49 protein-coding genes and 2 tRNA genes (2 of these 51 only partly in view) are annotated in these 57,671 nt (G+C 57.7%); 11 read left to right on the plus strand and 40 right to left on the minus strand.

The features are described 5' to 3' along the window. Positions 1–973, minus strand: partial view of an excinuclease ABC subunit UvrC gene (gene uvrC / locus G1C97_RS04755; RefSeq protein ID WP_169240770.1) — the beginning only. Its footprint begins 1,418 nt before the window's first position; only the first 973 of its 2,391 coding nucleotides appear in the window; it begins with the start codon at positions 971–973; its stop codon lies beyond the left edge, outside the window. A gap of 149 nt (positions 974–1,122) precedes the next feature. Next, the gene (uvrA, locus tag G1C97_RS04760; RefSeq protein ID WP_169240903.1) at positions 1,123–4,056 is read right to left on the minus strand and encodes an excinuclease ABC subunit UvrA; all 2,934 of its coding nucleotides are present in this window, start codon (positions 4,054–4,056) and stop codon (positions 1,123–1,125) included. A 385-nt stretch (positions 4,057–4,441) separates the two neighbouring features. On the opposite strand from uvrA, the gene mscL reads away from it, so the two are divergent. Continuing rightward, a complete protein-coding gene (mscL, locus tag G1C97_RS04765) occupies positions 4,442–4,885 on the plus strand; it encodes a large conductance mechanosensitive channel protein MscL (protein WP_169240771.1) in 444 nt (147 codons plus the stop codon). A 69-nt stretch (positions 4,886–4,954) separates the two neighbouring features. Then, positions 4,955–5,320 (plus strand): phage holin family protein, encoded by a 366-nt coding sequence (locus G1C97_RS04770; protein WP_169240772.1) that lies wholly within the window; start codon positions 4,955–4,957, stop codon positions 5,318–5,320. Between the two features lie 147 nt (positions 5,321–5,467). Here the strand turns inward: G1C97_RS04770 and G1C97_RS04775 are convergent, their stop codons facing one another. From G1C97_RS04775 to hisF, 6 genes are all read right to left on the minus strand, one after another. Continuing rightward, complete coding sequence (locus tag G1C97_RS04775) at positions 5,468–5,767, minus strand: hypothetical protein (RefSeq protein ID WP_169240773.1); 300 nt, start codon at positions 5,765–5,767, stop codon at positions 5,468–5,470. A gap of 21 nt (positions 5,768–5,788) precedes the next feature. Then, a complete protein-coding gene (locus G1C97_RS04780) occupies positions 5,789–7,150 on the minus strand; it encodes an amino acid permease (protein WP_169240904.1) in 1,362 nt (453 codons plus the stop codon). Between the two features lie 205 nt (positions 7,151–7,355). Next, on the minus strand, positions 7,356–8,195 hold the full coding sequence (locus G1C97_RS04785; RefSeq protein WP_240951010.1) for a DUF1287 domain-containing protein: 840 nt from the start codon (positions 8,193–8,195) through the stop codon (positions 7,356–7,358). A gap of 231 nt (positions 8,196–8,426) precedes the next feature. Then, the gene (locus tag G1C97_RS04790; RefSeq protein WP_169240775.1) at positions 8,427–9,983 is read right to left on the minus strand and encodes an anthranilate synthase component I; all 1,557 of its coding nucleotides are present in this window, start codon (positions 9,981–9,983) and stop codon (positions 8,427–8,429) included. Positions 9,984–10,025: 42 nt separating this feature from the next. Beyond that, the gene (hisI, locus tag G1C97_RS04795) at positions 10,026–10,436 is read right to left on the minus strand and encodes a phosphoribosyl-AMP cyclohydrolase (protein WP_169240776.1); all 411 of its coding nucleotides are present in this window, start codon (positions 10,434–10,436) and stop codon (positions 10,026–10,028) included. Between the two features lie 40 nt (positions 10,437–10,476). Continuing rightward, positions 10,477–11,247 carry an imidazole glycerol phosphate synthase subunit HisF gene (gene hisF, locus G1C97_RS04800; RefSeq protein WP_100495831.1) on the minus strand — a complete coding sequence of 257 codons (771 nt, stop codon included), beginning with the start codon at positions 11,245–11,247 and terminating at the stop codon, positions 10,477–10,479. Positions 11,248–11,443: 196 nt separating this feature from the next. Between hisF and G1C97_RS04805 the strand changes: the two genes are divergently transcribed. After that, positions 11,444–11,992 (plus strand): type 1 glutamine amidotransferase domain-containing protein, encoded by a 549-nt coding sequence (locus tag G1C97_RS04805; protein ID WP_169240777.1) that lies wholly within the window; start codon positions 11,444–11,446, stop codon positions 11,990–11,992. 183 nt (positions 11,993–12,175) lie between these two features. Here G1C97_RS04805 and rlmN read toward each other — a convergent pair whose 3' ends face one another. From rlmN to G1C97_RS04865, 12 genes are all read right to left on the minus strand, one after another. Continuing rightward, complete coding sequence (gene rlmN, locus G1C97_RS04810) at positions 12,176–13,345, minus strand: dual-specificity RNA methyltransferase RlmN (RefSeq protein WP_169240778.1); 1,170 nt, start codon at positions 13,343–13,345, stop codon at positions 12,176–12,178. 135 nt (positions 13,346–13,480) lie between these two features. Further along, the gene (locus G1C97_RS04815; RefSeq protein WP_169240779.1) at positions 13,481–14,467 is read right to left on the minus strand and encodes a phosphatidate cytidylyltransferase; all 987 of its coding nucleotides are present in this window, start codon (positions 14,465–14,467) and stop codon (positions 13,481–13,483) included. Positions 14,468–14,491: 24 nt separating this feature from the next. Beyond that, a complete protein-coding gene (frr, locus tag G1C97_RS04820; protein ID WP_169240780.1) occupies positions 14,492–15,043 on the minus strand; it encodes a ribosome recycling factor in 552 nt (183 codons plus the stop codon). Positions 15,044–15,134: 91 nt separating this feature from the next. Then, complete coding sequence (gene pyrH, locus G1C97_RS04825; RefSeq protein WP_169240781.1) at positions 15,135–15,875, minus strand: UMP kinase; 741 nt, start codon at positions 15,873–15,875, stop codon at positions 15,135–15,137. Between the two features lie 75 nt (positions 15,876–15,950). Further along, positions 15,951–17,249 (minus strand): IS607 family element RNA-guided endonuclease TnpB, encoded by a 1,299-nt coding sequence (gene tnpB / locus G1C97_RS04830; protein ID WP_169240782.1) that lies wholly within the window; start codon positions 17,247–17,249, stop codon positions 15,951–15,953. Next, positions 17,242–17,823 (minus strand): IS607 family transposase, encoded by a 582-nt coding sequence (locus G1C97_RS04835; protein ID WP_169240783.1) that lies wholly within the window; start codon positions 17,821–17,823, stop codon positions 17,242–17,244. The genes tnpB and G1C97_RS04835 overlap by 8 nt, the downstream gene beginning before the upstream one ends. 186 nt (positions 17,824–18,009) lie before the next feature. Continuing rightward, entirely contained in the window at positions 18,010–18,861 is an 852-nt protein-coding gene (tsf, locus tag G1C97_RS04840) for a translation elongation factor Ts (protein WP_169240784.1), read from the minus strand. Positions 18,862–18,949: 88 nt separating this feature from the next. After that, on the minus strand, positions 18,950–19,771 hold the full coding sequence (gene rpsB, locus G1C97_RS04845) for a 30S ribosomal protein S2 (protein ID WP_100495838.1): 822 nt from the start codon (positions 19,769–19,771) through the stop codon (positions 18,950–18,952). 260 nt (positions 19,772–20,031) lie between these two features. Then, on the minus strand, positions 20,032–20,511 hold the full coding sequence (gene def / locus G1C97_RS04850) for a peptide deformylase (protein WP_169240785.1): 480 nt from the start codon (positions 20,509–20,511) through the stop codon (positions 20,032–20,034). Positions 20,512–20,515: 4 nt separating this feature from the next. After that, positions 20,516–22,573: an AMP-dependent synthetase/ligase gene (locus G1C97_RS04855; RefSeq protein ID WP_169240786.1), complete on the minus strand. Its 2,058-nt coding sequence runs from the start codon at positions 22,571–22,573 to the stop codon at positions 20,516–20,518. A 52-nt stretch (positions 22,574–22,625) separates the two neighbouring features. Next, positions 22,626–22,964, minus strand: coding sequence for a hypothetical protein (locus G1C97_RS04860; RefSeq protein WP_100495957.1), 339 nt, complete (start codon positions 22,962–22,964; stop codon positions 22,626–22,628). 396 nt (positions 22,965–23,360) lie between these two features. Then, positions 23,361–24,485, minus strand: a complete 1,125-nt coding sequence (locus tag G1C97_RS04865) for a GuaB3 family IMP dehydrogenase-related protein (RefSeq protein WP_169240905.1) — start codon at positions 24,483–24,485, stop codon at positions 23,361–23,363. Positions 24,486–24,612: 127 nt separating this feature from the next. Between G1C97_RS04865 and G1C97_RS04870 the strand changes: the two genes are divergently transcribed. Next, positions 24,613–25,833 carry an NADP-dependent isocitrate dehydrogenase gene (locus G1C97_RS04870; RefSeq protein WP_169240787.1) on the plus strand — a complete coding sequence of 407 codons (1,221 nt, stop codon included), beginning with the start codon at positions 24,613–24,615 and terminating at the stop codon, positions 25,831–25,833. Between the two features lie 207 nt (positions 25,834–26,040). Further along, entirely contained in the window at positions 26,041–27,675 is a 1,635-nt protein-coding gene (locus tag G1C97_RS04875) for a substrate-binding domain-containing protein (protein WP_169240788.1), read from the plus strand. Between the two features lie 82 nt (positions 27,676–27,757). Here G1C97_RS04875 and G1C97_RS04880 read toward each other — a convergent pair whose 3' ends face one another. The 15 genes from G1C97_RS04880 to G1C97_RS04950 form a co-directional block, all read right to left on the minus strand. Next, on the minus strand, positions 27,758–28,459 hold the full coding sequence (locus G1C97_RS04880; RefSeq protein WP_169240789.1) for a M23 family metallopeptidase: 702 nt from the start codon (positions 28,457–28,459) through the stop codon (positions 27,758–27,760). A 406-nt stretch (positions 28,460–28,865) separates the two neighbouring features. Then, positions 28,866–28,941, minus strand: a tRNA-Asn gene (locus tag G1C97_RS04885). Between the two features lie 39 nt (positions 28,942–28,980). Then, a tRNA-Asn gene (locus G1C97_RS04890) sits at positions 28,981–29,053 on the minus strand. Between the two features lie 175 nt (positions 29,054–29,228). Continuing rightward, positions 29,229–30,272 carry a tRNA (adenosine(37)-N6)-threonylcarbamoyltransferase complex transferase subunit TsaD gene (gene tsaD / locus G1C97_RS04895; protein ID WP_169240790.1) on the minus strand — a complete coding sequence of 348 codons (1,044 nt, stop codon included), beginning with the start codon at positions 30,270–30,272 and terminating at the stop codon, positions 29,229–29,231. After that, complete coding sequence (rimI, locus tag G1C97_RS04900; RefSeq protein WP_169240791.1) at positions 30,269–30,889, minus strand: ribosomal protein S18-alanine N-acetyltransferase; 621 nt, start codon at positions 30,887–30,889, stop codon at positions 30,269–30,271. Before rimI ends, tsaD begins: the two co-directional genes overlap by 4 nt. Continuing rightward, on the minus strand, positions 30,889–31,701 hold the full coding sequence (gene tsaB / locus G1C97_RS04905; protein ID WP_169240792.1) for a tRNA (adenosine(37)-N6)-threonylcarbamoyltransferase complex dimerization subunit type 1 TsaB: 813 nt from the start codon (positions 31,699–31,701) through the stop codon (positions 30,889–30,891). Before tsaB ends, rimI begins: the two co-directional genes overlap by 1 nt. A 72-nt stretch (positions 31,702–31,773) precedes the next feature. Further along, the gene (gene tsaE / locus G1C97_RS04910) at positions 31,774–32,337 is read right to left on the minus strand and encodes a tRNA (adenosine(37)-N6)-threonylcarbamoyltransferase complex ATPase subunit type 1 TsaE (RefSeq protein ID WP_169240793.1); all 564 of its coding nucleotides are present in this window, start codon (positions 32,335–32,337) and stop codon (positions 31,774–31,776) included. A gap of 71 nt (positions 32,338–32,408) precedes the next feature. Continuing rightward, positions 32,409–33,380 carry a DNA polymerase III subunit delta gene (gene holA, locus G1C97_RS04915; protein ID WP_169240794.1) on the minus strand — a complete coding sequence of 324 codons (972 nt, stop codon included), beginning with the start codon at positions 33,378–33,380 and terminating at the stop codon, positions 32,409–32,411. A gap of 110 nt (positions 33,381–33,490) precedes the next feature. Beyond that, positions 33,491–34,849, minus strand: a complete 1,359-nt coding sequence (locus tag G1C97_RS04920; RefSeq protein ID WP_169240795.1) for a metal-dependent hydrolase family protein — start codon at positions 34,847–34,849, stop codon at positions 33,491–33,493. A gap of 141 nt (positions 34,850–34,990) precedes the next feature. After that, positions 34,991–36,808, minus strand: a complete 1,818-nt coding sequence (locus G1C97_RS04925) for a ComEC/Rec2 family competence protein (RefSeq protein WP_240951011.1) — start codon at positions 36,806–36,808, stop codon at positions 34,991–34,993. A gap of 6 nt (positions 36,809–36,814) precedes the next feature. Continuing rightward, positions 36,815–37,678 (minus strand): ComEA family DNA-binding protein, encoded by an 864-nt coding sequence (locus G1C97_RS12220; RefSeq protein WP_240951012.1) that lies wholly within the window; start codon positions 37,676–37,678, stop codon positions 36,815–36,817. A gap of 154 nt (positions 37,679–37,832) precedes the next feature. Next, complete coding sequence (leuS, locus tag G1C97_RS04935) at positions 37,833–40,796, minus strand: leucine--tRNA ligase (RefSeq protein ID WP_169240796.1); 2,964 nt, start codon at positions 40,794–40,796, stop codon at positions 37,833–37,835. A gap of 41 nt (positions 40,797–40,837) precedes the next feature. Beyond that, the gene (locus G1C97_RS04940) at positions 40,838–41,755 is read right to left on the minus strand and encodes a transporter substrate-binding domain-containing protein (RefSeq protein WP_169240797.1); all 918 of its coding nucleotides are present in this window, start codon (positions 41,753–41,755) and stop codon (positions 40,838–40,840) included. 9 nt (positions 41,756–41,764) lie between these two features. Then, on the minus strand, positions 41,765–42,715 hold the full coding sequence (locus G1C97_RS04945; protein WP_169240798.1) for a magnesium transporter CorA family protein: 951 nt from the start codon (positions 42,713–42,715) through the stop codon (positions 41,765–41,767). Positions 42,716–42,918: 203 nt separating this feature from the next. Further along, positions 42,919–43,764, minus strand: coding sequence for a histidine phosphatase family protein (locus G1C97_RS04950; RefSeq protein ID WP_169240799.1), 846 nt, complete (start codon positions 43,762–43,764; stop codon positions 42,919–42,921). Between the two features lie 241 nt (positions 43,765–44,005). Between G1C97_RS04950 and G1C97_RS04955 the strand changes: the two genes are divergently transcribed. Next, positions 44,006–45,328 (plus strand): THUMP-like domain-containing protein, encoded by a 1,323-nt coding sequence (locus tag G1C97_RS04955; RefSeq protein WP_169240800.1) that lies wholly within the window; start codon positions 44,006–44,008, stop codon positions 45,326–45,328. Between the two features lie 79 nt (positions 45,329–45,407). Here the strand turns inward: G1C97_RS04955 and G1C97_RS04960 are convergent, their stop codons facing one another. Further along, a complete protein-coding gene (locus G1C97_RS04960) occupies positions 45,408–45,812 on the minus strand; it encodes a pyridoxamine 5'-phosphate oxidase family protein (protein WP_169240801.1) in 405 nt (134 codons plus the stop codon). Between the two features lie 262 nt (positions 45,813–46,074). Between G1C97_RS04960 and G1C97_RS04965 the strand changes: the two genes are divergently transcribed. From G1C97_RS04965 to G1C97_RS04975, 3 genes are all read left to right on the plus strand, one after another. Then, positions 46,075–47,010: a DMT family transporter gene (locus tag G1C97_RS04965; protein ID WP_169240802.1), complete on the plus strand. Its 936-nt coding sequence runs from the start codon at positions 46,075–46,077 to the stop codon at positions 47,008–47,010. A 132-nt stretch (positions 47,011–47,142) separates the two neighbouring features. Further along, the gene (locus tag G1C97_RS04970) at positions 47,143–48,255 is read left to right on the plus strand and encodes a hypothetical protein (RefSeq protein WP_169240803.1); all 1,113 of its coding nucleotides are present in this window, start codon (positions 47,143–47,145) and stop codon (positions 48,253–48,255) included. Positions 48,256–48,390: 135 nt separating this feature from the next. Beyond that, entirely contained in the window at positions 48,391–48,930 is a 540-nt protein-coding gene (locus G1C97_RS04975) for a peptidylprolyl isomerase (protein ID WP_100495859.1), read from the plus strand. A gap of 141 nt (positions 48,931–49,071) precedes the next feature. Here the strand turns inward: G1C97_RS04975 and G1C97_RS04980 are convergent, their stop codons facing one another. The 3 genes from G1C97_RS04980 to G1C97_RS04990 all read right to left on the minus strand — a co-directional run bounded on the left by G1C97_RS04980 (position 49,072) and on the right by G1C97_RS04990 (position 52,376). Then, positions 49,072–51,396, minus strand: coding sequence for a RelA/SpoT family protein (locus tag G1C97_RS04980; protein WP_169240804.1), 2,325 nt, complete (start codon positions 51,394–51,396; stop codon positions 49,072–49,074). A gap of 210 nt (positions 51,397–51,606) precedes the next feature. Next, the gene (gene dut / locus G1C97_RS04985; RefSeq protein ID WP_100495861.1) at positions 51,607–52,083 is read right to left on the minus strand and encodes a dUTP diphosphatase; all 477 of its coding nucleotides are present in this window, start codon (positions 52,081–52,083) and stop codon (positions 51,607–51,609) included. Beyond that, positions 52,083–52,376 carry a DUF4193 domain-containing protein gene (locus G1C97_RS04990; RefSeq protein WP_100495862.1) on the minus strand — a complete coding sequence of 98 codons (294 nt, stop codon included), beginning with the start codon at positions 52,374–52,376 and terminating at the stop codon, positions 52,083–52,085. Before G1C97_RS04990 ends, dut begins: the two co-directional genes overlap by 1 nt. Positions 52,377–52,842: 466 nt before the next feature. Between G1C97_RS04990 and G1C97_RS04995 the strand changes: the two genes are divergently transcribed. Together G1C97_RS04995 and sepH are read left to right on the plus strand one after the other, a co-directional pair. After that, positions 52,843–55,701: a CAP domain-containing protein gene (locus G1C97_RS04995; protein ID WP_169240805.1), complete on the plus strand. Its 2,859-nt coding sequence runs from the start codon at positions 52,843–52,845 to the stop codon at positions 55,699–55,701. 238 nt (positions 55,702–55,939) lie between these two features. Further along, positions 55,940–57,094, plus strand: coding sequence for a septation protein SepH (gene sepH, locus G1C97_RS05000; protein ID WP_169240806.1), 1,155 nt, complete (start codon positions 55,940–55,942; stop codon positions 57,092–57,094). 13 nt (positions 57,095–57,107) lie between these two features. Here the strand turns inward: sepH and G1C97_RS05005 are convergent, their stop codons facing one another. Next, positions 57,108–57,671 carry the 3' portion of an alkaline phosphatase family protein gene (locus tag G1C97_RS05005; protein ID WP_169240807.1) on the minus strand. It continues 729 nt past the right edge of the window, so the window shows 564 of its 1,293 coding nt (coding positions 730–1,293); its start codon lies beyond the right edge, outside the window — the gene reads right to left on this strand; it ends in the stop codon at positions 57,108–57,110.

Consider the following 57,671-nt stretch of genomic DNA (forward strand, 5'->3'; position numbering starts at 1 on the left):
GAACGGAGGCTTCGAGCTCATCGCTGGCAAACCCGAATACGTCCGCATCCACATCCTGGTCAAAAACAACTGCGTTCTGCTGGACCACGGTTTCAAGCATCTGGATCTGATCACGCAGGCGTGCAGCCTTCTCGAATTCGAGCTCGGAGCTGGCCCTCTTCATCTCGCGGGTAAGTTGCGTTATGTACGAGCGACCGAGGCGACCTGTCATAACGCCTACAAGCTGTTCGGCCAACCTACGGTGTTCAGCCGCTTCAATCCGCCCGATGCATGGTGCGGAGCATTTGCCTATCGACGCCAGCAGACATGGACGGCCGGTAAGTTGGGCTTTGTGGAACACGTTGGTGGTACAGGTGCGTACCGGGAAGGTACGGAGCAATCGATCAAGACTATGCCTAAGCTCCCAGACCTTGGCGTAGGGGCCAAAATACCGGGTATCACGGCGCTTGCGAGATCGAGTCACCCAGACCCGTGGAACACGCTCGCCCGTGCTTACCGCTAGGTACGGATAGGTTTTATCGTCACGGAACTGCACGTTGAATCGAGGATCGAATTCCTTGATCCACGTGTACTCCAAAGTCAGGGACTCCAGCTCAGTGGCCACGACGGTCCATTCCAAGCTGCGCGCCGTAAGTACCATGGTCTGCGTGCGCGGATGCAGCAAATACAGCGGTTGAAAATAATTGGTGAGCCTGTTGCGCAGGTTCTTGGCCTTGCCGACATAAATGACTCGTCCTTCACCGTCACGCCATTTATAGACGCCCGGCTTGGCGGGAATATCGGAGGTCTTCGGCCGGAACAGGTCACGGGAGTCACCTAGCAACGGAGCCCCGTTCACATTGACCCGCGCTTTCACTCCCCTGCCGGAGGTATCATCTTCCAACCCGTCATCATCCGTCATGGCACCATCCATCAAGGCCATGGCGGTCTTACGCCACTCATCCGGACTATGCCGTTCAATATCGTTCGTCATCTATCAACCATCCGCAACGTATGCACAGAACGAGCGTGGGGTCGGCATATACATGTCAGACCGTAAAGACTCGGCCTGAGCGGCCCGGAGCGTGTCGGACATCGTATATGCCGACCCCACGCGGACACCGGACTGAATAAGGGCAGTGGTTAGAGCATCGTCTTCAGGAACTTTCCGGTCCAGGAGTCCTCGCATTCAGCGACCTGTTCCGGGGTGCCTTGAGTGACGATGGTGCCTCCTCCGTCACCGCCTTCCGGACCTAGATCGATCAGCCAATCCGCTTCCTTGATTACATCGAGGTTATGCTCGATGACGATAACGGTATTTCCTTTGTCCACTAAGGATTGCAGCACCTTCAGCAGCTTGTTCACATCCTCGAAGTGAAGGCCTGTGGTCGGCTCATCAAGTATGTACACGGTTTTGCCGTCAGACCTGCGCTGCAGTTCGGTGGCGAGCTTTACTCGCTGCGATTCACCGCCCGAAAGCGTTGGAGCGGGCTGCCCGAGACGAATGTAACCGAGGCCCACATCCACCAGGGTCTTGAGATACCGGGAAATGCCGGTGTACGCCTTGAAGAAATCTGCGGCTTCCTCGATGGGCATGTTGAGGATGTCAGCGACGGTTTTGCCGTTGTAGGTGACCTCTAGCGTCTCACGGTTGTACCGTTTGCCGTGGCAGACCTCGCAGTCCACGTATACGTCCGGCAGGAAGTTCATCTCGATCTTGAGCGTACCGTCACCATGACAGGTCTCGCAGCGACCGCCTTTCACGTTGAAGCTAAAGCGCCCCGGCCCATAGCCACGCACCTGCGCTTCGGGGGTCTTGGCGAACAGCGTACGAATCTTATCCCAGACACCGGTGTAGGTGGCGGGGTTGGATCGTGGTGTGCGACCGATGGGGTTCTGATCCACATGGATCACTTTGCGCACCTGATCGATGCCCTCCACACGTATGTGCTTGCCGGGCACGATGCGTGCGCCGTTGAGCTTGTCCGCAAGCACCGGGTAGAGGATCGTATTCACCAGCGAGGATTTGCCGGAGCCGGAAACACCGGTGACCACAGTGAGGACACCAAGGGGGAAGCTCACGTCGATGTTCTTGAGATTGTTCTCGCGTGCACCGACCACCTTGAGCACCTTGGTCTTGTGTACCTTGCGCCGGTGGGCAGGCACGGCGATCTCACGCCGGTGAGCGATGTAATCGCCGGTGATGGAACGCTTTGCTTCGATGAGATGCTTGGCGGGGCCTGAATAGATGACCTCGCCACCATGTTCGCCGGCACCAGGACCAATGTCCACCACCCAATCGGCTTGACGTATCGTGTCCTCGTCATGCTCAACCACGATGAGTGTGTTGCCAAGGTCACGCAAATGATGCAATGTCTCGATGAGTCGTTCATTGTCGCGCTGGTGCAGGCCAATGGACGGCTCGTCCAACACGTACATGACACCGACCAGACCGGAACCGATCTGCGTGGCGAGACGAATGCGCTGCGCCTCACCGCCGGAGAGCGTGGCAGCAGCACGAGACAGCGTCAGGTAATCCAAACCGACATCGTTGAGGAAGCCAAGACGCGCTTTGATCTCCTTGAGCACTTCGCCGGCAATCATCTGCGCAGCGCCTTCGAGCTTCAGCCCGTTGACCCATTCCAGTTCGCGGACCACCGGCATGTCACACACGTCGAAGATGGACTTGCCATCCACGGTGACCGCCAGAACCTCGGGCTTGAGCCTTCGTCCATGGCATACCTGACAGGGCACCTCACGCATGTAGGACTCGTAATATTCGCGCATAGACTGCGAATCGGTTTCATCATGACGACGCATCAGCGTGCGTACCACGCCTTCGAAACCGGTGGAGTATTCGCGCAAGCGTCCCCAACGATTGCGGTAGGATACGTCCACCTTGAAGTCATGGCCGTACAGGATGTCATGCTTGACCTCGTCCGGCAGCTCCTTCCATGGGGTCTTCATGGAGAAACCCATCTCGCGGGCGAGTCCTTCGAGAATATGCCCGTAATACTGAGACGTCATCTTGGTGCCGCTCCATGGCTCGATGACGCCTTCAGACAAAGACTTGTCCGGGTCGGAAATGATGAGGTCGGGGTCGATTTCCAGCTTGAAACCCAAGCCGGTGCATGCCGGACAGGCACCATAGGGCGCATTGAAGGAGAACGTACGTGGTTCGATTTCATCGAGCTCCAGCGTATGGCCGTTGGGACAGCTGCGGTGTTCGGAGAACGGTTGACGACGAGCCGGGCTATCTTCCTCCTCGTCCACGAAATCGACGACGATGCTGCCATTTGCAATTTTCAATGCAGTCTCCACCGAATCGGTGAGACGCTGCCGAATGCCGTCCTTGACCACAAGACGATCCACCACCACTTCGATGGTGTGTTTCTTCTGTTTGACGAGTTTGATGTCGTCGGACAGCTGCTTCATCTCACCGTCGATAAGGGCGCGGGCGTATCCGTCGGAACGCAACAATTCGAGCATGTCCACGAACTCGCCTTTGCGTCCTTTGACCACGGGGGCCAGAATCTGGAATCGCGTACGTTCCGGGTAGTCCAGTAATGCGTCCACGATCTGCTGCGGGGTCTGCGACGCCACCGGCTCACCGCATTCAGGACAATGCGGTACGCCGGTGCGCGCGAACAAAAGTCGCAGATAGTCGTAGATTTCAGTGATGGTGCCGACCGTGGATCGCGGATTACGGTTCGTGGTTTTCTGATCAATGGAGACGGCCGGGCTCAGTCCCTCAATGAAGTCGACATCCGGCTTATCCATCTGTCCTAGGAACTGACGGGCGTATGCGGACAGCGACTCGACATACCGGCGCTGGCCTTCGGCAAACAAGGTGTCGAACGCGAGTGATGATTTACCTGAGCCGGACAGACCGGTGAACACCACCATGCGGTTGCGCGGAATCGCCAGATCCACGTTTTTGAGATTATGTTCGCGAGCGCCTTGGATGGTGATCTTGAGATCATTGGGAATGTATGAGATATCCGCTACGAGCGCCCCGTCATGCTCCACGAGCGGCGCTTTTCTGATCTCCCTTGACAGGAACGAGTCGCTGGTCATCACTTTTTCGACGATGACCTCGCCGTTTCTGCTTTTGGTCCGCCGTGCAACGTCGTTCTGCGTTGTCGCCACAGTCTCCCCGCTTTCCGTCAATGCTTACTGTCATGCGTGCTTCCGGGACATCTCATTTTCTGGAGGCATGCATGCCAAGTCCGTCCCAAGGATACCCGATTCCCCGACAATATTCGAACACACGTTCGACAATGTGTTGGTTCGTGTTGTCTTGTGCTGCAGCCATTTGGCGGTGCCCGGCAAAGACGCATTGGTCTCGTTGGCGTCAGCTATGAGCGATAATGAGGTGAGCGTCGCCTTTCGCCCTGTACGACGGTATTCGGATAGTGTTCATCCGTAAACATATACGGTGAATTCATATAGAGGAGTTGCCATGATCGATGGGTTCAAGAAGTTCATTGCGAGGGGGAACGTGATCGATATGGCGGTCGGTGTGGTGATGGGCAGTGCGGTCACTTCAGTGGTGAATGCGATTGTCAACAGCCTCATCAACCCGCTGATTGCCATGGTGTTCGGCAAGCCGGATATGAGTGGGCTGCTGGCGTTCACGTTCAACGGCGCTACGGTGTCGTTGGGCGCGATTTTGGGCTCACTGCTGAATTTTCTGGTGATTGCCGTGGCCGTGTATTTCTTCATTCTGGTGCCGATCAACAAGTTCCGCGACATGTCTGATGCACTGCTGATGAAGGCCAAGCTCAAGCAGGAGGCTGAAGATGCAGCCAGGAAGCCGGAAACCACGCCCGAAGAGCAAACCGTGCTTCTATTGACCGAAATCCGCGATCAGCTCGTCAGGCAATCCAAGTCGTCACTCCGGTGAGATTCATTTCATTCGTCGATTGTGTGTAGTCACATTCCGGTGACATTTGAGCTGGAAGAATCGGATGATATGAGACAATTCATTTCCCGTTGGTTGGTGTTGACGATTGCGGCAGCTGTCATGGTCGCTGTATTGCCCGGCATGGAGGCGGTGGGCGAGCCACCGATTCTTGGCGTCGCCGCATTCTCGCTATTCATGGCGTTGATCAACGCGTCGGTCAAGCCGGTCGTGCATATGCTCGCTTTGCCGATTTCCATCCTGAGCCTTGGCTTGTTCGCGCTGATTCTCAACTGGCTGTTCATGGAACTCGCCTCATATCTTGCGTTTTCCTTGTTTGATGTGGGCGTGATCATCCATGGCTTCTGGTGGTCGGTACTTGGCTCGGTCATCATGTCGATGGTTTCCAGCCTTGTCAGCAGCATCATTGGCGAATGACAGCCGCTCAAATGCGTGGAAACACGAATCACTGCCCCATTGAATACGATTGTGCGCATGCGCCGAATCATATTCGAGGCATGCGCGCAATAATCAGCCGACTCGATTTATCGGTTAACTCGGCTTGAGAGCGCTGAGAAACGCTTATTACTCAAGCGCCGCGCCCTTATTCTCTGAAATGAAGAACATGATGATGAACGCGATGATGTAAATGGATGCGATGGTGGCCAGAGCGAAGCCGAAACCATGGCCGGTGGCGACTGCTGCGATGACAACCGGTCCCAGGCCGCCGCCGATGAAACGCCCGGTGTTGTACAGGGCGGTCTGGGCAGTGGCGCGCAGCTCGGTCGGGAACAGTTCGGAGATGAGCGCGCCATAGCCACCGATCATGCCATTGACGAATAGGCCACGCCATCCAAAAGCAGTGAGAATCGGGGCACTCAGCAAGGATGCGAGCAGTACGCCCTCTCACTTCTCCGTGTCGGTTTCCTTGTCCTTACGGCGTCGTTCCAGCATGTAATAGCCGGCATAGCAACAGGCGACGAACGGAACCATGCAGTAGAGCGTCGAGCGTTGCGTTTCGTCGAGTACCACGAGCACAAGCGCACCTATGCACATGACTATGGCCAACCAAGGCAGTACGGGGAAACCAGGCGCCCGGTAGCCGAGCTCAGACACGCTATGCCCCGCTTGCGCCCATTCATGTCGGAAACGGATGTGGCATACGCATACGGAGAACCACACCACAAGCGTAGCCAGACCGGAAACAGCCACAAGCACCAGATACACCGTGGATGCGGCAACTACCGAAGAGAGCAACGCCAGCAGCGAGCCGGCCATGGAGAACAATACGGCCCATACCGGCACGCCATGGAAGTTGGTTTTGGCGAAACGAACAGGAATGAGCCGTTCCTTGGCCAGCGACCAGACCATGCGCGAGCATACGTACAGGCCGGAGTTCGCAGCGGAAAGCACAGCCGTCAGAACCACGAAATTCATCACGTCTCCCGCAAACGGCATACCGATCGACTGGAATACGAGCACGAACGGACTGGTCTCCACCCCTGCCTGATGCCATGGGATCAAGGCGGCCATCACTGCGATGGACCCGATGAAGAACATGGCCAGACGAAACACCGTGGTGTGTACGGCTTTCGGGATGGCACGACCGGGATCCTTCGTCTCGCCGGCGGCTACGCCCACCACTTCGGTGCCGGAGAATGCAAACACCACGGTCAGCAACGTGGAGAACACGGGAGCGAATCCGTTGGGGAACCAACCGTCTGATACAAAGTTGTTGAATAGGGGCGCATGGTCGTATCCGCTAATCGGTATTGCGCCGAAAATAGCCAGCAAACCGATGATGATGAACGCCACGATGGCGAACACTTTGATTGAGGCGAACCAGAATTCCGCCTCGCCATATAGCCGAACAGACAGAATGTTCAAAGCGAACACCACGATGATGAACAAGGCGGACCACACCCATGAGGGAGAATCGGGAAACCAACGCTGCATAAGCAGTCCAGCCGCCGTGAATTCGCTGGCCAACGCCACCGCCCAGTTGAGCCAGTAGAGGATGGCTATGGTGAACGCGCTGCCGGGACCTATGAATCGCTTCGCATACAAATGGAAACTACCCGCATACGGCATGGCCACGGACAACTCGCCCAAGGAAACCATCACGCAGTAGACGAGCAGCGAACCTACACCATATGCCAGAATCGCGCCCAGCGGGCCTGCCTGATGAATCGTATAACCAGAGGAGACAAACAGACCGGTACCGATCACGCCGCCCAATGAGATCATGGTCAGATGACGGGATTCCATTTTCCGTTCAAGACCAGTGCCACTGGTCGTACCGGTTGCGTCGTCTGCATTCAACGTCCCGGTAGCGGGCGTGACCTTTCCGTCGTCCGACATGCCTTCAAACTCCTTCGGTCATGGATGGTTTGTCACGAATGGACTTCCCCATGATAGCCGGACATCGGCCTAGACGGTGAATTATATGATGATCTATCACGTTCTTATCGTTCTATCGCCAGGCTTTGAGCACGTCAGACGGTATTTGAGAGGCGTCAAAACGATAATGTCCGGTGACGCTCATGCGCTTTTTGAACGCAAAATAATCGTTTTCGCGCTGCTGTTGCCCCATGTTATGGATGACATAGGGCAGCCCGGTCGCATCACGTTTGTCGGAAATGATACCGATGTGTTTGGTATGCGAGAACACCACGATGTCGCCGGCTTGCCACTGATCTTTGTCTGCAGGATCATCGGTCAGTCTCCGCGCATATTTGGCGAAGAATACATCAAGCACACCGGTACGACGGAAGTCGATATTCGGATCCGGACTCGGTGCCACCGTGGCATAGGAGGCCGGATCGGCTGATATATCAGCATCGACCATGGCCTTAAGGTCATATCCGGCTTCTCTGAAGGCACGCCAAACGACGTCCGTGCAAGCGCCTCGCTCATCCGGTGGATATCCGCCTTGGTAATAGCCGTCGTCATATTGGGGCTTGTTGGCCGCATCCGCTAAAGCGCCGGCGAGAATATCAGAGTAATCGTCTTTGCCGTTGTTATTGAAATCGATCGAACTGGCCTGTCTGGGGTACTGGCGCTCCGCTTCCTGTTGAGACATGATCGCGGTATCGTCGGATCTGTTTGCGCCGGCAGATGCGATGGTCTCGACGAGGCTGTCGCCAAGTGGCCGCCATGGCAACCCTGCCATGTGATGGACAGCAAATGCTCCTGCGGCGCACATAAGGGCGATCAATGCAAAGGCAACGCCTGCGGCGACCCGACGCTTGATTTTCCGCTGTCCATCACGAGGCATAATGCCATTCCCAGGATTCATATGCTGCGCCATCATACGCCCCTCATTCATTTGGATCACCCATTGTCACAATTGTATGCACCTCATTTTCTCCTTACACCGTCATCTACAGTTTGCGCATGATACGCGTATCACTTTTTTCTGAACAACATGTTGTTGTTATAGCTTTTCGCAATAAACAGACATCATGTTGATTGACTATTGAATGCTGAAACAAAATACTCCCCTCATAGAGGGGAGTACATACGTATCCGATGCCTTGTGCTGTCAGAGCTCGCGCAGTTGCGCCGCGATCTGAACAGCTTCCACACTGGCCTCCGCCTTGTTCCGAGTCTCCTGCCATTCAGTGGCAGGCACGGAGTCAAGCACGATGCCCGCGCCTGCCTGCACACTCGCCTCATGGTCTCGCAGGAATGCGGTGCGAATGGCGATGGCCATATCCAGATTGCCGGAGAAATCGAAATAGCCGACAGTGCCACCGTAGATGCCACGATCCGCAGGTTCCAGCTCGTCGATAATCTCAATGGCGCGAGGCTTAGGCGCGCCGGAGAGCGTGCCCGCCGGGAATGCAGAGGTAAATACATCGAACGCGGTCATGGACGGGTTCACGCGGCCAGTTACTGTGGAGCAGATGTGCATGATATGGCTGAAGCGTTTGATGTCCATTAGGGATACGACTTCGACCGTGGTCGGATCGCAGACACGGCTAAGGTCGTTGCGCGCCAGATCCACCAGCATGATATGTTCGCTGCGTTCCTTCGGATCGGCAAGCAATTCCTTGGCGAGCTTCTCGTCTTCCTCCGGTGTAGCGCCGCGCGGGCGCGAGCCGGCGATCGGGAAGGTCATGGCATGGCCGTTGTCCACTTTGATGAGGGTTTCGGGGCTGGAGCCGATCACATTGAAGTCACGCCCCTGTGCATCGGTCAACGCCATGAAATACATGTACGGACTCGGATTGAGAGTGCGCAACACGCGATATACATCGAACGGATCGGCCGGCGAATCAATGTCGAGCCGCTGGGAGATAACTACCTGGAACACGTCGCCATCAACAATGTGCCGCTTGGCCGCTTCCACCGCATGTTCATAATGGCTCTTCTCCGTACGGAAACGGAGCACAGGCTGTGCAACGGTCTCGTCCAGCACATTAACGCGTGCTTCGCCCAACGTCGGTGTGGCCGCATCGCGCTGCATTTGATCGAGTCTGGCAATGGCTTCATTGTAAGCGGCGTCCGCACGCGTAGGCTTGTCGTCAACGTTCACCGCATTGGCGATCAGCCACACGGAACCAGATACATGGTCCACCACGGCAATATCCGTAGCCAATGCGAGCACGGTTTCCGGTTGCCCGGTCTCGTTGGGAGCCTCGGCACGCAGCGTAGGCTCCCAGTGGCGAATCGCATCCCAGCCCACGGTGCCGACCAATCCGCTGGTCAGATTCGGCAGCCCCTCCACATGAGGAGCTTTCAGGGTCTTCAACGTGGCATGAGCCACTTCGACCACATCGCCGGTACGAGGCACGCCTGCCGGCACCTTGCCAAGCCAATCAGCTTGACCGTCATGCGAACGCAACTGCGCCATCGAATTGACGCCAATGAAGCTGTAGCGACTCCAAGTGCCCCCGAATTCCGCTGATTCAAGGATGAAAGTGCCGCTACGTCCGCCGGCGAGCCGTTCATAGAAGCCAACAGGTGTCAGCGAATCAGCGAGCAAGCGACGCACGATCGGAATCACACGATATCCCTCGTCGGCCAGCTCATGGAACTGTTCGCGACTGGGCCAGGTCGCTCCCCATTTCAAATGCTTGACGCTGCATTCGCTCATACGAATCCTCCTTTGGAAAAGCTGTATGGACAGGACGCCGAATCACTGGTCGGCAGGACGGTGACCCTCGACTACAGGCAACGGGCCACCTTCAAGGAAGCAGCTGCGCTTGCCGGTATGGCAAGCGGCACCCACCTGATCGACTTCCACCAGCAATGCATCACCATCGCAATCAAGCGAAACACCCTTGACGTACTGCACGTGGCCTGATGTATCACCCTTACGCCAGTATTCCTGTCGTGACCGGGACCAGAAGGTCACCCGTCCAGTCGTCAAAGTGCGGCGCAACGCCTCATCATTCATATACCCAACCATCAGCACTTCACGGGTGTCGTACTGCTGCACCACAGCCGCGACCAAGCCTTTGGCATCACGCTTGAGCCGTTCGGCGATGCGCGGGTCCAGCGTTTCGGTGTTGTCGTACGCAATGGTTTCGGTGGTTGTATTCGTCATTTCCTCTTGCATTTCGTGTTGTTATTTCGTTTCAGCATTTTCAGCGCACGGTGTAGCCGTGCTTCCTGAGCTCAGCCTTGACATCGGCGATGGTCATGATGCCGTAATGGAATACAGATGCGGCCAGCACGGCATCGGCACCGGCCTCGATGGCGGGAGGGAAATCTTCGACTTTACCCGCACCGCCGGAGGCGATAATCGGGATCTTGACTTCCCTGCGTACGGCACGGATCATTTCCAGATCGAAACCTTCCTGAGTACCGTCGGCGTCCATGGAATTGAGCAGAATCTCTCCCGCTCCCAGTTCTTCGGCACGCTTGACCCACCAGATGGCATCGATGCCAGTGGATTTACGCCCGCCCATCGTGGTGACTTCGAAACCGGACTGCGTGTGTTGTTCGCCTTGCTCACGACGGGCGTCCACGGAGAGCACCAGCACCTGATTACCGAAACGGTCCGCGACACGGCTGATAAGCGAAGGATCGTTGATTGCCGCGGTATTGACTCCGACCTTGTCCGCGCCACAACGCAATAGGGAATCTACGTCCTCGGGCGTACGCACGCCACCGCCTACAGTCATAGGGATGAAGACCTGCTCCGCAGTACGCGAGACCACATCAATCATGGTGCCACGGTGCGAACTGGAGGCGGTCACATCAAGGAACGTGATCTCGTCTGCGCCTTGACGATAGTATTCGGCAGCCAGCTCTACAGGATCGCCGGCATCCTTAAGGTTTTCGAAATGCACACCTTTCACCACACGACCGGCGTCAACGTCCAGGCACGGGATGACTCGTACCGCCAACGACATGCTGCTCTCCCCTGTTCGGCTTTGCATTAACGCCTTTCAGCCTACCTATCTCCCGTTACATGGCTGCGGGCGTTTCTGGAATATGAGAATCGATACGATTGCGCGCCCAGCGAACCAGCACATGGCATGAATGCGCTCCATGCCTGGATTGTGGGAGAATATGCGATGGAATATCCGCCAATTCAAGGAGGTTGTGATGGCTGTGGAAAACAGCAAAGTGCTGATCATCGTGAACAACTGGGGTATCGAGGAGACCGAACTGACGCGCCCTCTACGCGATCTCAAGGCAGCCGGCGCGCAGGTGACCCTTGCCGCCACCACAATGGACCCGTGCGAGACTGTCCAGCATGATCGTTATGAGGGCGAGACGCTCACTCCAGACGCGTTGCTGTCGGATGTGCAAGCCGCTGATTATGACCTGCTGGTGGTGCCTGGCGGCACCTGCAACGTGGATCGCATCCGCGTCAACGAGGATGCCATTACGCTGGCACAGGAGTTCGCTCATGAAGGAAAGCCGATTGCAGCTATTTGCCATGGAGCTTGGCTGCTGGTAAACGCTGGTCTCATCGCCGGTAAGACCGCGGCACCCTGCCGCTATATCGCAGCCGACATCGAGAATGCCGGAGGCCACTACGTTGATAAACAAGTGCATGTAGATGATGCAAATGGATTCCGCCTCATCACTTCCCGCAAACCTGATGACTTGGATTACTTCGTGGATGCGATCAAGGACGCACTGAAGTAGGAGAACTCCTTTCGCGGGGCAAACACCATGGAAGATGGGATGGGGACGGTTCTGCGCTCACTGTAATCCCCCTCAATCGTTCTCAACCGTCCGGAATCGCAGTGATCGGAGAATCGTCCCCATTATGTATGTGTATGCCACCGTCCATATCTGTGGAAAAGCAACCCTGACGAGATCGCTTCCCTACCGCTCTTTGGCGGCAAGCTGGCCACAAGCACCGTCAATATCCTGACCGCGAGTATCACGCAATGTAGCGGTGATGCCTGCGGCATGGAGAATATCCAAGAATCTGGCCTCATCTTCGGGTTTGGAGGCCGTCCACTTGGATCCTTCAATCGGATTAAGCGGAATCGGATTCACGTGCGCCCAATTGTCTCCATAATGATTCAGTCGCTTGGCCAGCAGCCGTGCATGTTCGGCCTGATCGTTGATGCCTCGCATAAGCGCATATTCGATGCTTACGCGACGTTTGGACGCGAGCCAATAGTCGTGCGCGGCATCCAGTACCTGTTCGGTGTTGAAGCGCTTGTTCATCGGCACGAGTTCATCGCGCAGCTCATCGCTCGGGGCATGTAACGAAACAGCCAGTCGCACCGGGATGCCTTCTGCGGTAAGTTTCCTGATGCCGGGCACTACACCCACCGTGGATACGGTGATGTTACGTGCCGAAATACCGAATCCTTCCGGTGGCATGGCAGAAATCTGACGGACTGCAGACAGCACGGACTTATAGTTGCCCATCGGCTCGCCCATGCCCATGAACACGATATTGCTCAGACGCCCAGGGCCACCGGCGACCTCACCGTCACGCATCATCTTGGCGGCCACACGCACCTGCTCCACGATCTCCCCAGCAGACATGTTTCGAGTCAGGCCGAGCTTACCGGTGGCGCAGAACGGACATCCCATGCCACAACCCACCTGAGAGGAGATACACAGCGTGGTACGCGTCGGGTAACGCATGAGCACGGATTCGATGAGCGAGCCATCGAACAGTTTCCACAATGTTTTTATTGTGGTGCCTTGATCGGCTACCTGCCGGGTGACTTCGGTAATGAGCCGGGGGAAGAACGCAGCCGCGGCGTCATCGCGCTTTGCAGCTGGAAAATCGGTGAATTCAGCCGCGTTCACGTCACAGTGGCCAAAGTAGTGGTTGGCCAGCTGCTTGACACGGAACTTGGGCAGGCCCAATTCGCCGGCGCATGCGATGCGTTCCTCGGCGGTCATATCCACGAAATGCAGCGGAGGCTTGCCTCGCCGAGCATGATCCTTTGACAGTACATCGCGGAATGCTCCTTCGGTACCGCCCGGAGTAATACCGGTTTCCGGTGTTTCTTTTGGTGTTGCAGTCATACGTTCCTCATCCTGTTTCTTGGATTACGCGGATGCAGGTCCGCGGTTGGTACGGCATTTCCCAATGCGAAAGCCCGATTACGCGGCCAATATGGGCAACGGAATCGGGCATGGATCATGTCGCATAATCGGCAATCACAATCCGGTGATCCACAGCAGCACGCAGGTGAAAGGTGCGCTCATGAGAATGGAATCGACACGGTCCATCACACCACCATGGCCTTTGAGCAGATGACCCATATCTTTGATGCCGATATCACGTTTGAGCATGGAAGCGCATAGGTCTCCGAAAGTGCCGACTGCACCGATGAGGACACCGGCCAGAATCGGCACCCACCAGCGCGTTGACCATGTGGAGGCGTCATAGGTACATGCGAACACGGCAAATGCGCCTGCCATGGCAAACAGCATGGACCCGATAAGTCCTTCGACGGACTTCTTCGGTGAAATACGCGGACTCAGCTTATGCTTGCCTAACCATGCTCCGGCGAACAGCCCACCGGTATCCGAAAGAGCCGGCAGAAACACCAGCATAATCGCGTGCGCCACGGGGTGTTCGTTGAATGTCAAGGAAATGATAATGCAGCTGGCCAAGAGCGGAATGTACAGCACCGTGAGCACGGATACCGCCACATGGCTGAGTCTGGAATGATGCTGTTCGCCACCTTCATGGTTAAAAGAAGATTCCAGCCGTGCGCTTGCATCTGTGTTGGACAGCTTGCCGGCAACCGCCAATGACAGGCGGTTGCCGAAGCTGAGTTTTGCGCTGGCTGCGATCGACACGAGCATAATCGCAATGACGATGCTTAGCGACATGGTGATGAGATGGTACGGAGAGTAGTAGGTGGCGATCAACGTGAATGCAGAACAAATCCACAGCATGATTACCGGTATATGAAGGCCTACGGTGGCGAAATCCACACGAAGCTCCCATAATGCCAGAATCATGAATACTACGACCAGCAGTACGAACAAGTCGATGCTGAACAATAGACAACCGACAATGATCGCGACAAGCACTACGGCCGTGCCGATGGCCTGAGGCATGTTACGCCCGGTCTTTTTGTTGATCTGGTCGAGGGTTTCCTCAGCCTCTGCTTGGAGTTGTTCGTTGTGTGCCATAATGCTCCGGACCCGGTCTGACGATCAGACCTCCATGATCTCCTTCTGCTTGGTTTCCAGAAGGAGATCGATCTCATCGGTGACGGACTTGGTGACCTTGTCCAGATCCTTGAGCAGACGATCGCCTTCATCCTCGCCCATATCGCCATCCTTGACGGACTTGTCAATGGTTTCCTTGGTCTTGCGACGAATGTTACGCACGGCCACCTTACCGTCTTCTGCCTTGGACTTGGCGAGCTTGACGTATTCCTTGCGACGTTCCTCAGTCAGCTCCGGCATGGTAAGACGGATAACGTTGCCATCGCGATTCGGGCTGATGCCCAGATCGGAGTTTCGAATGGCCTTTTCCACGGCGGCAATCTGAGAGACATCGAACGGAGACACAGACAGCATACGTGGCTCAGGAACACCGATGGAGGCGATGGCCTTCAGCGGGGTCGGAGCGCCATAGTAATCAACGGTGATGCCGTTGAGCAGGGCAGGATTGGCGCGGCCGGTACGAATGCCGGCAAAGTTTTCCTTGGTGTTCTCGACGGTCTTGGCCATCTGGTCCTTGGCCTGATCGATAAGAGACATATTCAGCTCCTTTGTGTTGAGATGTTCGTCCGTGAACGTTGAGTTATTGTTCTGTCCGTGTATTCGATTGTAGGCGATACCGCTCCTGCAATCACTCGGCCACACGCGACTCGGCCGTGGAAACCAGCGTACCGATCTCCTCACCGACAAGGGCGCGCGTCACATTGCCTTGTTCTTCAAGTCCGAAGACGCGGATGCGCTTCTTGTTGTCACGAGCCATGGAGAGCGCCGAGGCATCCATAACAGCCAGATTGTCCACCAACGCGCGGTTATAGCTGAGCGTCTCGAAGCGCTTGGCCTCGGGATCTTTACGCGGATCGGCGGTATACACACCATCCACACCGTTCTTGCCCATAAGCACTTCGTCGCAGTGAATCTCCAAGGAGCGCTGGATGGAGACAGTGTCCGTGGAGAAATACGGCATGCCGGCACCGGCACCGAAAATCACCACACGTCCCTTTTCAAGATGACGGATGGCCTTAAGCGGAATGTACGGCTCGGCAACCTGTCCCATGGTAATGGCGGTCTGCACGCGAGTGGCCTGTCCTTCCTGCTCCAGGAAATCCTGCAGGGCCAGACAGTTCATAACCGTGCCGAGCATACCCATGTAATCGCCGCGAGAACGATCAATGCCCGCCTGCTGCAGTTCGGCACCACGGAAGAAGTTGCCGCCGCCGACCACGATGGCCACCTGAACGCCCTGCTGCACAGCCGGAACGATTTCCTCGGCGATACGACGAACCACGTGGGTATCGATACCGACCTTGCCGCCGCCGAACGCTTCGCCGGACAGTTTAAGCAGAACCCTGCGTGGCTTATCGTTATCAGTCATGTTATGCCTTCCTTCACCGAAAGTGCCCAAATATTCGTAGACTAGCGTATCGGCTTACAAAGACACCGTTGCAAGTTAGTTTGTTTTAGCTTGCAGGACGGTCTTGCGGCCGTCCGCTCCAAGTCTTACGCCGTTTGCATGGCTGCTTGGTTCACGTTTCATCGGGGTCCGCCTTCCATCCTGACGGGTGGCTGGTCTTATGTCCCCTCCGCGTGCGTTTAACGTCTCCGGGGCACTCCCGGCGACTTGGATGTTGATGGCCGCGTTCAGGTCGCGGTCTATGGTCAGACCACAGCTTTCGCAGTGGTAGGTTCGCTCGTTGAGGGAGAGCTTGGTTTTCACGCTCCCGCAGTTCGAGCAGAGTTTCGAGCTGGGATACCAACGGTCGATGACATGTAGTCTCGTACCCGTGCGGACGGTCTTGTATTCGAGTTGCCGGCGGAATTCCGCGAATGACGCGTCCTCAATGGCTTTGGCGAGACGGTGGTTCTTGACCATGCCGGCCACGTTCAGGTCTTCGATGCAGATGCCCGAATACGTGGATGCGAGCATCGTGGTGAGCTTGTGCAGCAGGTCGCGGCGCTGGTCGGCGACATGGGCGTGGATGCGTGCGACCCGCTCGCGCGCCTTGCGGCGACGGTTCGACCCGCTGGTTTTGCGGCTCAACTCCTTCTGCACGCGTTTCAACCGGCGTTCGCCGGCTACGAGAGTATGCGGATTCGGGATGACGACACCATTCGAGAGCGCGGCAAGCGTTTTGACGCCCAAGTCGATGCCGACCGTTCCGCCTGTCGGCATCCGGCCTGATGTCATGTCCGGCCGTTCCACGGTCAGTGACGCGTACCAGCGGCCCGCATGCCGTCTGACGGTCATGCGCAGCACTCTCGCGTCTCCGACCCGTTTCATGACGTTTTCCATGCAATGCACGCGTCCGATTCGAGGCAGCCTCAACGCTTTCGGGTCGCCGTCGATGAGACCGAACGAGCCGGTCGTGTACGCGAAACGAGGGGTCGCCTTGTCCTTAGACTTGAATCTCGGAAAACCGACCTTGCGCCCCTTGCGCTGTCCCTTCCTGCTTTTCGACCAGTTCGACAACGCGTCCGACAATGCTTCGAGACCGCTGCTGTACGCTTCCTTGCTGTTCTCCCGCCACCACGGTATGCCGTCGGCATCGACCGCCAGAATATCCTTGTTCGCGTTCCACCAGCGGCGCAACGCATACAGGGACCATGCCGGCTTCTCCTTGGCTTCAAGCATCTCCCTGACGTGGGCCAGCCCGGCGTTGAACGCGAACCGCGCCGTCCCGGCATGGGACAACAGCAGTCGCTTCTGCGCGGAGGTAGGGTCCAACGCGACCTTGACGGCCTCAAGCATTCTCCACCGCCCTCAACGCCGCCCGCGCCTTGTTCTTGGCGGCGCGACGCCCGTACAGTCTCGCGCAGAACGAGGTCAGCACCTCGGTCATGTCACGCACCAGATCATCATCCGATTCCGTGTCGTCCACGACGATGAGACGACGACCCTGCGCCTTCAACGCGGACTCGACCAGTCCCGCATTCATGCGAGCCAGACGGTCACGATGCTCCACGATGATCGTGCCCACGTTCGGGTCGGCAAGAATCCGGTTGAGATTGCGCCGCCTGTCGTTCATGCCCGAACCGGTCTCCATGACCACTTGGATGTCCGATGCGCCGAGACTGATGGCGAACGCCTTCAACCGGTCCGCCTGACGTTGCAAATCCGCTTTCTGATCGGCCGACGACACGCGCGCATAACACACGGTACGGGAACCCGCGACGAGCGTATCGGGCTTTTCGTATTTCGGGTCGTGGATGAGCCACACGCTTCCGGAACGTTCGAACGGCACGGGCATACGATTCTCACGACACCACTTCCACACCGTCTGCTCGTTCAACCCCTCACGAACAGCCCACTCCTTAACACGCATGAATAAGCCATAACACAGTCAACCAAAGAAAAACAAGTCAAAAACACAACAGTTCACAACCCCGACATAGGAGACATAAGGAAAACGCCACCCGGCTTTCCATAAGCCGCGTGGCGTTTTCCTTCAACAAGAGTATGTCTGACGTTACGCCGGACACATTTCAGCGATTAGCGTGACCCGTCGGGTTCACTCCTCTTCGCCCTTGCCGACCTCGATGCGCACGAAAGCGGTGGCGGTGCCGCCGACTTCCTTGAACAGATCGCCAACAGTCTTGGAAGGATCCTTGACGAACGGCTGCTCAAGAAGCACGACTTCCTTGTAGAAGGCGTTGAGGCGACCTTCGACGATCTTGGGAACGATCTTCTCCGGCTTGCCCTCGGCCAGAGATTTCTCGGTGGCCACACGACGCTCGGATTCGACCACATCAGCCGGAACGTCTTCGCGAGTCAGCCACTTCGCGCCCATAGCGGAAATCTGCAGGGCGGCTTCGTGAGCCACAGCAGCACCGGCCTTGTCGGTGGCGATCATGGCCACGATGCTCGGCGGCATCTCAGCGGACTTCTTGTGAGCGTAGATTTCGACATGATCACCGGAAATCTTGGCGTACTGGCCAACCTTGACGTGCTCGCCGAACAGGGCGGCGGCCTCTTCGATAGCCACCTTGACGGTGGAATCGCCAGCCTTGGCTTCGAGCAGAGCCTCAGCGTTTTCGGCATCGGCCTCAACGGCGTAGCCGAGAATCTCCTCGCTGAACTCAACGAACTTCGGGGTCTTGGCCACGAAGTCGGTCTCGGAATTCAGCTCGACGGCGTAACCGGTCTCGCCGGCGGCGGACTCGACGACCTTGGAGGCGATGGTGCCTTCCTGAGCCTTGCGGCCCTCACGCTTGCCGGCTGCGGCGATGCCCTTGGCGCGGATGATTTCCTTGGCGCGAGCGACGTCGCCCTCGGCCTCGGTGAGAGCCTTCTTGACGTCCATCATGCCGGCGCCGGTGTCTTCACGAACCTGCTTGATCAGTGCGGCGGTAATTGCTGCCATTGATTGTTCTCCTTATAAGAAGATGTTGCTTACCCGTAGACGACGATGGGAAGCGCTGTGGTATTCAGACACTTCCCATCGTAGAGCATCACTCGGCCTTTTCGCCCTCGGCGTTCTGGGCCTCAGCTTCAGCAGCGGGAGCCTCGTTGGTCAGGAGTTCCTTCTCCCAAGCTGCCATCGGCTGCTCGGCGGTTTCGCCAGCGGCCTTGGCACCCTGGCCAGCGCGCTCCAGCAGGCCTTCGGCGACGGCGTCGGCCATCAGGCTGGTGAGCAGCTCGATGCCGCGAATGGCGTCATCGTTGGCCGGGATCGGGTACTCGACGGAATCCGGGTCGGCGTTGGTGTCGACGATGGCGACAACCGGGATGCCCAGCTTGTGAGCTTCCTCGACGGCCAGGGACTCCTTGGTGATGTCGACCACGAACATCGCGGACGGGGTGCGGTTCATGTTACGAATGCCGCCCAGCTGCTTGTTGAGCTTGTCCTTCTCGCGCTCGAGCAGGAGGAGCTCCTTCTTGGTCAGGCCGGAGCCGTGCACGTCGGTGAAGTCCATTTCCTCAAGTTCCTTGAGGCGGTTCACGCGCTTGGAAACGGTCTGGAAGTTGGTCAGCATACCGCCGAGCCAGCGCTCGGAGACGTACGGCATGTTCACGCGGGTGGCCTGGTTGGCGATGGCTTCCTGAGCCTGCTTCTTGGTGCCGACGAAGAGCACGGTGCCGTTGTGGGCCACGGTGGTCTTGATGAAGTCGTACGCCTTGTCGATCATGTCGAGCGACTTGAACAGGTTGATGATATGGATGCCGTTGCGCTGGGTGAGGATGAACTGCTTCATCTTCGGGTTCCAGCGGCGGGTCTGATGGCCGAAGTGCAGGCCAGCCTTCAGCATGTCGCTCATAACGATCTGAGCCATGGTATTACTACCTTTCATTGTCGGTTCTTGCCTGGTCATGCGCACCTGCGTGCAGTCCTTGCCCCGCTGAAGGCGGAATCCGGACCGACCGACACAGGCCGTCGCGAGCATAACGCGTATTTGTTGTGCGCCGGTAGACGATATTGGTTGGCTCCAAACGCCAGCGACTGCGTTCGTTGCCGGGGTGGCACACGAATGTTGAGCCTAGCACAACCCCACGAATAAAGACATGTCTGCGGCAGGGCCTGCGGTAATGTCGTTCAGCGGTTGCGCATCTGCTTCAAAGCGGCGCGACGCTCCTCTTTTTCAAGGCGGTCAAGATAGACATGGCCGTCGAGGTGATCGCACTCATGCTGAAGCATACGTCCCATCAGACCGGTTCCTTCAAGCACCACTTCATTGCCATCCAAATCGATGCCACGTACACGGGCGTAGTCGGCACGACGGGTCTTGTACCACAGGCCAGGAACCGATAGGCATCCTTCATCGCCGTACTGTTCGCCGCGTGTCTCCTCCAGCACCGGGTTGAGCACATAGCCGATTTTGCCTTCAATGTTGTAGGAGAACGCTCTCAAGCTCACACCAATCTGATTGGCGGACAGGCCAGCACGTCCCGGGTCGTCTACAGTCTCCAGCAGGTCGTCAACCAATCGGCGCACGGCAGGGGTGATTTCACGGATTTCGTCACAAGGGGTGCGCAGGACGGGGTCGGGAACGACCCTGATCTCACGGATTGCCACGGATTTACTCCTCGTTCTTTTCGCTGTCCTCTGCCGCGGCATGCGCTCCGGTCTCATCCGGCAATACCGGTTGACCATCCTCATCATCCTCGGCCTTGGACTTCTTGATTTTCTCCGATACGCTAGCAATCGAATCCGACACGCTTGTCTTGACTTGCTCAGAGGCCTGCTTGACCTGTTCGGAGGCTTTTTTGACGGTCTCGGACGTGCTATCGATAATCTTTGCAGTTGCCGGCAACGGCTTGTTGGAAGGCTTCGGCGCGTAAAGCTCATCCTCGATGATATCGGCATATCGCTGCAGCACCTTCGGACGTACGACTTTCATGCTGGCGGTCAGCGTGCCACGATCCTGGCTGAATTCCTCGTCGAGCACGACAAATTTGCGCACAGATTCAGCACGGGAGACATTGGCGTTGGCCTGATCAACGTACTGCTGGATAAACGCTCGCACGGCATCGTTGTCACGAGCCTGTTCCAACGTCATATCCACATCCAGACCCTGGCCGGCAAGCCACGAACGCAACATCTCCGGATCAAGCTCGATCAACGCCGAAACGAACGGCTTGCCGTCACCCACCACTACCGCATGAGCCACAATCGGACAGGTGTCGATGATATCCTCCATCGGCGCGGGACTGATGTTCTTGCCGCCGGCGGTGATGATGATGTCCTTCTTGCGACCGGTGATATAGGTGAAGCCGCGATCCTCAATACGACCGATGTCCCCTGTTTTGATCCATCCATCCGCGGTCATCGCCTGAGCGGTCAGCTCGGGCTGCTTATAGTAGCCGAGGAACACGTTCGGACCGGTCAGCTCGATCTCGTCGTCTTCGCCCAATCGCACGCCCATACCGGGTCCGGGCTTGCCGACCGATCCGACCACGTTATCATCCTGCCAATTGACCAACATCGGGGCGGCGGTTTCCGTCATGCCATAGCCTTGGATAAAGGTGATGTCGTCCATGCCATTAAAGAAATGAGCGAGATCGACATTCAGCGGTGCGCCACCGCATGCAAGCCACTTCAGATTCGGGCCGAGCGCGGAGCGGACCGATTTGCCGACAGTGTTCATGAAGAAGGAATGGCGCAGTCGTTCAGTCAGAGGATGCCCGGCACCGGACTGCTCATCTTTGCTCCAACGGACGAAATGCTTGGCGGCCTGTGCGAAGATACGGCCGCGGATACCCGCGCCGGCTTTCTGCGAAGCGGCGTTGTATACTTTCTCGAATACGCGAGGTACGCCAAGCAGATATGTAGGCTTGAAACTGCGGATATCAGCCAACAGATGCTTGGCGTTCGGAATGTATCCCACGACACCGCATCCACCGAGGGCCACATACTGGATGTATCGGGCGAAGCAGTGCGCCAAAGGCAGGAATAGCAGCAGACGGTTGTCCTCATAAAGCATGTCACGAAGAATCTCATAACCGTTGAGCACGATATGGGTGTAATTACGATTCGAGAGCATGGCCCCCTTGGGCTTGCCCGTGGAGCCGGAAGTGTACACCACAGTGAGCAGATCATCCGCCTTGACTCGGGAAATGGCCAAATCCAGTGTTTCATCGGATACGCCATGACCGAAATCAGCAACCGCGTCCAGCCCATCGGCTTTGAAGTTAAATACATACTTCAACCCCGGGTGGTTGCTTCGAATCTGTTCCAAGGTCTGCGCCCGCTGGAAATCACCGGCGAACGCGATGACGGGGTCAACCTCTTCGACGATGCCGGTCGTCTGCTTCGCGGAGTCGGTTTCATAAACGGGCACCACTACTGCACCGATGGCGGCACATGCAAAATCAACCACTCCCCACTCATAGCAGGTAGGCGAATAGATGAGGACCATGGTTCCGGCTTTGACGCCCAATCCCAGCAAACCCTTGGCCACCGTACGCACACGAGCGAGCATCTCGGTTGCGGTGGCACCATGCCACTGATGAGTGTCGTCATCCTGCCATTCGGCGATGACGTCATCCGGCGTACGGGCGGCTCTGCGGACCAGCAAGGAGAAAACGGTGTCTTCGTCCGTGGTCACGTATCTGGGTTCTTCGACATGTTCACGCATGGTCTCCACTATAGGCGGACCGGTCTATGACGGCACGACGGCTTGCCGTCAATCAACCCAGATCCGCGTACACACACATCCATCGCGATCCGATAAAGCGCAGCTTGAGATTCACGCGGATGTCTTCTTTGCCGATCATGACGAACACCGCCATTTCCAGAGTGTCCTTGCTGATGTTCGTGCCATCGATAAAAGTGGGCACCACCGGCAAATAGCAAAGCTTCGCTTTGAGTTCCGGATGCGTGAGCATATGGGCGTCCAGCAGATACTGCATGGTCTGCAGCCGGTCAAGGCACGGCTTGGTCATCGCTCGATTCAGATGGCTCAGCCCCAGTTTGCCTCGGATGACGTCAGTTGCCGTACATGCCAGTCGACACGAAGCCATCGCCATCGTGTGGCATTCCTGAGCATTCAACCCGCCGATGAAAGTGGAATGGAAATGATACCGGATTGGACGATCCGACGATTCCAACACAATATAGCCGTCATAACCTGGCAACGGCGTACGCGAATTCGTGTTATGAAAATAGTCATCGTAATCCATGACGACCTCTGAATTCCCCCTCAAGCCTCACCTACGTTGGTAAGTGCTGAGAACTACATCACCACGAATAACGGTCCAAGTCAAATTACGCGAGCGTTCCTTTCCCTGAAGGCACCTCAACAGGGAAAGGCTCCAGCATATGAACACATACGCTGGAGCCCTCAACAGTTTCAGGTTTTGACGAATCGCCACGTTCAACGGAACCAGCGAAACGCCCTGCCTGCTACTTGAACAATCCTGCGGCTACTGCGCCATATGAGGAGTAACCACCATACCGCAACGCTGGAAATTCTTCACATCCACGTATCCGGTGGAGGCCATGGCACGCTTCAAGGCACCGATGAAATTCGTTTTGCCATCGGCCTGATGACTCGGCCCGAACAGGATCTGCTCCAAGGAGCCGACCGTGCCGACCGTGGTGCGGTACCCACGCGGCAATGTTTGATGACGAGCCTCGGCACCCCAATGGGTGCCCTTTCCGGGCGCCTCGGTGGCTCGTGCGAGCGGGGCGCCAAGCATCACCGCATCAGCGCCAAGAGCCAACGCCTTGACGAAGCTGCCGGAATCTCCCATACCGCCATCGGCGATAACCTGCACATAACGACCACCGGACTCATCCATGTAATCACGGCGAGCTTCCGCCACATCCGCGATGGCGGTAGCCATAGGCGCATGGACACCGAGAGTCTGTCGCGTAGCAGATACGGCACCACCGCCAAAGCCTACCAGTACGCCGGCGGCACCGGTGCGCATCAGATGAAGCGCCGCAGTGTAGTTGGCGGCACCGCCCACAATCACCGGCACATCAAGGTCGTAGATGAACTTCTTCAGATTCAATGGCTCCTGACCGGAGGAAACATGCTCCGCGGAAACCACAGTGCCGCGAATCACGAACAGATCAACACCGGCATCAACCACGGTAGAGTAGAACTGTTGCGTGCGTTGCGGAGACAGCGATCCTGCCACGGTTACGCCAGCTGCACGAATCTCGTGCAGACGCTGCGTAATAAGCTCCGGCTTGATGGGCTCAGCGTAGATCTTCTGAATGCGCTCGGTGGCCTGTTCGGCAGGCAAACCGGCGATTTCGTCAAGCAACGACGTCGGATCGTCGTAGCGAGTCCATAAACCCTCAAGGTCCAGAACGCCAAGCGCGCCCATCTTACCCATGGCTATGGCGGTGGCCGGACTAGTCACTGAATCCATCGGAGCACCGATCACCGGCACATCGAACTCATAGGCATCGATCTGCCAAGACGTGGAGACGTCTTCGGGATCGCGGGTACGACGAGATGGGACGATGGCGACATCGTCAAGTGAATAGCCGAGACGGCCCTTTTTGCCCAAACCGATTTCAATTTCCTGAGACATGGACTCAAGCCTATTGCCGGGGACGGACGCGAAGCCCTCAAGTGTCCACATACTCGTATCCATCGGCCCCACGTTACAAACATGCGATATGACTAGAACATCTTCACACCAGCTCTAGGGAGGAAACATGGCCAAAATCAAGGTCGAAGGCACCGTTGTCGAACTCGACGGCGACGAGATGACCCGCGTTATCTGGAAAGATATCAAGGATCGTCTGATTCTGCCGTATCTCGACGTGAATCTCGATTACTACGATCTGGGCATCCAGCACCGTGACGAGACCGATGATCAGGTGACCATCGACGCCGCCCACGCCATTCAGAAGCATCATGTGGGCGTCAAATGCGCCACGATCACTCCTGACGAAGCCCGAGTCAAAGAGTTCGGGCTGAAGAAGATGTGGAAATCCCCGAACGGCACCATCCGCAACATTCTGGGTGGCACCATCTTCCGTGAACCCATCGTGATGAGCAACGTGCCGCGTTTGGTGCCCGGCTGGACCAAGCCGATCGTGGTGGCGCGCCACGCTTTCGGCGATCAGTACAAGGCTACTGACTTCAAGGTGCCGGGAGCCGGACAATTGACCGTTACCTTCACCCCGGATGACGGATCTGAGCCGATTCAGCATGTGGTCTACAATTACGGCCCGGATGGCGGCGTGGCTCAGGTGCAGTACAATGTGAACGATTCGATCCGCGGCTTCGCACGCGCATGCTTCAACTACGGTCTCATGCGCCACTACCCGGTGTATCTGTCCACCAAGAACACCATTCTCAAGGCCTATGACGGCCAGTTCAAGGACATCTTCGCTGAAATCTTCGAAACCGAATACAAGGACAAGTTCGAGGCCGCCGGGCTCACCTATGAGCACCGTCTTATCGACGACATGGTGGCCAGTTCATTGAAGTGGCATGGCGGCTACATCTGGGCTTGCAAGAACTACGACGGCGACGTGCAGTCCGACTCCGTGGCGCAGGGCTTCGGCTCGCTGGGCCTGATGACCTCCGTGCTCATGACCCCGGACGGCCAGACCGTGGAGGCCGAAGCCGCACATGGCACCGTGACCCGCCATTATCGTCGTTGGCTCAAGGGTGAGAAGACATCCACCAACCCGATTGCCTCGATCTTCGCTTGGACCGGCGGCCTTAAGCATCGCGCTGATCTGGATGGCACTCCCGAAGTGCGGCATTTTGCCGAAACCTTGGAGAAGGTCATCGTGGATACCGTGGAAGGAGGCCAGATGACCAAGGATCTCGCCATGCTCATCGGCCCTGACGAACCATGGCTCGATACTGAAGGATTCATGAACGCATTGGATGAGAACCTGCAGAAGGCGTTGGCCGACTGACGCTGCGTCTTCCCGGCCGTCCTTTCCTCAGAGTCAGCGCGAAAACGCAGAGGAAAGGACGGCTCGTCTTGCTTCCCTGATTGTTCCCGGATATATGACGATTTACGCCATATGCCCGGGACTTTTCATATACCGGCGACTACTATCGTTGTTCAGCTTGTTGTTTCGACATCCGTTTTCAGGATTTCAAGGAGGTTCCGTCTGCCTATGGTGTCTGCACGCCGCCCACTCACTGTTCTTGTTGCAGTCCTTGCATCCTGCGCAACGCTGTTGTCGTTGACAGCATGTGTTTCCGGCTCCGACGCCGATGATATCAAAGGCAACTCATCCACGGTGACATCATCCTCTGCGGGCTCGGTGGCGCTGTTCACCCCGTCCGACGGCATCACGTTAAATCAACAGACCCCACTCAACAAATGGGCCAAACTGGTGCCCGATCTAACGAAGGCTTTGGTCGAAGCCGGAATGGAAAAAGGCAACATCTCCCATAAAACCTCGGATTCGTTGGATAAGCAGAGTCGAGCCATTCAGGATTTTGTCGTCAGCCATCTTTCCGAGACCGGCAGTTCCAATGATTCCAAGATCACCATCGCTCCGGAAAACATGACGTTGCTTGTAGCACCGGTGGTGAAATCGGACGCTTCAACCAGACAATACGGCGACTACGTCAGTCAGGAGCTGAACACCAACGGCACTGGCGAAGAAGGAACCGATAACGACGACAACTCCGATAACGACGACAACGCGACTTCGCACGAATCAGGTGAGGTCAACGGCGGAGAAACCACACCAGACGATGAACAGTCCCAGGCAGCAGATCGTCTGGTTTCCTCTCTGAAGCTGGCGCAGGAATCCGGCATGCATGTGATCTTGCTAGGCAACAGCATTACCGGATATGAGCCGGACGCATTCGTGAAATTCTCCGACGCGCAGACCATTGGCAAGATACAGGCCGAGAAGGTGAAGGCCAAGCTGGAACTCGATAAAGCGAGCAAGGACAATCCGAAACAAATCGAGGTGCTGCTGCCCTATGAGGCCAAGGATGACAACGGGAAGGCCGTAGACACCACATTCGCGCAAGAAGCGTTCCAAGGTATCTGGAGCGTGCTTGGAGCCTATTATCAAAAAGGTGTCATAGAGAGTCCGTCTGGCGCGTTGGATGCCGATTCCGCACAGGACGATTGGCAAAACGTCGCTTATGATGCCTCTCAGGACAATGCCGTTGCCGATACACTCAAAAAACGGCTGGCGGCCAAGTCGTCAGCCTCGTTGACGCGCATTGACGCCATTATCGCCATGAACGACTCCGTGGCTTCTGATGTTGTTGCCACTCTCGACGATATGGGATACACCGGTTCCGCCGCAGACATCAACCCTCAGATCACCATTTCCGGCATTGTGGGCAATATCACCGGCAAAAAGGATTTGTCTCGTCAGGCAGTACCTGATCCAATCAAATCCCCGGAGAAGGATAAGGCCGGCACGGAAACCGATGGTTCCGACACCGACGAAAGCACGGCCAGCAAGAATCGTGATTCTCGATGGCCGCTGGTGACAGGATACGGCGCTTACGTATCGGTCATCCCTTCCATCGTCAACGGCAAGCAATGGATGACCGGGCTGGAGGATCGTCAGGCGTTGGCGTCTGATATCGCCCAGGCATGCACGTTGCTGAACACAGGAAGCACGCTCAAATCCATGTCCGTCGTACACAACACTACGGTTGCAGGGGTCAAGAAAATACCGACAATCAGTGAGCCGACCATCGCCGTCAGCGCCAGCAACCTCAAAGCCGAGCTCATTGACCCCGGTTATATCTCTCTGGCCGACGCCGGATTGTGATTCGTTTGTCCTGGATCTTTTGCCGTTGGCACTTAGACCGTTCTCTGACCAGTCGTCTTCGAGATATCCACCGTTTCGCTAGTCAGAAAGAAGGGAAGCCGAAAAGCGGCTTTACGACAATACGACGTCTCGACGCGTACGATTCAGGATCCAGATAATCGTCGGCTCCGCGTTTCAACCCCCAATGCAGACACTGGTCGTCACAATGATCTGAATTGCCAGCGACCACGCCTATGGCCTGCCCACGTGTGACCGATTGTCCTACCGATAGTTCAGTTTCCGCAGGCTCAAACGTTGAGGTAACTCCGCCCCTATGTCGTATGCTCAACACCGTTTTACCGGCAACGCTTCCGACGAAACTCACGACACCCGCTTTCGGAGCGACAATCGAAGCCCCGGACCCGGCAGCAAGGTCTATGCCACGATGCCCGGCCGACCATGGATTTAGCGGACGTTCGAACTTCCTCACCATCTGCGGAGGAATGACGGGCCAGATATATGCCGCCTCACATGATCCGGCTATCTGATGTTCGAGGGCAACCGCACCGGTAAAATCTGCGATGGAATAATCTGCCGTTCCACTCACCAGCATTCCATCGCTACCCTCATAATGCGAATCGACGATCCACCCTAATCCCAGAGCCAGAAGCAACCCCATGGCTGTTACTGCGGAGATGACCGCATCCATGCGACGTTTATGCTGTTGTTCCGCTTGTCTGCGTATATAATCTCGCCACTTTGCAACTCGTTGCGCCTCATCGCGACGCCAATCAAACCACGACATGTCTTTCCCTCCTACCTTGACATATCCGTGCATTCACCGGCTCTTGCACCGGTTATTCCAGATTGGCTGACGACAAGCACGGCTGTCTACTCACATCGACCTATGTGGTTCCAGCTTCCGAAGTTATCCACATTGCATGTCTCGACGATGCCTGAACGTTTCCTTTGGCCGATACGCATATTGCAAAACCGTCGCAGTGGTTCAGCGCGTAATACAAGACAGAAATCCTTGCTAGACCGTGAAAGCATCCTCTAGGACGAGGCAATTCGGCGGTCAGAGAGCTCCGTAAGAGGAGATTTGAGGAGGTATGCGAATTTATTGACTGCTATTGACTACCGAACCTGTTTTGGTCGGATGAGAGAATCCCGAAAACGACGAAACCCCTTGATTTTCAAGGGGTTTCAGCTGGCTCCTGCGACTGGGCTTGAACCAGTGACCGTCCGATTAACAGTCGGATGCTCTGCCAACTGAGCTACGCAGGAATATTCAATTTTCCCTGACCGATTACCTGATCAGGAGAGCTCCTGCGACTGGGCTTGAACCAGTGACCGTCCGATTAACAGTCGGATGCTCTGCCAACTGAGCTACGCAGGAATATTTCCTCATGCACAAGATTCCTCTCGCGCACAAGTCATATATATTACATATCTCGCAGGAAAAAGCAAATTACGTGCGTTCAGGGCATGTCGCGCGAAATTACGCGTCCATAGCACGCTTATGACCAGTACCGCTGCAATCCCGCAGCAAAGAACTTCCCTGCATACTCACCTTACATACTCACCTTGGTCAGAGGCATAGCCGAATCGATGGCGAAATCAGGAGCGCTGGGAGCCACGCCGGCCTCCACAAGGTTCACGCCGAGCATGGCCACCATGGCACCATTGTCCGTGCAGAGTTTGATCTGTGGAATGCGTACTTCCACGCCGTGCTTCTCACCGTATTCCAAGAGCTTGGCTCTGAGTTGCGAATTGGCAGAGAAGCCACCACCCACGATAAGCGTGTTGGAATCGTACTGTTCGCAGCCGCGCATGGCCTTACGAGCGAGCACAGTTGCCACGGAGTCAGCCAAGGAGGCACATACATCGTCTACAGGGATTTCGCGGCCATCAGCCTGTTCGCTTTCCACCCAGCGCGCCACGGCGGTCTTGACGCCGGAGAAGCTGAAGTCGTAGGGGTGGGCGGCACCGGCCTTACCCTGAGTCAGACCTTGGGGCACGCGGATGGCATGCGGATCACCGTGTTGCGCATGGCGGTCAATATGAGGGCCACCCGGATAGGGAAAGCCGAGCAAACGTGCGACCTTATCGAAGCACTCCCCCGCTGCATCATCCAATGTGGTACCCACTACGTCAATCTTGCGGGGCATATCTTCCACATGCAACAGTGACGTATGGCCGCCGGAAACGATCAGAGCCAGTGTGTCCGGCGGGAAAGCGCCGAACTGCAATTGCGTAACCGCGATATGCCCGATTACATGGTTGATACCATACAGAGGCTTGCCGGACGCCCATGCGAGGGCCTTGGCACCGGAGACACCCACAGCGAGGCAGCCGGCGAGTCCGGGGCCGGCGGAGACGGCGACGGCATCCACGTCGGCAAGAGTCATATTCGCGTCGGCGAGCGCTTTGGAGACGCATGGCACGAATGCCTCGGCATGGGCGCGAGACGCGATTTCGGGGATCACGCCGCCGTATCGCGCGTGTTCCTCCATGGAGGAGGCTACGACGTTGGAGAGTAGCGTACGTCCCTGCACGATTGCCGCCGCGGTTTCATCACAGGTGGATTCGATTCCCAGTACGATTGGTTCGCTCATGATTCCTTACCGTTCTGTTCTGTATGTTCGGCTGTATGTTCGGTATTGTGCTCGGCCGCGCTGTCGTTGTCCGGCTTGGTCTTGTCCGCAACATCATCCATGCCGTTGTCTGAACGTTGAAAGCCGATGATGCGCGGTTCGAGGTCCAATGCCATAACGTAGGCATCGATACCTTCAGGTTGGTAATAGCGTTTGCGCATACCGATCCGTTCGAATCCAAGCCCTCGATACAAAGCGATGGCCGGTTCGTTGATTACGCTGACTTCCAGTAGCATGCGTCGTGCGCCTTGGGCCTTGGCCCGTTCGATGAGGGTTTCCATCAATGCCCGAGCAATCCCTTGGCGTTGATGGGCGTGACCGACTCCTACATCCATGATTTCGGCATCTTCGCCGTCGTACCAGTAACCGGCGAACCCACGTACAGAACCGATGCCAGCGTCAACGGCATCATCAATGTCATCACCGATAACGTCGAACACGTACGTTCTGCCCGGCCCAGTAAGTTCCTCACGTACAGACGTCTCGCTCCACGCATGGTTGCCGAAAAGTTCGACCTCCAGCGCGCGCATGGCGGCAACGGCTCCCTCGTGGTCGAATTTGCTCACATCGACGATCATCAGGCGTTACGCTCCGCGCCATCATGACCAAGCACATGCTTAAGCGGGGCCGGCACTTCGGCGTCTGGACGGCGCAGATACAGCGGTTCGACCAGAGTGTCCGGCGATTTCTTGTCATTGAGTTCCGCTTCGGCGGCGAAAATGCCGAGTCCCTGCTTCCCTTGGTCGAGCACGGAATCGTCGATGATGTCACCGACCGATTCGATGCCGCCTAGCTCGGCCGCGTATTTTTTGGCACCGTGACCGATTACGTCGACCATTACGTCGCCTTCGACGGTCGCACGATATGCGCGTACTGCCTGATTGACTCGTTCGACGATGGAGGACGGGTAGTCGATGTCCATGCCGATCAGCGGCTTGGCGACGTCCGTCTCGCCTGTCCCCTTGCCTCCGACTGGGTCCGGGCAAAGTTCGAAGTACAACTGCTTGCGTCGAGCGTCATTGACGGCGAGCGTGAGCACATGGAAGGTTTGGGGGCTCCCGAGCGTGCCCGACTTGCCGCGGCGGATAAGGTTCCACTGTGCCTGCGGTTCAAGCACGTTCTGGCCAAGCAGTTTCGCGCCGGTGGCGAACGCCAACGCCTTGGCTGCCACGATGCCGGCACGCAAGCCGGTGAATGGCGCAGGGCCGACACCTACCACGATCTCATCCAAGTCGGAGGGTTTGAGACCGGCATCGGTTATAGCACGGGCGATGTTGCCTTGCAGCTTTTCCACATGGGTACGCGAATCGGTTTCCACAATGGGTTCATGTCCGGTCACGCCGACCGTGGAACCGAATGAGGTGTCAATCACCAGCGTATGCGTCACCATGCAATCCTCCTGCGTCACATCGGCCACCGGCCGCGAAAAACCCTTACGAGTCTACAACCAACTCTCTAGGAATCAGAGTGCGAACGAATCCCAGCGCGGCCCCACCGGCACGAATGTCACGGTACGTTCACCGTCACCGGTGAGTTCGCCGCTCGCATCCATAATTCGAGCGTCCTTCAGCGGGCGGTCGATGTGAATCTCCAATCGTTCTGGTGCCAACGCGGTAGCCATCTGCTCGCCCCATTCCATGAGTACCACGGTGTGTTCGCCGGGATCTTCTAGTTCCTCGTCCAGTCCTAGCGACTCCAGCTCGTCCAGCAGCCGGCCGACTGCGTCCTGTCCAGGCGCATAGGACACGCCACCGAGACGGTAGACATCCACGTGCACCAAATGCACGAGGGTGCCGTCTGCGAATCGTCCATCAAGTTCACGAGCAATGGTGAAGGTGGGCGACACGATAGGTTCAGTAATATCAAGCCCTGCACCAAATCCCTGCGCGAATGTGGTCTTGCCCGCACCGAGCGGCCCGGAGAGCAGCAGCACGTCGCCTCCTCGAACCAGCTGCGCCACCTGACGGCCCAACTCCCGCATGCGCTCTCCAGTCGGCACGGATACCGTGATGTCATTTGCGCCCATTGTCTCGTTTCTCTTTCCCGTTCTTTTTCGTCTTCTTCGTGTCAAAGATTGCGACGTCTTTCACGTCACCACTAACGACCTTTCCGACCGATGTCTTCAATGCACCGTTCCAACGCATACATCGGGTCTCCGCCGTTCGATTTGCTTTGCTCATCCGCCCATGCCAGCATCCGTATGCAATGCGCGAGTCCCGCAGAAGTCCATCCACCGAGTTGACGCATCGCATTTTTCAGCACCCATGGATTTGTCTTCGCCTCAGCCTGCGAGATGGTTCCTGACCTCACTGCGGATGCCTTGGCTATCGTTCTGAGTTTCATGGCAAGCGCGCCAATCAGCGCTATTGGATCAGTGCCTTGTTCCACGGCGGCGCGCATCATCACGATGGCTTCGTCGGTGTGTCCTTCTACGGCTTTGTCCGCCACGGCAAAACCGGTGACCTGCGGATTGGCTGTCAGATACTGATTTACCCGTTCCAAACCGATCGGATTGTCGTCGAAGTCAAAGCACAGCTGCTCGCACATTGCTGCCAGCTCTCCGGTTTTGCCTCCGAGTACGGAAACGAGCTGCTGCGCCGCCATCGGTTCAATGCGACGTCCGCGTTGTTCGAACTGCGCGATGGCAAAGTTGAGCTGCGCATCCGGTTTCTTCAGATCGGGAACGTCTTCCTTGCGAGCGCCGGCCTTGACCAACTGGTCAAGTATGCGCTTGCCTTTTGCGCCACCCTCGTGTTGACAGATCACCACACTGGAGTCGGATGGATCTTTGACGGCTTCCTTCGTGTAGGCCACGACTGCTTCGGCAAGCTTGTCGTCCGCATTCTGCAGGTTGACCAGTTTGACTACAGCCACATCCGATAGCAGGGATGGGCTTACGGCTTCGTCGAAGGCGTACTGATCGGCACCGGTGGCGTCCAGTTCGATGAGTTCGGCGTCCGGCCTGGCTTTGAGCGCTTTGGCGCACAACTCCTTGACACGTTCATTGTTGAGGTATGAGTCTCCTCCGGGCACCACCGTTACCGGTACGTTCGCTGCTGATCTGGCCATGCGTCCATCTCCCCACACAGCTTGGACAAGCTACGTCTGCATATCGTATTGCAGGTGGATGATGACCAAACTGCGAGCAGGAACGTCAGCGTCTCATAAACAGCTCCAGGTCAGTCATAGGCTTCATCCAGTAGAGTGTCGATTTCGGGGAAATGCTGGGGACTGGGCCGCCAGACGGGGTGACCGGCGGCGACCACCCAAACCGGATGATTCAGTGTGTGCAGGTTCCTGTATGGATCGTCATTGAGCACCACAAAATCAGCGAATTTGCCGACCTCCAACGAACCGGTTATGCCGTCAACGCCAAGCACGCGCGCATTCACTTGCGTGACGGCGTGTATCGCCTCCTGAGGCGTGAATCCAGCGAATCGCACCAACAGTTCCAACTCACGCCATGTGGCGTATTGCGGCACGAAGGTCATGCCTGTGTCTGTTCCGACGCCGATGACCAGACCGGCCTCATGAGCTTGTTTGGCACCGGCCACCATGCCTGCCACCACGTGCTTTGAGTTTTCCAGTTGGATATCCGTAATACCGGTTATGTCTTGTCCGATCATTGTAAGCGGCAATCCGGCGGATAATGTCGGCACCAGTGCGGAATAGCCACGTAGCGAATTCGGATTATGGCGGAACAACGCAATCAGCTCATCGTCCAGTGTGCTGCCATGTTCGATGGTGTCTACGCCGGCGGTCAGCGCACGTCGTACGCCTTCCGGACTTTGCGCGTGCGCGGCTACGATGATGCCGTGTGCGTGTGCTTCATCGCAAATGGCGCGCATCTGTTCCACGCTCATTTGCGGACTGCCGGCTTCGCCTGTTTTCTGTGCATCGGTTACGCCGCCGGTTGCCGCGATCTTGATCACGTTCACGCCGTGGGCGATGTTGGCCGCCGCTGTTGCACGCGCCTCCTGCGGCGTGGCGCTGGTCAGAGCTATCAACGGTGCGCCATGGCCTTCCGGGATCGCCAGCAACGGCCCGGAAGACAGAATACGAGGTCCTGGCATCTCCCCAGCATTGACACGATCCCTCAGAGCCGTCACCTCATAACCCACGTCGCCGAGCGTACGAATCGTGGTGACTCCGGATTCCAGTAACGTCATGGCATTGGTTTTGACCAACGTATCCAGATAAGGCTTGCCGAGCGGCGAATGCACGAACTTGGAAACCATGCGTTGTCCTTGAGGCGTGGCGAGACGCGGATTCAGTGGTTTACCTTGCGCAAACAGGTGCGTATGAAGATTGATCAGGCCCGGCATTACGGTTTTTCCCGTGCCGTCGAGATAGTGGTATTCCTCGGGAATGCTGGTTTCGATGCTGGGCGCGATTTGTTCGATGCGTCCGTTCGCCCCCACCAGAATGGTCATGTTGTTGCGCACGCTACCGGCCGCGTCTGCCATGACGACATGCACATGCGACAGGGCGAACGGTTCGACGATCGGATTGTACTGATATTTGCGCGAGAACTTCATGACCTGCTCCTTTGACTGGCCGACTGTCACGCTCCACTGTAGCGTCCGACGTGAAAGACTCGCGGCCGTCGCGACTCACTCCCGTAAGTTCTGCACGATGCCTTCAAGGGCAAGAGCGGCACAAACGCAAGAGGCATCGAGTCAGCGACCGTCCGCGTCTGGAATGAGCAGCCGACGCGTCTCCTGCCACCAAAGCATCATGCGAAGGCGACGGGTTGAGCCGAAATACCGGCCGGGCAAATCCGCATCAGCACCGTCCTGACCGCGCCGCCGGACGATACGGACCGTGAATACTGCGAGCGCCGCGATCCCGCCCTCCGCCGCCAGCATCAGTACGGCTCCGCTCACCCCTTCCGGCCAAGGCAGCACAGCCCAATCGCTGGCTCCGAGCCACATCGCCACTTGTTCCATGACAAGCGTACCCAACGATGCAATCCATGCGAATAGGCCCGCCAACCATGGCGCGCACCATGCGCAGGACAGTGCCATGAGCCCGGTTAAGGTGGCGAAGCCTACGAATGGCGAGACCAGCAGGTTTGCCGGTATGGACAGCAATGGCAACTCGGGTTCCATCAGTATCTGAATAGGCAGTGTGAAAATCTGTGCTCCCATGGTCATTGCCGTCATCTGCGCAATCGGCTCCGGCAACAATCGGCGAAACGCGTCGCTCAAAGGCTTGGTGAATAGCACAATGCCGATTACCGCGGCCGAGGAGAGCGCGAATCCGTAGCTTCGTGACATGTCGGGGTTGACTATGAGCACGACGATCACCGTCCAGCTGAGGGCGCTTACCGATTGCGCGCGTCGCCCTATGCCATATGCCGCGATACCCAGCAATCCCATGATGAGGGCTCGGGTAACCGAATCACCGGGAAACATCAGCAACGCGAGCAACACGTATGAGCATGCCATCAGCATGGCGCTGATGCTTCGTTTGAGCAGCAATCTCATGCACGTTCTGCGTACTATATCGGCAAGCAGTACGAAATGTCCGCCGGAGACCGCCATGAGATGCATGATGCCGCAGCGTTGGAATCGTTCTTCCAATGTATTGGAGTAAGTCTCATTGATGGCATTCGTGCGACTCGTCGTCAGCGTGTCAGACGAGATCTCGTATGCCGGGCTGCCCGCCACGCTTGCATAATCCTGACCGAGTACGCCCATGGTAAGACCGGGGACCAATATTCGGCCTTGATCGGAAAGTCGTTCGGTAGCGTGGAAGAACGACTGCTGCATATGTTCTATCATTGCGCGATGCCATGGCGGTTCTTCGACTTGTGCAACCGCCGATCCGTCTTCCACCGACAGCCATAACGGCATGCGACCGTATTCGGATTCCTTCAGGGTTCCGCTCAAATGGTAGACCGCTCCCCTATGGATTATCGAACAGTGTTGTGCCGGCATATAGACACGCGCTTGGGCGGAAGATCGCTGCATTGCTGGATTGACCTGTTCACTGCGGGCGGCGGGAATGGACACGTCCATGCTGATGCCGTTGAGCCTCACATCCGCTTGGCAAGCGTATTCACGTCGGTCGGAGGCTACCATCGGTGCGATAACGGTGGCTCGTACTTGCGTAAGAGTGCCATGGTTCCTGGCCCATACCGAAGCCGAGTCACGCCATGCCGCGCTATCCGCCGCAATGGCGGTGATGCCGCCGATGCACGCCACCGCAAGACATACCGCCACCGTGCCCATCCATCGTGTTCTCAATCGCGTTGCCATTATCAGCGCTACTACTGCCAAGATGATAACGATCGCCGTCATCACATGTGCCGATGCGGTGGCGGAAGTAGATACCGCACTGTTCATCGCGGTCTTCGCGCTCTCGGGCTGAGCCGCTGCACTCCACTCGTCGAAAGCGAGGTGGGCGGAAAGACTTGCGGACCATAAAGTCAACGCCACCGGCAGAAGCCGCCAGTCGCGGCTTCCCTGTTCACGCAGCATCCAATCCATCATTCCTCCTCAGCGCACTGTCACCTGTCCGCGAATCTTCTCCAATGTTTTGGATCCGATACCTTTCACGTCAAGGAGCTGCTCCACGGAGCCGAATCGTCCGATGGCCTTACGATGTTCTAAAATCCGTTCTGCGGTAACCGGACCGATGCCTTTGATGGTCTGCAATTGTTCGGATGTGGCGGTGTTGAGATCGATACGCCCATCCTGCTCCGCCGAGGTCGCATCCTCGTCTAATGTCCGGCCTGTTTGGTCGGCGTCACCGTTTCGCACATCATCGTGTCGTTCGGCTGTCGCCGAATCGTCGCCATCCTCACCGGTGTCATCGTTGCTGTCGTTGCTGTCATCGTTTTTGCCGGAAGTCTGTACCGCATTACGGTCGGATGACAGAACGGAAAAGTTCATCGCCTGTTGCGCCAGAAGTGTCAGACTTATGCCAAGTGAAGTGACCAGCAGCAGTATCACCACCAGCGCATGATTGATGGCGAACGTGAGCCGCGGCTTATCTCTGTTACGCCGCGCCGTTTCGTTCATAGCATCGGATGGTCTCACGCCGATCAGCATGGAAAGCGATTGCCGGCCGGAAAACGCCGGTTTCGTATCCTGTTCTGGCCGAATGGATCGTTGTGGAGCAATCATCCTTGATGATTGCCTCCGGGAAGGCAACGGCACGCTGTGTGCGCTATGCGCGCTGATACGTGTGGAGTCGTTCTCCATCGAATGACGATACGGTTTTGAGCCACGCGGGTCGGCCTGGCTCTCGTTGCGATGAGCTTGCATGCGACCTGACAATGCGTCGAGTCGTGCCGCTGCATGCGCCACGCGGACGGATTGAGTCGAACGACCGCCGGTGAAGAGATGAAAAACGCCCATGCACTCCAAATTGAGGGGTGCATGGGCGTTTTGTCCAGCCGGAATGAGGTATGTGGTTCCAGCTTATGAACTTATCCACACTGATGCGCGTCAGTGGCGAACCGGCCCGCATCAGTCATCCCGATGCCGCAATTCGGCTCAGGTTCGGCCGAAGTTATTCCGCGGGCACGATGGAGACGATCTTAGGCGCCTTGACGATCACCTTGCGCGGCTCCTTGCCGCCAAGGCGTTCGGCCACGGCTTCCAATGCCTTCTTCTCCAGTTCGGCCGGATCGATATCCACCGGCACTTCGAGCTTGGCGCGCACCTTGCCCTTGATCTGCACCACGGCGGTCACGGTGTCGTGACCCACGTAGCGTTCGTCCGCCACCGGCCACGGCTCGGCGGACAGGGATTCGTTATGACCGAGCTTGTTCCACATCTCCTCGCAGATGTGCGGGGCGATCGGGGCGAGCATCAGAATCTGCGGCTCGACGGCGGCACGCGGCACGGACTTCAGAGAGGTCAGGTGGTTGTTGAGCACGATGAGCTTGGCGATGGCGGTGTTCGGGCGCATGCCCTCCATCTCTTCGGTCACCTCGGCGATCGTGTTGTTGAGGAGCTTCAGGGTCTTCTCGTCCGGAGTGTCTTCGGACACATGGGCTTCACCGGTGGTCTCGTCGATCACGTTGCGCCACAGACGCTGCAGGAATCGCATGCCGCCGACCACGTTGCGCGTGTTCCACGGACGGGATTCGTCCAGCGGACCCATGCTCATCTCGTACAGGCGGAAGGTGTCGGCACCGTAATTCTCGTACATGAAGTCCGGGGTCACAATGTTCTTGAGGGACTTGCCCATCTTGCCGAACTCACGGTTGGCGTGCTCACCGTTCCACGTGAACGTCGGCTCGCCGGAGGCGTCGGCTGGGCCTTCCACGACCTCGTCGGCCGGCACATACTGGCCACGGTCGTCGGTGTACGCGTAGGCCTGGATCATGCCTTGGTTGAACAGCTTGTGGAATGGTTCGGCGGAGTCCACATAGCCCAGGTCGAAGAGGATCTTATGCCAGAAGCGGGAGTAGAGCAGGTGCAGCACGGCATGCTCCACGCCGCCGATGTACAGGTCCACGCCGCCCTCGTCACCGGAGTACTTGTTGTGGTTCGGACCCATCCAGTAGTCGAACTCGTCCTTTTCGACCATGCGGGCCGTGTCGGTCGGATCGATGTAACGCATGTAGTACCAGCAGGAGCCGGCCCAGTTCGGCATGGTGTTGGTGTCGCGATAGTAGGTCTTCTTGCCGTCGCCCAGATCGAGCTCGACCTTGACCCAGTCCTCGTTGCGGCTCAGCGGAGCCTCCGGGTTGGATTCGGCGTCCATCGGGTCGAAGGTGCGCGGCTCGTAGTCCGGCACATCCGGCAGGTTGATGGGCAGAGCGGAGTCCGGCAGCAGGTGCGGGGTGCCGTCCTCACCGTAGACGATCGGGAAAGGCTCGCCCCAGTAACGCTGACGGGAGAACAGCCAGTCACGCAGACGGTAGGACACGGTGCCCTTGCCGACACCTGCGGATTCAAGCCATGCGTTCACCTTGGCGATGGCATCGTCCACCCGCAGACCGTTGAGGCTCAGGGCATCGCCCTTGGCCTTGGTGGCGTCCACGGCGGAATTGATGACGATGCCGTCGTGGGAGACGAACGGCGCCTTGCCCTCGTAGTTGTCCAGCGAATCGCCGGATTCCGGCAACGGCTGGACGGTGTAGATGACCGGCAGACCGAACTTGACAGCGAAATCGTAATCACGCTGATCGCCGCCCGGCACGGCCATGATGGCACCGGTGCCGTAATCCATGAGCACGTAATCAGCAGTGAACAGAGGCAGCTTCGCACCGGTGATCGGATTGATGGCATACAGGCCGGTGAACAGGCCGGTCTTCTCGCCGGCTTCATCCACACGATCCTTCGCGGTCTTGGATTCGGCGGCGATACGGTAGGCCTTCATGCCTTCGGCCGGAGTGGCGTAGCCGCCCTTCCAGGCTTCCGGCACATCGGCAGGCCATTCCGCGGGTACGTACTGGAGCAGGTCATGTTCCGGGGAGACCACGGCGAACGTGGTGCCGAACAGGGTGTCGGGACGGGTGGTGTAGATTTCCATGTCCTTGACACCATCGGCGGTGGGCACCTCGAAGTGCACGGATGCGCCGTGGGACTCACCGATCCAGTTGCGCTGCATGAGCTTGACTTTTTCAGGCCAGTTGATGCCGTCGAGATCCTCGATGAGTCGGTGGCCGTACTTGGTGATGCGCATGGACCACTGACGAAGTTCACGCTGGAAGACCGGGAAGTTGCCGCGCTCGGACTTGCCTTCGGCGGTGACCTCCTCGTTGGCGAGCACAGTGCCAAGGCCCGGGCACCAGTTGACCGGGGACTTGGAGATGTAGGCCAAGCGGAAGTCGTTCAGAATATCCTGCTGCTCGGCTTCGGTGAGGTCTCGCCACGCCTTGCCGTCGGTCTCATGACCGGGGATGGTTTTCTCTCCGGATTCGAATTTGGCGACGAGTTCGCTGATCGGGCGGGCTGAACCCTTGGTACCGGAAGGGTTGGTGGCCTCATCGTCATACCAGGATTCGTAGATGCGCGAGAAGATCCACTGGGTCCAGCGCACGTAGCCGGGGTCGATGGTGGCGAAGGTACGGCGGTTGTCGAAGCTCAGACCCATACGATGCAGCTGGCGGGACATGTTGGCGATGTTCGTCTCGGTGGTCACGCGCGGATGCTGGCCGGTCTGCACGGCGTACTGTTCGGCGGGCAAACCGAAGGCGTCGTAGCCCATGGCATGCAGCACGTTTTCACCCTTCATGCGGTGGTAGCGGCTCACCACGTCGGAGGCCAGATATCCGAGAGGATGTCCTACATGCAGGCCTTTGCCGGACGGGTATGGGAACATGTCCATGGCGAAATAGGCGGTACGACCTTCGGCGTTGCGGCCCTTGCCGTCCTTCAGATCACCGTTGACGTTGGCCGCCCAGAAGGTGCCATGCTCGTCCCAGTACTGCTGCCATTTGTTTTCGATGTCCTGCGCCAGTGCGGCGTTGTAGCGGAAGCTGGGCTCTTCGGTTTGCGTGCTCTTCTCGTTGTCACTCATAAACAAGCAAAGTAGCCGCGCAACTGGACACGCCATCGCCGTCACTCGGTGGTCGAGTCAGCATCCGAGACAATGGCCCGAGGATTGTCACCTGTCGTTGTTGCAAGTCCGGTGTTGCGATGAAGCCGATCCTGTGCCGCCGACAGATCGCCATCGCGAACCATGTCCTGCAACGCTTCGGCTATTTCCTCGGCAAGTTGCGAATCGCCTTTCCCTACCGCGATGCCGTATCGTACGGCACCCCGATCTTCAAGCACCGTCATATACTGCGGCCCGTTAGCCGATCTCAGGCCGGACAACACAGCAGAATCGGCAACGATGGCATCCGCCGAGCCCACCTGCAATGCCGTGACGCATTGCGCGTAGCTGCTTCGGGGCCGCACAGTCACTTCAGGATGGCTGGCATGAAACAGCGCAACGGTTTCATCGCCTTTCACTGCGCATATAATGCGGTCAGAGAGGTCGCGGCCGACGGCGGATAAATCACCGCTCACATCATCATCGCCTCCGATGAACCTGTCACGGTCATCGACGCGGACCAGCAATCCCACCCCTGTCTGCAGGTATGGTCCCGCGAAGTCGACCTGGCTCATGGACCCATCGGTTACCGGCCAAGACGCCACGACCATATCCACCTGGCCATCATCCAGCATGGCGAATCGGGTTTCCGGACGTACCTGCTTGAAGATGATCTGCTTGTTCGCATACCCGAGTTTAGCAGCCACATATTTGGCGACCGTCACATCGAAGCCCTCGTATTCGCCATCATGCCATGCCCCGATTGCCGGCTCGTCGGCCGGCACGCCAATGGCGATGGTGGGACCTTCCGGCGCGCCGGACACCGTGGTGACCTGTACATGGCCGCAACCGACAAGCGCCGGAGCGCAGACCAGCATCGCCATCACCGCAGCGGCTAGACGGATACCCAGACGGCTTGCACGACGAGGACACCTAGGCATCGGCGTGCGTCACTTGAACATACGCGAACGGGTGAGGAACCATGTCACAGCCACCGAAAGCGCTATGGAGATAAGGATGATCGTCAAGAATCCCCATGATTTGTCACTCAAAGGCATACCGAGCATGCCCTCCTGGAAATTCATGCCGTACATGGAGAAGATCAGCGTGGGAATCGAAAGCGTGATGGAGATGATGGTGAAGATGCGCATCACATTGTTCAGGTTGTTGGACACGATCGAAGCGAACGCATCGGTCATGTTCGCAAGAACGCCGCTGTAGATGTTGGCCATCTCGATAGCCTGTTTGTTTTCGGTGATGACGTCGTCGAGCAGGTCTTCATCATCCGGGTATTTCTTGATACGTTGCAGCGTGGTGAGTTTTTCCATCACGATTTCGTTTGATTTCAGCGATGTGGTGAAGTACACCAATGTTTTGGACAGTTCCATGAGCATTACGATCTCACGGTTCTGCATCGAGTGGCGCAGCTTCAATTCGAGCTTGTCGCTTTCCCGGTCGATGATGCGCAGGTAGCGCAAATACATGGTGGCGTTGCGATAGAGGACCTGCAGGATGAATCGTGAACGCATATACGTGTTGAATCCACGGATCGTGCCTTCCATGAATGGATGGAGCACGGGCGTATCTTGCATGCAGACGGTGATGATGAGGTTTTCAGTCAGGATGATCGACAACGGGATGGTCTCGTACCAGTCGCGCCCGCCACGTTCCTCCACGGTGGGGATATCCACGATGATCATCGTGTAATCATCCTCGACGTCCACACGTGAACGTTCCTCATCATCCAACGGGGCGCGCAGATCGGCCAGATCGATGCCGGTCTGGGAGGCGACGGTGGCGAGCTCCACATCGGTGGGTTCGCTGAGACACAGCCATGCGCCGTTTTCCGGTTTTTCGATCTGCTCCACTTGGCCGTTGATCGAGCTGAAGATTCTCAGCATGATGTGTTCACCCGCCTTTCGCGCTTTCCAGTGTTCTATCGCTGTACGGTCTAAAACCGAAATTAGTCTAGACCCACCGGGCGAACTTATGGCGAAACCGGCATCTTCAGGGACTCATTCCCGTAGTTTTACGGTATTGTCACGGGCGTTCTCGCCATGATTTCAGGACCATTGCAAAGTCCATGAAATCCAAGGCCATAAGATCACCAGACGATAGGTTGCCAATCCGGTATTGACGGGCCGCGAAGCTCGGCGGGGCCGTTCTCCCAGTCTGCATTGTTCGCGATGGGAGGCGCCGCATTGTATTCCTGCAGTTCGAACAGGGGCTCGTCGACGTCACGTCCATTGACGGTGTGACGCACTTTGAGCCGGCACCAGCAGGCGTTGCGCATGCCTCCGAGTGCGTTCATGCCATCTGGATTCAAGTCAAGCAGCCTCGTAATAGTGGCGGTAATCCATGAACCATGGCCGACCAGCATCATCGTTGTGGGCGTCGTGCCCGCATAGCGAGGATCCGCGATCAACTCCTGCACCGCTTTGGCACCGCGTCGCCCCACATGGGCACGACTTTCCACGCCGTAACGGGTCTCTCCCCCGGTATGCTGCTTCCACGAAGCGTAGGCCGCCGCGTCTATGGCCTTGATCTCTTCCCGGGTCAATCCTTCCCATTGGCCGAAACTCCGTTCACGCAACCGTTCGTCCAGAATGACGTCAAGGCCAAGCAGATCAGCGAATGCGTGCGCGGTCTGCTGCGCCCGGAAGAGATCAGAGGAAATGACCACCATGCGACGTGCGGCCGCCGGAGCCTCACGGTATTGGCCAAGATCGGTGCGTTCGGCCGCGCTCGCCGGCGGCTGCGCGATCAACTCGGGGCGAGCAGCGCATTCGCTGACTTTCGCCCAGTAGAACCGACTGGCGAGCGCATATCCGCTTTGGTCGGCCTGCCATTGGCCGACGATGTCCAACGGCACGTCGATCTGGCCCTGCAGCCGGTGCGCGAGATTGTATGCCGTGCGCCCGTGACGCAACATCACCACTTCATCGATCATGTGGCCTCCTTACCCGTTGTTCTTTCATCTCATCACAACCCTTGGAGACGAAATCGTTTGTATGTGCGCGCGATTGACCACCGCCCCGCGAACATACAAACGTTTTTCCCGGTTCAAACCTTTGTATGTGCGCGCACCCTCCGTTCCTCACGCGAACATACAAACGGCTTCCACGGCGATCCGGCTGCCGTTCAACGTCGGCGTTGCCGTGTGCCGGCTCCGCTCCTCTACAATGGCGTACGTGGAGATTAACGAACAGACATGGGCGTTTATTGCCGAGCATCGCCATGACGATGTCCGCGAACTGGCATTGCATGCCAAGCATGATGCTGCAGTTGATATGCCATTCGCTTTGGAGCAGATTTCCGGATGGCAGCGTGCTTGTGTAAAGCTTCCTGACTGGGCCGCGCATGACAGGCTGATCTACCCGTCCCAGGTGCCGATGGAACAGTGCTCCTCTCAGTTCACGGCACGCTATAAGGCGCAATTGGCAATCCGTCTCATGGAAGAGATCAGACATGCGTCCACCGGTACGGATGTACCCGGCACCCCCGCGGATGGCCAAAGCATTGGCGCCGGGATGGGTGCCGATCGGTCGAACTGTTCCGATGATCCATCGCCCACTACTCTCGTCGATCTGACCGGCGGCTTCGGCGTGGATTTCTCCTATATGGCACCTGTGTTTGATAACGCTGTTTATGTGGAGCGTCAGTCGAATCTCTGTGAAATCGCACGGCATAATCTCCCGTTGCTCGGTCTAGGTTCGACGCGGATCGTCAACAAAGATTCCATCGAAGTGTTGAATTGCCTCGATTCTGCTTCGATGTTGTTCCTTGACCCGGCTCGCCGCGATAGTCACGGTTCGCGCACGTATGCGATAGCTGACTGCACTCCGGACGTACTGGCATTGAAAAGTCAACTTCTCGCCAAAGCGCCTTTGGTTATGGTCAAACTCTCCCCTATGTTGGATTGGCATAAGACCGTGGCCGATTTTGCCGGTTCGGTGCATGAGGTACACATCGTATCCGTCGGCAACGAATGCAAGGACCTGTTACTGGTGCTGAAGCGTGGCATTTGCAATGAGCCTCGCATCGTATGCGTCAATGACGATCAGGTATTGGAGTATCATGCGATGAACGACGAAACCATTGACGCCGGTAGGCGTGGACAGTACGAGCAAGAAACCATCACCGATGTTTCGAAAGCCGGCTATCTTTATGAGCCTAACGCCTCGATCATGAAAGCAGGATGCTTTGATGTTATCGAGCAGCGTTTCCCGGTTTCCATGATTGCGCCAAACAGTCATCTGTTCGTTGGCGGACAACGTGTCGATGATTTCCCTGGTCGATCGTTCGCTATCACCACAGTGGGAAGCTTGAATAAAAAGGAATTGAAACATACTATTTCAGGGCTTACTCATGCCAATATCGCCGTGCGCAACTTCCCGATGTCCGTTGCCGCGTTACGCAAAAAGCTGAAGCTCAAGGATGGCGGCGACACCTATCTGTTCGCCACCACCAATGCGTATGGCCACCATATCGTCATCGCCACGAAAAAGGCCTGAAAACCGCATAAAAAAGCCGCTCGCCAAGTACGACGAAGCGGCTTCACAGGTTGCAGCTGCACGTGGAGCTGCGAAACGATCAATCCTTGACGATGGTCTTGCCGGCGTTCGGGCCGGAGGCCAGGTTCTGGATCTCGGTGACTTCGAGCACCGGAATCACGGCCGGCTTCTTGGTGCCCTTCTCCTCGGCTACCTTGACCTGCGCCTCGTAGATGTCGTCATCGGTGTGCAGGGTCACAGTGCCACGGAAGCGGTAGCCCTGCTTCTTCTCCAGATTGGCGAAGGCAACGACCAGCGGGGAACCGTTCTTCAGATTCTCGTAAGTCTGGCCTGCGGTACGCTCGTGGTAGGCGATGTGCGTGTCGTCCAGCACGAACAGGGACATCTTCGGACCGAGATCCAGCTCGCCGTCCTTGGAGATGGTGGAGACGAAGCCGAGGTTGTTGGCCACGAATTCCTTGATTTCAGGGGTAATGACTGCCATGGCAAGTCCTTTCTTGACAAATTAATACCTATATAAGATTAGCGAATGTGCACTCCATCCGCCCGCATGTTCGCTGTGAGTAACCTCACCTTATGCTCTTGCCTCCTTGCCTTGGCCGGCGTATATCTCATGCATCGCCTTTCCAACGCAGAAAATGTCACTTCCGCCGATGACAGACACTCGCCGCCTCCTTGTCTTCGTTTTGGCCGGCCGTACCCGTAATCTATGTGCGGAACGACAAGAAACAAGGCCGGGGTGCATTATGGGTATGGTCGAACGTTTCAGCAAGCTGCGCAGCCGCTGGTCCCGTTCATTCCCTCCGAATCTGGCACGTCTCATGCTGCTCGCGTGCGCTGCATTGTGGGGAGGAAGCTATCTTCTAGCCAAATTTGCTATGGAGGCCATTGCACCCCAGTGGCTGATGACCCTGCGTATGACCGGCGCCTGCCTGTGCATGCTGGCATTGTTTCATAAGCACATCGTGCCGTATCTGACGCCGAAAATCATCATTCCGGCATTGGTGGTGGGGCTCACCTACTGGGGCACGATGATTACGCAAACCATCGGTCTGCAGACCATCGAACCGGGACGCAGCGCGTTCCTGACCGCCGCCTACTGCGTATTGACGCCGTTCGCCACATGGATCGTCTCGAAGACACGGCCCAAGATCATCAATCTGGTGGCGGGCGTGATCTGTTTGATCGGCGTGGGTTTCGTGTCGCTCAAGCCCGGTGGGTCCTTGTCGTTGAGCATAGGCGACTGGCTGACCATCGCCACCGCAATCATCTTCTCGTTCAATCTGACGTGCCTTGGCGTGTATACGAAACGTTTTGATCCGATTGCCGTGACGTTTGTGCAGTTCGCCGTTGCGGGCGTGCTGTTTCTGATCGGCGCTGTGTTCACTGAGCCGGCACCGAACGCCGGCTGGCTGGCCCCCTCGGTGATCGCCAGCGTACTGTACCTGTTCCTTGGTGCCACGATGAGTGCGCAGATCATGCAGAATATCGGCTTGGCCCATGTACCGGCCTCGCAAGCCTCGATTATCATGTGCACGGAAAGCCTGTTCGCCGTGTCTTTCTCCGCCTTGTTCTGGGGCGAACGCATCATATGGAGTTCGTTGGTGGGATTCGCACTGATTTTCGCAGCCGTGCTCATGTCGGTGCTCAGACCGACCAAGCACTCGTTGCACCGTAACTGAGCGTCGTCCGAGGGGCTGGGGAACCGACCGTCACTGCCCAGTTGTGAAGATTTTGAAGGTCTCGTGTAAGCATTCCGTTATATTCATCGAGTCTTCAGGAACCTTGGAGTCCAACCGTATAGGTTCGAGGATGTGAAGAAGTTTTTCCAAGGTCTTTCCCTTTCCTCGATCGTGGCGGGCACCCTTGCGGCTGTCACCTCGTTTCTGCTGGCGGCGCATATCGGCATTGCCGGCTCGGTGATCGGCGCGGCAGCCAGCTACATCATCTCCTCCGTGGCCACGAATATCTACAAGAACGTGATCACCGCCTCTACCGAGAAATTCCAATCGGTTTCAAATGATGATGAGGACAACGGCAGTGAAGATGGGGATGCGAGCACGACGCCGACAGGCCAGCCACACGAGGAGCATGATTCCGTCAGTTCCGCCGATGCCGGCAACACTCACGAAGAAGAAGGACGACAAGTCACTTCCTCATCAGATACGGCGGAATCCGACGACATTGACGCACGCGCCGCGTTGGCCGTCGAATCGCTGTCTGTACGGAAGCCTCGCGAAATAGTGTCCAATCGAGCACAGGGACACACGTATTCGGTCAACGAGCTCCGCAGGAAACGCAAGCCACGCAATACGGCACGTACAGCCGTCGTGGTGACCCTAGTGTCCGGCTTGCTCGCCGTCGCCTTGACCGCGGGCATCATTATGCTCGTCACCCGCGGTCAAGGCACGGATCACGTCGTACGCGATTGGAACACTCCGACCGTCACCACGCCAACGCAAACGGATACCGATGCCGACACCGACACGCAAACCGATACGCCCAATTCCTCCAGCAACGATCTCAACCAGAGCGGCAACAGCACGTCGCAGGATTCCACATCCGGCAACACCGGAGGTACCGGCTCGGACTCTTCGACATCATCCGACACCAATACCTCCGATGGCTCAAATACATCTACAGACGACAGCGACTCCAGCGGTACGACGGACACGAACTCAGGCACCAACAGCGGCAGCACGTCAAACAAAACCGAAGACTCCACAGGCTCGTCGGATTCGTCCTCCGGCGGTAGCTTGGATTCGGGAACCAGCGGTTCCACTTCCAGCGGCACCGGTAGCACTGGCGGCTCAGGTTCTTCTGGTTCAACCGGATCGACCGGCTCTTCCAATAGTTCGAGTTCAAGCTCCGGGACCTCCTCCAACACCGGTGAGGCAAGTGGCACCGGTATTACGACCATTCATTAATGAATTAGCGATTGGCTGTCACATCTCCTGCCGTGATAGTCAATGGATATCAACAATCGCCCTGCGTCCACTACGACACCGGTCGTCAATCCCGGCGACCAGCTTTGACATGGGGCAATGAGAGACTGGAACACTATGAGCACTATTACTATGAACACCTCTGAAGGTAGCATCACCATCAACCTGTTCGACGACAAGGCTCCGAACACCGTCGCCAATTTCCTTGGCCTCGCCACCGGCGAGAAGGAGTGGGCGGATCCGTACACCGGTCAGCCTTCCCACGGCAAGTTCTACAACGGCCTGACCTTCCACCGCATCATCAAGGACTTCATGATTCAAGGCGGTTGCCCGCTCGGCACCGGCACCGGCGGTCCAGGCTATGAGTTCGATGATGAGATCGACCCGAGCCTGAAGTTCGATCGCCCGTACCTGCTGGCCATGGCCAATGCTGGTCTGCGTCGCGGGCGTGATGGTCAGATTCATGGCACCAATGGCTCCCAGTTCTTCATCACGACCGTGCCGACCCCATGGCTGGATGGCCACCACACCATTTTCGGCGAGGTCGCGGATGATGCTTCCAAGAAGGTAGTGGATGCCTTGGAAGCGGTCGCCACCGATCCGATGGATCGCCCGCTTGAGCCGGCTGTGATTCTGTCCATCGACGTGGCCGAGTAATCGAAGCTCGACAGAAGAACGATATCCATCCGTCAATCAAAGAAGGAGAGCCGCCTGACTGCATCTATGATTTGCAGTCAGGCGGCTCTCCTGTTGTTTTTCTATTACCCCTCCTGCAGAAGAGGCAGAGCTTACTTCAGCTTACTTCATCTTGCGCAGACGCGGCTCAGCGGATTCCTTGGCACCGGTGATACGGTAAACGTCAAAGACTCCTTCGATTTTTCGGACAGCAGCCAGCAATGTATTGAGGTGCTGCGGATCAGCCATTTCAAAGCTGAACTGGCTGGTAGCCACACGATCGGAACCGGTGGCAATCGTACCGGAGATGATGTTTACTCCATGATCGGAAAGCACACGCGTCACGTCAGACAACAGGTTGCGGCGATCCAACGCCTCGACCTGAATCTTCACCATGAACAGACCCTTGGTGCTGGTCCACTCGACCTCAACAACGCGCTCGGGCTGCTTGCTTTTCAGTTCGATCATGTTCTGGCAGTCGGTGCGATGCACGGACACGCCCTGATTGCGGGTGATGAAGCCGATGATCTTGTCTCCCGGTACCGGCATGCAACAGCGGGCAAGTTTGATCCACACATCTCCCACGCCTTTGACGGACACGCCGGTTGAACTGCTGGAGGTCTTGCGCTCCACCGGCTTCAGCGGCAGAACCTCCTGCTCCACCTCTTCGTCCACCTCGTCGGCACCGGCGTCCTTGACCAGATGCGAAATGACGTTCTGTGTGGAAACCTGACCGTCGCCGATAGCGGCGAACACCGCATCCGCATTCGGGAAATTCAAATCGTCGGCCACTCCCACCAAAGCTTCGGGAGTGAGCAACGCATTGATGGGCAGATTCCGCTTGCGCATGGCGCGCGTCAGCTCGTCACGTCCTTCTTCAATAGCCTCGGTACGACGTTCCTTGGAGAACCATTGGCGGATCTTGTTACGGGCCTTGGGGCTTTTGACGAAGCTCAACCAGTCGCGCGAAGGTCCGGCGGTGTCCGACTTCGAGGTCAGGATCTCCACCGTGTCGCCATTGTCGAGCGTGGTGTCGAGCGGCACCAGTCGACCATTGACGCGTGCACCCATCGTACGATGGCCGACTTCGGTGTGCACGGCGTAGGCGAAATCAACCGGTGTGGCCTTGGCCGGCAGGGAGACAATCTTGCCTTTCGGCGTGAACACATATACTTCCGCGGAACCAAGGTCCTCCTTGAGGGAACCAAGGAATTCGTTGGAATCAGGGGTTTCGGACGTCCAGTCGGCAAGCTGCTGAATCCACTTCAGGTTGTCGGCCTCGGAAAGCTCCTGACCGCTCTCGCCGCGTTTGCGATCGGACTTGTCCGGAGAACTCAGCGCACGGCCCGCCTGGCCGTTCTCCTTGTACTTCCAATGGGCAGCGATACCGAACTCAGCGCGGCGGTGCATGTCCCATGTACGAATTTGAATTTCGACCGGCTTACCACCAGGTCCTACTACCGTAGTGTGCAGCGACTGGTACATGTTGAGCTTGGGCATGGCGATGTAATCCTTGAATCGGCCCGGTACCGGATTCCATCGCGCATGTACGGCGCCAAGTGCCGCATAGCAGTCCTGAATCGAATCAACGATGATGCGCACGCCCACCAGATCGTAGATGTTGGCGAAATCATGGCCGCGTACGATCATCTTCTGATAGATGGAGAAGTAATCCTTCGGGCGGCCGGTCACATAGGCCTTGATGTGCTGTTCGGAAAGATCCTCGTTGATTTCGGCGAGGATCTGCTTGAGATACACGTCACGTTGACCGGCACGACGTGCCACCAACACTACAATTTCATTGTAGATTTTCGGATATAGGACTTTGAAGCTCAACTCTTCCAGCTCGGTTTTGATGGCATTCATACCAAGCCGGTTGGCCAGTGGCGCATATACATCGAGGGTTTCACGCGCCTTCTTCTGCGCAGATGAGGTTTTCACATAACGCCAGGTACGAGCGTTATGCACTCTATCAGCCAATTTAACCACCAAAGTGCGCACGTCGCGGCTCATGGCCACGACCAGTTTGCGGATGGTTTCCGCCTGAGCGGAATCCCCCACTTCCAGCTGGCTGAGCTTGGTCACGCCATCGACCAGACCGGCCACCGTGTCCCCGAATTCGGCACGGCATTGCTCAAGCGTGTAATCGGTATCCTCCACCGTATCGTGCAGCAGACCAGCCGCCACTACTACCGGCCCCATGCCCAAATCGGCAAGTATCTGAGAGACGGCCAGCGGATGAATGATATACGGCTCACCTGATTTGCGACGTTGCGTGGAATGTTGAATCACTGCACGACGATAGGCGCGGTCAAGAATGGACAGGTCCTCATCGGGGTGATGAACCTGACACACCTTCTTAATTGGTTCCAGTGGATTGAGCGGATCAGCACTGATCTCACAACCCAGCTTACGGGCGGCGTACTGCTCGCCATCAATCTCCGACATACCAGGCACCTCCCTCATCTTGCAAACATTGTAACCGCGATACGCAGTCGCTTGGACTCATGCCCGCTTCTTTTCGAACACTGAGCCTATGGACGGCGTTCGGCACAACTCATATACGACATACACGATTCCTGAACCGGTAACCGACCGCAGATAGCCGATGGTCTGCACCATGCAAGCCATGGTGCAGACCATCGAGAATACAAACAGTCAGGATGCCACGCCGGTCGAGCCGAAGCCGCGTTCGGCACGGTCGGAGCCCGGCAGAATCTCTGCCGGCACGAATCGCGCCTCGACATACCGCTGAATCACAAGCTGAGCAATGCGATCGCCCGGATGGAAGACAACAGTATGTTCCGGATCGAGATTGATCAGCGGCACCTTGATCTCGCCACGGTATCCCGCATCAACGGTTCCCGGCGCGTTGAGCACAGTGACACCCTGTTTGACGGCCAAACCGGAACGCGGATGAACCAACGCCACATAGCCTGCCGGCAGAGCGATGGCCACACCGGTAGGAACCAAGGCCCGTTCAAACGGTTTCAGCGTCACATCGACAGTGGTGATCAAGTCGGCACCGGCGTCACCGGCATGCGCATAATGCAACTGCGCCGGGTGCTCCGGGTCCAAAGACTTGACCAGAACTTCAGTGGATTCAGGCTCGTTGTAGGTCTCGTCGAACGCCATCAGGCGGCGCACTCCTCACACACCGGCTGGCCATCCTCGTCTGTATAGGCGAGCTGGCTACGGTGCTTGACCAGGAAACACTGCGAGCAGACGAACTCGTCACCCTGCATCGGAATGACGGTCACTGAGGAGTCTTCGTTGCTCAGATCTGCACCCGGCAGCTCGTAATCCTCGGCAATGGCGTTCTCATCGTCATCGATGTCGCTCGAGGAGTTCTGCGTGGACTTCCCCAGCGCCTGCAGCGATTCCTCGTCCTCGTCCTTGTTGCGGGGGGAATCATAATCCTGAGCCATTATGGTCCTTTCGTCGTATGCCCTCTACGGTCGGCGTCATTGCATTGCGCCGTACTCGCCCATAGGGTACACGATTCGAAAAAAAACGCATTACACCAGTATTGGTCCATAAGTTCAAAAGACCTAAAATGGGCGGAATTTCAACATTTTCTAACGGTACGACGAATTGTATATCGGCGCGTCGCGACACGGTATGAAACCTGCGTCAGTGGCTCTCGGGACATGCCCCTGATATCTCAATCTGCAATGCGCGCCATGGTCATCAAACCGCAATGCCACTCACTTTGATCTTTGCATTTCATATGATGGCTGACTGGCAGTGAGATTTCCTATCCATACTAATATTCATAAATACGCCTGTCGTCAATGAAGACGGTTCAATCCTTAGGTGGCTCACGTTTTCGGAAACGACATGCACGGTTCCCGGTATGAGACCGGGGATCGAGGGTTGAGGGAGGTTCATCTCATGTCATCGAAGAAGAAGACGATGGCCGTCACGGCGGCCGTGCTGGCGGGCGCCACGTTGCTCGCGCCGAACACTGCCATGGCGGCGGACACGGCCGCGGACGCGGGACAGGCCGCGGCGGACGCGGTCGCGAAGGCCAACGAGTCGGCCGCACAGGCCAAGCAGTCCGCACTTGAGGCCGCGAACCAGGGCGTGGCGGACGCGCAGTCGAACGCCACACAGGCGGGCGTCCAGTTGGATCAGGCGCAGGCCAACCTCCAGTCGGCGGAGGCGAACCGCGCCCAGGCGCAGGACACGCTCGACCAGGCGACGGCCGACCAGCGGACTGCCCAGACGGCCCGCGACCAGGCGGCCGAGGACGCGGCGAACGCGGCCGACGGGATCAGCCAGGCGCGGCAGGACATGACCGCCGCCGCGGAGCGCATCGACAAGGCCACGCAGGTGCTTGAGGACGCGCAGCAGGCACAGTCCCAGGCGCAGACGGACCGTGACGCGGCGCAGGCGGCGAAGGCCCAATCCGAGCAGGCCGTGGCGGACGCGCAGGCGAAGGCGGACGCGGCCCAGGAGGCCAAGTCCCAGGCGCAGACGGACATCGACAAGGCGGACGCGGCGGCGAAGGCCGCGCAGGCGGACATCGACAGGGCGGACAAAGCGGATCCGGATGCGGCGAAGACCGTGTGGGATCAGGCCCGGGCGGACGCGGCCGTGAAACAGGCGGCGGCGGACGCGGCGAAACAGGACGCGGATGCGGCTTCCCAAGCCCTGTCGCAGGCCCAGGAGGCGCAATCCGAGGCGCAGACGGCGAAAGAGCAGGCGGACGCGCTGGTGCAGCGTCTCCAGAACGCGCAGGACGCGGATCTGAGCGAACTGCGCGCCGCGTTGCAGGCGGCGAAGCAGGCGTCCCAGTCGGCGGATGCGGCGGTCCAGGCCGCGCAGACGGCCAAGGAGCAGGCCGATGCGGCCAAGACTGCCGGCCAGTCGGATGCGGCGGCGAAGGCCCAGGCGGCGGCGGACGCGCAGGCGAAGGCGGACGCGGCGAAACAGGTCGCGGACACGGCCGCCAGCCAGTTGGCGAAGGGTTCGCTCGGCTTCTTCGAGTCGAAGGGCGCGAGCGAGGCGGCGAAGACGCTGCAGGACGAGCTCAGGGATCCGGAGAACGCGGACTGGCTGAAGCTCAACGGTTCGGGTTCGGCGACCACGTTGGACAACATGCTCGCCGCGTTGGACCTGCTGGACCAGGGCAACCAGATCCGTCGGAGCCTGGGTCTGCCGGAGTGGACGGTGGACGACGAGCAGACCGCATTGGCCCAATTGGCGTCCGACTACAACCGGTACATGGTCAACGAGATGGGCACGATCGTGCACACGTACTATTCGGGCGGGCAGAACCTGTCCGCGGGCATGCCGAATCCGTGGATCGGCTGGTACGACCGGGAGAAGGCCGTGTGGGACGCGGCCGTCGCCAAGGATCCGTCGCTCGAACAGTACAAGTACAACGACGGCCTGTACTACGTGAACCCGACGCTCTACAATCAGGTCGGCCACTACCTGAACATCATCAACCCGAACATGACCGCGTCCGGTTTCGCGCACACCACCGGCGCACACAAGGGCGACGGCACGGTCAACGCGCACAACTTCGCGTATTCGTCGGACACGGCCGTGTCGGTCGCCGAATACCGTCAACAAGTCAAAGCCTACAGGTCGGGATTGGAGAACGCTCCCGCCGCCTACCAGACGGCGTTGACGCAGGCGCGCCGGGCGGCGCAGGACGCGCGGACCGCGGCCGACGCGTTGGCGTCCCTCGAACAGGCGGCGCAGCGTACGGCCGTCGCGTTGCAGACGGCCCGGCTGGACGCGGCCGCGAAGGCGGAATCGTTGCGCCGCGCGCAGCAGGCGTACGACGACGCGGTCGCCGCCCTGGACGGGAAGAACACCGCCCTGTCGGACGCGAAGGCGGACGCGGCCGCCAAGCAGGCGGCGTTGGACGAGGCGAACACGGCCGTGGCGGACGCCCGACGGACGGCCCAATCCAAGACGGACGCGTACGAGAGCGCACGATCGGCGGCGGACACGGCCCGGACGAACGTCGACCAGGCGAAGGCCGCGTACGATCAGGCGATCGCGGACAAGACGGGTCTTCAGGCCGCGCAGAACCGTCTGGCCGCCGCCCAATCGGCGAAGACCCAGGCCGAGTCCCGTCTCGCGCAGGCCGAACAGGCACGCCGCGAGGCGCAATCCGAACTGGATGCGGCCAAGGCGGCGGACATGCAGGCGGATGCCGCGCTCACAGCCAAGCAGGCGGCATTGGACGAGGCGGATACGGCCGTGGCGGACGCGCAAGCCCAGTTGACGGACGCGGAGTCGAGTCTGGCGGACGCGCAGAACCGTCTGGACTGGTATACGGACGCGCCGCAACGATTGCAGGACGCGGAGAACGCTTTGGCGGACGCGAACACGAGGCTTGCGGACGCCCGCACCGCGTTGGACGAGGCGGACGCGGCCGTCACGGACGCGCAGACCCGGTATGATTCGGCGTTCGCGGCGAAGACGCGGGCCGACGCGGCGTTGGCGGCGGCCAAACGCGTGCAGGCGGCCGAGCAGGCCAGGAAGGATGCGCAGGACGCGTTGGACAAGGCGAATCGTGAGCTTGCGGCCAAGCAGGAGCAGGCCGAGCAGGCCCGACGGGCGCTTGCCGTGGCCGACGACGCCGTGGCCGACGGGCTGGCCTCGACCGGTTCGGATGCGATGCTCCCGTTGACGGTGATGGCGATCATGGCCGTGGCCGGCGCGGGCTGTGTGTTCGTCCGCTCGCGTCACGCACGCCATGTGGACGGCTGGGACAACACCATCGGCTGAACCGCGAACTTGCGGGTGTGAACCTGTAAGGCGAAGAGGACCGGCACGGGAATCATTGAGTCTTCGTTGACTCACGACCCTATGCCGGTCCTCGGCTTGTTCACGGTCGGCCACAGGAAGACCCTGATATCCGAACGGCTTTTGGCGGCGCGATACACGATTTGTAATACTGGTAAAGTTCGACACGTGGGGCATACTGGAAAGAAGTAATGTCCGTGTAGCGGAAAGTGGTGTGTATATGCCTGGGGATCGGCTTGAAAAGGCCCGTTTCGAGCGCGTCAGCAAGGAAGGAGACCTTGTCTTCTCCTTTGGCGGCCATGAACTGGTCATCAGCGTGGACGACACGCTTGAACGAGCGATTCTCGAAGCCAAACAGGTGCGCAGCGAAACGCAGGATATGAATCAGGTTCATCAGCAGTCCACACTGCCGATTTCCCAAATCCAAGCGTTGATTCGAGCTGGGGCCTCTCCCGCCAGAGTGGCCGAGAAATACCACATCAGCGAAACATTGGTTCGTCGGTTCTCGACTGCGGTGGAAACCGAGAAACAATACGCGATCGAACAGTTCCTCACCGTGGCCGCACCAAAAGACAGCAAGGTGCGCACTATCAGCGAACTGGTGGAACGCACACTCGCCTCGGCGGGAATCGGCATGGAATCAGTAACGTGGAAATCCACTCGTCGAGGTCTTGAGCCGTGGCGCATCGTGGCTGTCTTCACTTCGGCAGGTCGCGAAATCCATGCGGAGTGGACGTGGAATATGCACGATAACGCCGTGATGAGTCTCAATAATGCCGCCCGCATGCTTCTAGGAGAACAGCATGCGGCTTCCGGCAGCGGCGCAGGTAAACCGGCATTGCCCGAATTGCCCGGCGATTCCGTGCGCTCGGCGCGCATCGAACGCGCAGTATCGGCATGGGCAATGCCTACGCCATCTACTTCAGCTTCGCGGTCAGGTGATTCACCGGCGATCATATCCACCGGTTCAATGCCACCGATCGATATCTCTTCCTCTGGATCAATTCCGCCTATTGGGGCTGCAACATCATCGGCAACCGCCCTTCCTTCATCGCACGGTTCTTCCGCCGTCGCGCCAGACCATTCAGGTGGTCCTGTCGCCGTCGCCAACTCCTCCGGATCTGTCCCCTCAGCAGGACCGGGGAACACCGACCAAGCAGCGGGCACCCCCACTATTCCATCTGATATTGCCCCGTCTGACGCTATCTCTGATAAAACAGTACGCCAAGGTCCCAATGCACAGCTGGTCGCCACAGAACAGGATCGGGCGCATGAGGATTCCAAACCGGCTCAGGATACGCCTGTCAAACCGGCCAGACGCAGGTCCGGACGATCGGCGGTCCCCAGCTGGGATGAGATCCTATTCGGCGACTGATTGCACGCCATATTCACGCCATATCAATCAGGCAAGGAATATCCATCTCCAGCATGGTCTGTGAACCATGCACGCTGGGCAGATGCGTGGCCTTGTCGCTCTGTGTACGCGAGTCAACCAATGTAACGGCATCAGCGGCCTGCACAATCACATCGCCCAGCATTGGTTTGACGCGGTCGGCCACCGGCCCGAAAAGCCCGTCGGCAATCGCCTGTTCCCGAGTCCTCACCAGGGCGATGTCGCCAAGTCTGTGTTGCCAACGCGCGGCGATGTCGGATGGATCGGCGTCCTGCTCGGCATACAGCATCAATGACCGGGGCTCACCGCCCACCAGTTCCACACCTTGCTGCAATTGCGACTCTTCGGCGATATCAATGCGCTGGCTCGGATCGGTCTGCACCATGCCATGATCGGCGACGATTACGATCAACGTCCCGGTTGGGGCGTTACGTCGCAAAAGAGCAAGCTGCGCGTCGATATGTTCGAACGCGGCCACCCAATGTTCAGAATCCCAGCCATAGTTATGTCCCACCTTATCGGCGTCACGAACATACAGGTACGTCAGCCCCGGTTCGCG

The sequence above is a fragment of the Bifidobacterium olomucense genome (genome assembly GCF_012932375.1).
Classification (GTDB): domain Bacteria; phylum Actinomycetota; class Actinomycetes; order Actinomycetales; family Bifidobacteriaceae; genus Bifidobacterium; species Bifidobacterium olomucense.

Bases quoted from the DNA above. Each gene is read 5' to 3' on its own strand.
- uvrA (WP_169240903.1), bottom strand. From the start codon at position 4,056: ATGACCAGCGACTCGTTCCTGTCAAGGGAGATCAGAAAAGCGCCGCTC.
- mscL (WP_169240771.1), top strand. From the start codon at position 4,442: ATGATCGATGGGTTCAAGAAGTTCATTGCGAGGGGGAACGTGATCGAT.
- G1C97_RS04770 (WP_169240772.1), top strand. From the start codon at position 4,955: ATGAGACAATTCATTTCCCGTTGGTTGGTGTTGACGATTGCGGCAGCT.
- G1C97_RS04780 (WP_169240904.1), bottom strand. From the start codon at position 7,150: ATGGAATCCCGTCATCTGACCATGATCTCATTGGGCGGCGTGATCGGT.
- G1C97_RS04785 (WP_240951010.1), bottom strand. From the start codon at position 8,195: ATGATGGCGCAGCATATGAATCCTGGGAATGGCATTATGCCTCGTGAT.
- G1C97_RS04790 (WP_169240775.1), bottom strand. From the start codon at position 9,983: ATGAGCGAATGCAGCGTCAAGCATTTGAAATGGGGAGCGACCTGGCCC.
- hisI (WP_169240776.1), bottom strand. From the start codon at position 10,436: ATGACGAATACAACCACCGAAACCATTGCGTACGACAACACCGAAACG.
- hisF (WP_100495831.1), bottom strand. From the start codon at position 11,247: ATGTCGTTGGCGGTACGAGTCATCCCGTGCCTGGACGTTGACGCCGGT.
- G1C97_RS04805 (WP_169240777.1), top strand. From the start codon at position 11,444: ATGGCTGTGGAAAACAGCAAAGTGCTGATCATCGTGAACAACTGGGGT.
- rlmN (WP_169240778.1), bottom strand. From the start codon at position 13,345: ATGACTGCAACACCAAAAGAAACACCGGAAACCGGTATTACTCCGGGC.
- G1C97_RS04815 (WP_169240779.1), bottom strand. From the start codon at position 14,467: ATGGCACACAACGAACAACTCCAAGCAGAGGCTGAGGAAACCCTCGAC.
- frr (WP_169240780.1), bottom strand. From the start codon at position 15,043: ATGTCTCTTATCGATCAGGCCAAGGACCAGATGGCCAAGACCGTCGAG.
- pyrH (WP_169240781.1), bottom strand. From the start codon at position 15,875: ATGACTGATAACGATAAGCCACGCAGGGTTCTGCTTAAACTGTCCGGC.
- tnpB (WP_169240782.1), bottom strand. From the start codon at position 17,249: ATGCTTGAGGCCGTCAAGGTCGCGTTGGACCCTACCTCCGCGCAGAAG.
- G1C97_RS04835 (WP_169240783.1), bottom strand. From the start codon at position 17,823: ATGCGTGTTAAGGAGTGGGCTGTTCGTGAGGGGTTGAACGAGCAGACG.
- tsf (WP_169240784.1), bottom strand. From the start codon at position 18,861: ATGGCAGCAATTACCGCCGCACTGATCAAGCAGGTTCGTGAAGACACC.
- rpsB (WP_100495838.1), bottom strand. From the start codon at position 19,771: ATGGCTCAGATCGTTATGAGCGACATGCTGAAGGCTGGCCTGCACTTC.
- G1C97_RS04855 (WP_169240786.1), bottom strand. From the start codon at position 22,573: ATGCGTGAACATGTCGAAGAACCCAGATACGTGACCACGGACGAAGAC.
- G1C97_RS04860 (WP_100495957.1), bottom strand. From the start codon at position 22,964: ATGGCGATGGCTTCGTGTCGACTGGCATGTACGGCAACTGACGTCATC.
- G1C97_RS04865 (WP_169240905.1), bottom strand. From the start codon at position 24,485: ATGTCTCAGGAAATTGAAATCGGTTTGGGCAAAAAGGGCCGTCTCGGC.
- G1C97_RS04870 (WP_169240787.1), top strand. From the start codon at position 24,613: ATGGCCAAAATCAAGGTCGAAGGCACCGTTGTCGAACTCGACGGCGAC.
- G1C97_RS04875 (WP_169240788.1), top strand. From the start codon at position 26,041: ATGGTGTCTGCACGCCGCCCACTCACTGTTCTTGTTGCAGTCCTTGCA.
- G1C97_RS04880 (WP_169240789.1), bottom strand. From the start codon at position 28,459: ATGTCGTGGTTTGATTGGCGTCGCGATGAGGCGCAACGAGTTGCAAAG.
- tsaD (WP_169240790.1), bottom strand. From the start codon at position 30,272: ATGAGCGAACCAATCGTACTGGGAATCGAATCCACCTGTGATGAAACC.
- rimI (WP_169240791.1), bottom strand. From the start codon at position 30,889: ATGATCGTCGATGTGAGCAAATTCGACCACGAGGGAGCCGTTGCCGCC.
- tsaB (WP_169240792.1), bottom strand. From the start codon at position 31,701: ATGGTGACGCATACGCTGGTGATTGACACCTCATTCGGTTCCACGGTC.
- tsaE (WP_169240793.1), bottom strand. From the start codon at position 32,337: ATGGGCGCAAATGACATCACGGTATCCGTGCCGACTGGAGAGCGCATG.
- holA (WP_169240794.1), bottom strand. From the start codon at position 33,380: ATGGCCAGATCAGCAGCGAACGTACCGGTAACGGTGGTGCCCGGAGGA.
- G1C97_RS04920 (WP_169240795.1), bottom strand. From the start codon at position 34,849: ATGAAGTTCTCGCGCAAATATCAGTACAATCCGATCGTCGAACCGTTC.
- G1C97_RS04925 (WP_240951011.1), bottom strand. From the start codon at position 36,808: ATGATGGATTGGATGCTGCGTGAACAGGGAAGCCGCGACTGGCGGCTT.
- G1C97_RS12220 (WP_240951012.1), bottom strand. From the start codon at position 37,678: ATGGGCGTTTTTCATCTCTTCACCGGCGGTCGTTCGACTCAATCCGTC.
- leuS (WP_169240796.1), bottom strand. From the start codon at position 40,796: ATGAGTGACAACGAGAAGAGCACGCAAACCGAAGAGCCCAGCTTCCGC.
- G1C97_RS04940 (WP_169240797.1), bottom strand. From the start codon at position 41,755: ATGCCTAGGTGTCCTCGTCGTGCAAGCCGTCTGGGTATCCGTCTAGCC.
- G1C97_RS04945 (WP_169240798.1), bottom strand. From the start codon at position 42,715: ATGCTGAGAATCTTCAGCTCGATCAACGGCCAAGTGGAGCAGATCGAA.
- G1C97_RS04950 (WP_169240799.1), bottom strand. From the start codon at position 43,764: ATGATCGATGAAGTGGTGATGTTGCGTCACGGGCGCACGGCATACAAT.
- G1C97_RS04960 (WP_169240801.1), bottom strand. From the start codon at position 45,812: ATGGCAGTCATTACCCCTGAAATCAAGGAATTCGTGGCCAACAACCTC.
- G1C97_RS04965 (WP_169240802.1), top strand. From the start codon at position 46,075: ATGGGTATGGTCGAACGTTTCAGCAAGCTGCGCAGCCGCTGGTCCCGT.
- G1C97_RS04975 (WP_100495859.1), top strand. From the start codon at position 48,391: ATGAGCACTATTACTATGAACACCTCTGAAGGTAGCATCACCATCAAC.
- G1C97_RS04980 (WP_169240804.1), bottom strand. From the start codon at position 51,396: ATGTCGGAGATTGATGGCGAGCAGTACGCCGCCCGTAAGCTGGGTTGT.
- dut (WP_100495861.1), bottom strand. From the start codon at position 52,083: ATGGCGTTCGACGAGACCTACAACGAGCCTGAATCCACTGAAGTTCTG.
- G1C97_RS04990 (WP_100495862.1), bottom strand. From the start codon at position 52,376: ATGGCTCAGGATTATGATTCCCCCCGCAACAAGGACGAGGACGAGGAA.
- G1C97_RS04995 (WP_169240805.1), top strand. From the start codon at position 52,843: ATGTCATCGAAGAAGAAGACGATGGCCGTCACGGCGGCCGTGCTGGCG.
- sepH (WP_169240806.1), top strand. From the start codon at position 55,940: ATGCCTGGGGATCGGCTTGAAAAGGCCCGTTTCGAGCGCGTCAGCAAG.